Source organism: Neisseria sp. HMSC061B04, assembly GCF_001836705.1.
Lineage (GTDB): Bacteria > Pseudomonadota > Gammaproteobacteria > Burkholderiales > Neisseriaceae > Neisseria.
Map to the genome: position 1 here is coordinate 1 of NZ_KV830180.1, position 57,452 is coordinate 57,452.

Annotated in this window: 53 protein-coding genes and 1 other RNA gene; 26 read left to right on the forward strand and 28 right to left on the reverse strand. The window is 50.3% G+C overall.

Annotated features, from left to right (window positions below; genetic code table 11):
- Positions 1-123: 123 nt before the first annotated feature.
- Positions 124-804, reverse strand: coding sequence for a ribulose-phosphate 3-epimerase (rpe, locus tag HMPREF2661_RS02795; protein ID WP_049322311.1), 681 nt, complete (start codon positions 802-804; stop codon positions 124-126).
- Positions 805-1,081: 277 nt separating this feature from the next.
- Between rpe and HMPREF2661_RS02800 the strand changes: the two genes are divergently transcribed.
- Entirely contained in the window at positions 1,082-1,510 is a 429-nt protein-coding gene (locus tag HMPREF2661_RS02800; RefSeq protein WP_004519835.1) for a Spy/CpxP family protein refolding chaperone, read from the forward strand.
- A gap of 66 nt (positions 1,511-1,576) precedes the next feature.
- On the opposite strand, the gene HMPREF2661_RS02805 is transcribed toward HMPREF2661_RS02800, so the two are convergent.
- The gene (locus HMPREF2661_RS02805) at positions 1,577-2,443 is read right to left on the reverse strand and encodes an ATP-binding protein (protein ID WP_070822284.1); all 867 of its coding nucleotides are present in this window, start codon (positions 2,441-2,443) and stop codon (positions 1,577-1,579) included.
- Positions 2,444-2,458: 15 nt separating this feature from the next.
- The gene (locus HMPREF2661_RS02810; RefSeq protein WP_070822285.1) at positions 2,459-3,073 is read right to left on the reverse strand and encodes a riboflavin synthase; all 615 of its coding nucleotides are present in this window, start codon (positions 3,071-3,073) and stop codon (positions 2,459-2,461) included.
- 125 nt (positions 3,074-3,198) lie between these two features.
- Here HMPREF2661_RS02810 and rlmJ point away from each other — a divergent pair, with 125 nt between their 5' ends.
- The 3 genes from rlmJ (at position 3,199) to HMPREF2661_RS02825 (ending at position 5,570) form a co-directional block, all read left to right on the forward strand.
- Positions 3,199-4,044 (forward strand): 23S rRNA (adenine(2030)-N(6))-methyltransferase RlmJ, encoded by an 846-nt coding sequence (rlmJ, locus tag HMPREF2661_RS02815; RefSeq protein ID WP_070822286.1) that lies wholly within the window; start codon positions 3,199-3,201, stop codon positions 4,042-4,044.
- A gap of 130 nt (positions 4,045-4,174) precedes the next feature.
- Positions 4,175-4,528, forward strand: coding sequence for a hypothetical protein (locus HMPREF2661_RS02820; RefSeq protein ID WP_070822287.1), 354 nt, complete (start codon positions 4,175-4,177; stop codon positions 4,526-4,528).
- A 67-nt stretch (positions 4,529-4,595) separates the two neighbouring features.
- On the forward strand, positions 4,596-5,570 hold the full coding sequence (locus tag HMPREF2661_RS02825) for a class 1 fructose-bisphosphatase (protein WP_070822288.1): 975 nt from the start codon (positions 4,596-4,598) through the stop codon (positions 5,568-5,570).
- A gap of 139 nt (positions 5,571-5,709) precedes the next feature.
- Here the strand turns inward: HMPREF2661_RS02825 and waaF are convergent, their stop codons facing one another.
- Both waaF and guaB read right to left on the reverse strand, forming a co-directional pair.
- A complete protein-coding gene (gene waaF / locus HMPREF2661_RS02830) occupies positions 5,710-6,729 on the reverse strand; it encodes a lipopolysaccharide heptosyltransferase II (protein WP_070822289.1) in 1,020 nt (339 codons plus the stop codon).
- Between the two features lie 282 nt (positions 6,730-7,011).
- Positions 7,012-8,475: an IMP dehydrogenase gene (gene guaB / locus HMPREF2661_RS02835; RefSeq protein WP_049348691.1), complete on the reverse strand. Its 1,464-nt coding sequence runs from the start codon at positions 8,473-8,475 to the stop codon at positions 7,012-7,014.
- A gap of 189 nt (positions 8,476-8,664) precedes the next feature.
- Here guaB and HMPREF2661_RS02840 point away from each other — a divergent pair, with 189 nt between their 5' ends.
- Entirely contained in the window at positions 8,665-9,090 is a 426-nt protein-coding gene (locus tag HMPREF2661_RS02840) for a DUF4124 domain-containing protein (protein WP_070822290.1), read from the forward strand.
- 69 nt (positions 9,091-9,159) lie between these two features.
- On the opposite strand, the gene HMPREF2661_RS02845 is transcribed toward HMPREF2661_RS02840, so the two are convergent.
- Positions 9,160-10,488 (reverse strand): anaerobic C4-dicarboxylate transporter family protein, encoded by a 1,329-nt coding sequence (locus HMPREF2661_RS02845; RefSeq protein WP_070822291.1) that lies wholly within the window; start codon positions 10,486-10,488, stop codon positions 9,160-9,162.
- Between the two features lie 222 nt (positions 10,489-10,710).
- Positions 10,711-12,285 (reverse strand): glycosyltransferase family 2 protein, encoded by a 1,575-nt coding sequence (locus HMPREF2661_RS02850; RefSeq protein ID WP_070822292.1) that lies wholly within the window; start codon positions 12,283-12,285, stop codon positions 10,711-10,713.
- An 83-nt stretch (positions 12,286-12,368) separates the two neighbouring features.
- Between HMPREF2661_RS02850 and HMPREF2661_RS02855 the strand changes: the two genes are divergently transcribed.
- Complete coding sequence (locus tag HMPREF2661_RS02855) at positions 12,369-13,334, forward strand: tRNA dihydrouridine synthase (RefSeq protein WP_070822293.1); 966 nt, start codon at positions 12,369-12,371, stop codon at positions 13,332-13,334.
- A 41-nt stretch (positions 13,335-13,375) separates the two neighbouring features.
- On the opposite strand, the gene HMPREF2661_RS02860 is transcribed toward HMPREF2661_RS02855, so the two are convergent.
- From HMPREF2661_RS02860 to HMPREF2661_RS02870, 3 genes are all read right to left on the reverse strand, one after another.
- Positions 13,376-14,101, reverse strand: a complete 726-nt coding sequence (locus HMPREF2661_RS02860) for a DUF8095 domain-containing protein (protein WP_070822294.1) — start codon at positions 14,099-14,101, stop codon at positions 13,376-13,378.
- A 162-nt stretch (positions 14,102-14,263) separates the two neighbouring features.
- The gene (gene dnrN, locus HMPREF2661_RS02865) at positions 14,264-14,737 is read right to left on the reverse strand and encodes an iron-sulfur cluster repair protein DnrN (protein ID WP_070822295.1); all 474 of its coding nucleotides are present in this window, start codon (positions 14,735-14,737) and stop codon (positions 14,264-14,266) included.
- Positions 14,738-14,919: 182 nt separating this feature from the next.
- Positions 14,920-15,852: an AEC family transporter gene (locus tag HMPREF2661_RS02870; protein WP_070822296.1), complete on the reverse strand. Its 933-nt coding sequence runs from the start codon at positions 15,850-15,852 to the stop codon at positions 14,920-14,922.
- A 178-nt stretch (positions 15,853-16,030) separates the two neighbouring features.
- Between HMPREF2661_RS02870 and HMPREF2661_RS02875 the strand changes: the two genes are divergently transcribed.
- Positions 16,031-16,786 (forward strand): GNAT family N-acetyltransferase, encoded by a 756-nt coding sequence (locus HMPREF2661_RS02875; RefSeq protein WP_049322298.1) that lies wholly within the window; start codon positions 16,031-16,033, stop codon positions 16,784-16,786.
- A gap of 57 nt (positions 16,787-16,843) precedes the next feature.
- Complete coding sequence (locus HMPREF2661_RS02880; protein ID WP_070822297.1) at positions 16,844-17,593, forward strand: lysophospholipid acyltransferase family protein; 750 nt, start codon at positions 16,844-16,846, stop codon at positions 17,591-17,593.
- A 53-nt stretch (positions 17,594-17,646) separates the two neighbouring features.
- On the opposite strand, the gene gloA is transcribed toward HMPREF2661_RS02880, so the two are convergent.
- Positions 17,647-18,060, reverse strand: coding sequence for a lactoylglutathione lyase (gene gloA, locus HMPREF2661_RS02885; RefSeq protein ID WP_049348681.1), 414 nt, complete (start codon positions 18,058-18,060; stop codon positions 17,647-17,649).
- Between the two features lie 204 nt (positions 18,061-18,264).
- Here gloA and HMPREF2661_RS02890 point away from each other — a divergent pair, with 204 nt between their 5' ends.
- Together HMPREF2661_RS02890 and HMPREF2661_RS02895 are read left to right on the forward strand one after the other, a co-directional pair.
- The gene (locus HMPREF2661_RS02890) at positions 18,265-19,365 is read left to right on the forward strand and encodes a conjugal transfer protein (protein WP_070822298.1); all 1,101 of its coding nucleotides are present in this window, start codon (positions 18,265-18,267) and stop codon (positions 19,363-19,365) included.
- A gap of 85 nt (positions 19,366-19,450) precedes the next feature.
- Positions 19,451-19,915 carry a low molecular weight protein-tyrosine-phosphatase gene (locus HMPREF2661_RS02895; RefSeq protein ID WP_070822428.1) on the forward strand — a complete coding sequence of 155 codons (465 nt, stop codon included), beginning with the start codon at positions 19,451-19,453 and terminating at the stop codon, positions 19,913-19,915.
- A 94-nt stretch (positions 19,916-20,009) separates the two neighbouring features.
- Here the strand turns inward: HMPREF2661_RS02895 and metW are convergent, their stop codons facing one another.
- Positions 20,010-20,591, reverse strand: a complete 582-nt coding sequence (gene metW / locus HMPREF2661_RS02900; protein ID WP_049322294.1) for a methionine biosynthesis protein MetW — start codon at positions 20,589-20,591, stop codon at positions 20,010-20,012.
- The gene (locus tag HMPREF2661_RS02905) at positions 20,591-21,727 is read right to left on the reverse strand and encodes a homoserine O-succinyltransferase MetX (protein ID WP_070822299.1); all 1,137 of its coding nucleotides are present in this window, start codon (positions 21,725-21,727) and stop codon (positions 20,591-20,593) included. The genes metW and HMPREF2661_RS02905 overlap by 1 nt, the downstream gene beginning before the upstream one ends.
- Positions 21,728-21,844: 117 nt before the next feature.
- On the opposite strand from HMPREF2661_RS02905, the gene HMPREF2661_RS02910 reads away from it, so the two are divergent.
- Positions 21,845-22,045 (forward strand): protein MIGRI, encoded by a 201-nt coding sequence (locus HMPREF2661_RS02910; RefSeq protein ID WP_049348678.1) that lies wholly within the window; start codon positions 21,845-21,847, stop codon positions 22,043-22,045.
- 68 nt (positions 22,046-22,113) lie between these two features.
- On the opposite strand, the gene nadE is transcribed toward HMPREF2661_RS02910, so the two are convergent.
- Positions 22,114-22,902, reverse strand: a complete 789-nt coding sequence (gene nadE, locus HMPREF2661_RS02915) for an NAD(+) synthase (protein WP_070822300.1) — start codon at positions 22,900-22,902, stop codon at positions 22,114-22,116.
- 102 nt (positions 22,903-23,004) lie between these two features.
- Here nadE and HMPREF2661_RS02920 point away from each other — a divergent pair, with 102 nt between their 5' ends.
- The 3 genes from HMPREF2661_RS02920 to efp are packed head-to-tail and all read left to right on the forward strand — an operon-like array spanning position 23,005 to position 25,075.
- Positions 23,005-23,283: a hypothetical protein gene (locus HMPREF2661_RS02920; protein WP_070822301.1), complete on the forward strand. Its 279-nt coding sequence runs from the start codon at positions 23,005-23,007 to the stop codon at positions 23,281-23,283.
- A 31-nt stretch (positions 23,284-23,314) separates the two neighbouring features.
- On the forward strand, positions 23,315-24,472 hold the full coding sequence (gene earP / locus HMPREF2661_RS02925) for an elongation factor P maturation arginine rhamnosyltransferase EarP (protein ID WP_070822302.1): 1,158 nt from the start codon (positions 23,315-23,317) through the stop codon (positions 24,470-24,472).
- 42 nt (positions 24,473-24,514) lie between these two features.
- Positions 24,515-25,075, forward strand: a complete 561-nt coding sequence (efp, locus tag HMPREF2661_RS02930) for an elongation factor P (RefSeq protein WP_036490530.1) — start codon at positions 24,515-24,517, stop codon at positions 25,073-25,075.
- 62 nt (positions 25,076-25,137) lie between these two features.
- Here the strand turns inward: efp and HMPREF2661_RS02935 are convergent, their stop codons facing one another.
- Positions 25,138-25,737, reverse strand: a complete 600-nt coding sequence (locus HMPREF2661_RS02935) for an MlaC/ttg2D family ABC transporter substrate-binding protein (RefSeq protein ID WP_070822303.1) — start codon at positions 25,735-25,737, stop codon at positions 25,138-25,140.
- A gap of 165 nt (positions 25,738-25,902) precedes the next feature.
- Here HMPREF2661_RS02935 and HMPREF2661_RS02940 point away from each other — a divergent pair, with 165 nt between their 5' ends.
- The 3 genes from HMPREF2661_RS02940 (at position 25,903) to ssrA (ending at position 27,892) form a co-directional block, all read left to right on the forward strand.
- Entirely contained in the window at positions 25,903-26,118 is a 216-nt protein-coding gene (locus HMPREF2661_RS02940; protein WP_049333410.1) for a tautomerase family protein, read from the forward strand.
- Positions 26,119-26,202: 84 nt separating this feature from the next.
- Complete coding sequence (locus tag HMPREF2661_RS02945) at positions 26,203-27,417, forward strand: pyridoxal phosphate-dependent aminotransferase (RefSeq protein WP_003747157.1); 1,215 nt, start codon at positions 26,203-26,205, stop codon at positions 27,415-27,417.
- Between the two features lie 112 nt (positions 27,418-27,529).
- Positions 27,530-27,892: a transfer-messenger RNA gene (gene ssrA / locus HMPREF2661_RS02950) on the forward strand.
- A 163-nt stretch (positions 27,893-28,055) separates the two neighbouring features.
- Here ssrA and HMPREF2661_RS02955 read toward each other — a convergent pair.
- The 4 genes from HMPREF2661_RS02955 to hda form a co-directional block, all read right to left on the reverse strand.
- Positions 28,056-28,841, reverse strand: a complete 786-nt coding sequence (locus HMPREF2661_RS02955) for an endonuclease/exonuclease/phosphatase family protein (RefSeq protein ID WP_049322290.1) — start codon at positions 28,839-28,841, stop codon at positions 28,056-28,058.
- A 156-nt stretch (positions 28,842-28,997) separates the two neighbouring features.
- Positions 28,998-29,312 carry a TonB family protein gene (locus tag HMPREF2661_RS02960; RefSeq protein ID WP_003747161.1) on the reverse strand — a complete coding sequence of 105 codons (315 nt, stop codon included), beginning with the start codon at positions 29,310-29,312 and terminating at the stop codon, positions 28,998-29,000.
- A gap of 59 nt (positions 29,313-29,371) precedes the next feature.
- On the reverse strand, positions 29,372-30,040 hold the full coding sequence (locus HMPREF2661_RS02965) for a histidinol-phosphatase (RefSeq protein ID WP_070822304.1): 669 nt from the start codon (positions 30,038-30,040) through the stop codon (positions 29,372-29,374).
- Positions 30,037-30,705 (reverse strand): DnaA regulatory inactivator Hda, encoded by a 669-nt coding sequence (gene hda / locus HMPREF2661_RS02970; RefSeq protein ID WP_036490522.1) that lies wholly within the window; start codon positions 30,703-30,705, stop codon positions 30,037-30,039. The genes HMPREF2661_RS02965 and hda overlap by 4 nt, the downstream gene beginning before the upstream one ends.
- A 218-nt stretch (positions 30,706-30,923) precedes the next feature.
- On the opposite strand from hda, the gene HMPREF2661_RS02975 reads away from it, so the two are divergent.
- From HMPREF2661_RS02975 to HMPREF2661_RS02990, 4 genes are read left to right on the forward strand one after another with little or no spacing between them, the layout of a single operon-like run.
- Entirely contained in the window at positions 30,924-31,562 is a 639-nt protein-coding gene (locus HMPREF2661_RS02975; RefSeq protein WP_070822305.1) for a DedA family protein, read from the forward strand.
- A gap of 46 nt (positions 31,563-31,608) precedes the next feature.
- On the forward strand, positions 31,609-33,045 hold the full coding sequence (locus HMPREF2661_RS02980; protein ID WP_070822306.1) for an MBOAT family O-acyltransferase: 1,437 nt from the start codon (positions 31,609-31,611) through the stop codon (positions 33,043-33,045).
- 10 nt (positions 33,046-33,055) lie between these two features.
- Positions 33,056-34,084 (forward strand): peptidoglycan O-acetyltransferase PatB, encoded by a 1,029-nt coding sequence (gene patB, locus HMPREF2661_RS02985; RefSeq protein ID WP_070822307.1) that lies wholly within the window; start codon positions 33,056-33,058, stop codon positions 34,082-34,084.
- Between the two features lie 41 nt (positions 34,085-34,125).
- Positions 34,126-35,193 carry an SGNH/GDSL hydrolase family protein gene (locus HMPREF2661_RS02990; protein WP_234398624.1) on the forward strand — a complete coding sequence of 356 codons (1,068 nt, stop codon included), beginning with the start codon at positions 34,126-34,128 and terminating at the stop codon, positions 35,191-35,193.
- A 109-nt stretch (positions 35,194-35,302) separates the two neighbouring features.
- Here HMPREF2661_RS02990 and HMPREF2661_RS02995 read toward each other — a convergent pair whose 3' ends face one another.
- Both HMPREF2661_RS02995 and HMPREF2661_RS03000 read right to left on the reverse strand, forming a co-directional pair.
- Complete coding sequence (locus HMPREF2661_RS02995; protein WP_234398623.1) at positions 35,303-35,923, reverse strand: LemA family protein; 621 nt, start codon at positions 35,921-35,923, stop codon at positions 35,303-35,305.
- Positions 35,924-36,034: 111 nt separating this feature from the next.
- Complete coding sequence (locus HMPREF2661_RS03000; protein WP_049322283.1) at positions 36,035-37,123, reverse strand: metallophosphoesterase; 1,089 nt, start codon at positions 37,121-37,123, stop codon at positions 36,035-36,037.
- A gap of 103 nt (positions 37,124-37,226) precedes the next feature.
- Between HMPREF2661_RS03000 and HMPREF2661_RS03005 the strand changes: the two genes are divergently transcribed.
- The 4 genes from HMPREF2661_RS03005 (at position 37,227) to recB (ending at position 47,831) form a co-directional block, all read left to right on the forward strand.
- Entirely contained in the window at positions 37,227-38,135 is a 909-nt protein-coding gene (locus tag HMPREF2661_RS03005) for a Dyp-type peroxidase (RefSeq protein WP_049322282.1), read from the forward strand.
- 211 nt (positions 38,136-38,346) lie between these two features.
- Positions 38,347-40,014 carry a ShlB/FhaC/HecB family hemolysin secretion/activation protein gene (locus tag HMPREF2661_RS03010; RefSeq protein WP_070822310.1) on the forward strand — a complete coding sequence of 556 codons (1,668 nt, stop codon included), beginning with the start codon at positions 38,347-38,349 and terminating at the stop codon, positions 40,012-40,014.
- Positions 40,015-40,269: 255 nt separating this feature from the next.
- Positions 40,270-44,028 (forward strand): hemagglutinin repeat-containing protein, encoded by a 3,759-nt coding sequence (locus tag HMPREF2661_RS03015; RefSeq protein ID WP_070822311.1) that lies wholly within the window; start codon positions 40,270-40,272, stop codon positions 44,026-44,028.
- 146 nt (positions 44,029-44,174) lie between these two features.
- Complete coding sequence (gene recB / locus HMPREF2661_RS03020) at positions 44,175-47,831, forward strand: exodeoxyribonuclease V subunit beta (protein ID WP_070822312.1); 3,657 nt, start codon at positions 44,175-44,177, stop codon at positions 47,829-47,831.
- Positions 47,832-47,890: 59 nt separating this feature from the next.
- Here the strand turns inward: recB and HMPREF2661_RS03025 are convergent, their stop codons facing one another.
- The 3 genes from HMPREF2661_RS03025 to HMPREF2661_RS03035 form a co-directional block, all read right to left on the reverse strand.
- Positions 47,891-48,622 carry a phosphoadenylyl-sulfate reductase gene (locus tag HMPREF2661_RS03025; RefSeq protein WP_070822313.1) on the reverse strand — a complete coding sequence of 244 codons (732 nt, stop codon included), beginning with the start codon at positions 48,620-48,622 and terminating at the stop codon, positions 47,891-47,893.
- 115 nt (positions 48,623-48,737) lie between these two features.
- Positions 48,738-49,796: a DNA polymerase IV gene (gene dinB, locus HMPREF2661_RS03030; protein ID WP_070822314.1), complete on the reverse strand. Its 1,059-nt coding sequence runs from the start codon at positions 49,794-49,796 to the stop codon at positions 48,738-48,740.
- A 77-nt stretch (positions 49,797-49,873) separates the two neighbouring features.
- Complete coding sequence (locus tag HMPREF2661_RS03035) at positions 49,874-50,917, reverse strand: sulfate ABC transporter substrate-binding protein (RefSeq protein WP_193388965.1); 1,044 nt, start codon at positions 50,915-50,917, stop codon at positions 49,874-49,876.
- A 252-nt stretch (positions 50,918-51,169) separates the two neighbouring features.
- On the opposite strand from HMPREF2661_RS03035, the gene HMPREF2661_RS03040 reads away from it, so the two are divergent.
- On the forward strand, positions 51,170-52,006 hold the full coding sequence (locus HMPREF2661_RS03040; protein ID WP_049322275.1) for a DUF4198 domain-containing protein: 837 nt from the start codon (positions 51,170-51,172) through the stop codon (positions 52,004-52,006).
- A 43-nt stretch (positions 52,007-52,049) separates the two neighbouring features.
- On the opposite strand, the gene HMPREF2661_RS03045 is transcribed toward HMPREF2661_RS03040, so the two are convergent.
- From HMPREF2661_RS03045 to panB, 4 genes are all read right to left on the reverse strand, one after another.
- Entirely contained in the window at positions 52,050-52,901 is an 852-nt protein-coding gene (locus HMPREF2661_RS03045; protein ID WP_070822315.1) for a DUF5672 family protein, read from the reverse strand.
- A gap of 37 nt (positions 52,902-52,938) precedes the next feature.
- Complete coding sequence (gene mutS, locus HMPREF2661_RS03050; RefSeq protein ID WP_070822316.1) at positions 52,939-55,539, reverse strand: DNA mismatch repair protein MutS; 2,601 nt, start codon at positions 55,537-55,539, stop codon at positions 52,939-52,941.
- A gap of 88 nt (positions 55,540-55,627) precedes the next feature.
- Entirely contained in the window at positions 55,628-56,464 is an 837-nt protein-coding gene (gene panC / locus HMPREF2661_RS03055) for a pantoate--beta-alanine ligase (RefSeq protein ID WP_049322272.1), read from the reverse strand.
- Between the two features lie 119 nt (positions 56,465-56,583).
- A complete protein-coding gene (panB, locus tag HMPREF2661_RS03060) occupies positions 56,584-57,375 on the reverse strand; it encodes a 3-methyl-2-oxobutanoate hydroxymethyltransferase (RefSeq protein WP_004521070.1) in 792 nt (263 codons plus the stop codon).
- Positions 57,376-57,452 lie beyond the last annotated feature (77 nt).

Here is a 57,452-nt window from a genome sequence, read left to right on the forward strand (position 1 = left end):
CTAGCATAACTGCTAATCTACGTCAGCCCCAAAACAAAAGGCCGTCTGAAAATTATTTCAGACGGCCTTTAATATTAAACATTGATTATTTAAAGTTTGGAAACTAAGAATATCCCAGCTTGGTTACCCGATTTGCGCCAACTGTTGGCGCATTTCATCGATAACGGCTTTGTAATCCGGTTTGCCAAAAATCGCCGAACCTGCGACAAATGTATCCGCACCTGCCGCCGCAATTTCAGCAATATTGTCTGTCTTCACGCCGCCATCGACTTCCAATGCGATACGGCGGCCGCTTTGCCGTTCATACTCGTCCAACATCTCGCGCACTTTGCGGATTTTCACCAGCGTATTCGGGATAAAGCTTTGTCCACCAAAGCCTGGATTGACCGACATCAACAAAACCATATCCAGTTTGTCCAAAACGTTTTCCAGAATATTGACCGGCGTAGCAGGATTCAATACCAAGCCTGCCTGACAGCCGTATTCTTTAATCAAACCCAAGCTGCGGTCGATGTGGCGACTGGCTTCTGGATGAAAAGTAATGATATTGGCACCGGCTTTGGCAAACGCATGAATCAAATCGTCCACCGGCTCAACCATCAAATGCACATCGACCGGCACGGTTGCATACGGTTTCAAAGCCGCGCAAACCATAGGGCCGAAAGTCAGATTCGGCACGTAATGATTGTCCATCACATCAAAATGAATCAAATCCGCACCGGCGCGGATAACTTCGGCAACCTCTTCGCCCAGGCGGGCAAAATCGGCAGACAAAATACTGGGGGCGATACGGTAGTCGGTCATGTTTGTTCTCCTAAAGTGTGTTCCTTTGTCATTATCGCATTTTTGCCCCTATGTTGTATGCTGCCGACAACGTCTCTACCGTCATTTTTATGAATTTACATTTCACATACATTAATGAAACTTAGAATCAAATTGTAAGGCTTTGAAAATAAATTATTTGAATACATACATGTGCAGAAAAATCTAATATCATTAACAAAAGTTAACTGCTTTGATACTGCCTTTCACACGCTAATCGGTTATATTTCCAAACCTGATGAAATATTAGGAAAACACCGTGTCTGTCGCACTTTCCCGCTATCCGACTTTTACTTTCTTAGCACTCGCCCTACTCTGTTCCAGCCTGCCTGCCCATGCCGGTCCGTTTCTGGCCACTTTGGACGACTTCCACCCCAATTGCGATATCCGACAGCTTAATCTATCCGCCGACCAACACGCCGCCCTGCGCCGCCTGCGTACCGACTTCAAACAAATCAACGATAAAGCCTACCGCAAAACCGTACGCTCCGACCGCAACCGCCGTCAAACCATCATCAAAATCCTCTCCGGCGACTCATTCGATTCAAACGCCGCCCGCGATTATGTTGAAAACCGCTACCTCTCCAGCATGGACTATGCAGTGGATGAAATGGAAATCCAATACCGCCTCTATCATCTGCTCAATCCGCGCCAACGCCAGCAGTGGTTGTCTTCATGCTTGCGCTGATGGATAAATAAAAATACAAAAAGGCCGTCTGAAACCATATTCAGACGGCCTTTGCTTTTTTCAGCCTTAATCCAACATTCTTTCTTCCAGCAAGCGTCCTGCCCAGTCGCAGGCAAACTGCCACGCCGAACGGCCTGAACGGCTGCCGCGCATTTGCGCCCATTGCAACGCGGCTTGGCGTGCCGTATCGTCAAAAGGCACATTGAAATCGTCCAACCAGTTGGCTACGGCGGTCAAATAATCGTTTTGGTCGAAAGGATAAAAACTCAGCCATAAGCCGAAGCGGTCGGAAAGGGAGATTTTCTCCTCGACAGCTTCCTTCTGATGGATTTCGCCGCGGGTACCCGTAGTACCGCCGTTTTCATCCATGTATTCGGGAATTAAATGACGGCGGTTGGAAGTAGCATAAACCAAAACATTGGTGCAACGTTGCGACAGACCGCCGTCTAAAGCAGTTTTCAAGGCTTTATAAGTTTCATCGCCGGTTTCAAACGACAAATCATCGCAGAAGACGATAAATTTCTCAGGACGGCCGGACAACAGCGTCAACAAAGCCGGCAAACTGATCAAATCGCTTTTATCCACCTCAATTAGACGCAAGCCGCGCTCGGCGTATTCGTGCAATAACGCTTTAACCAAGGAGGATTTACCCGTACCGCGCGCGCCGGTCATCAAGACATTATTTGCCGGACGGCCTGCCAAAAATTGCTCGGTATTGCGTTTCAGCCTGTCGGTTTGCGAACCGACTGCCGCCAATCTGCTCAAAGGAAACGTATGCGGGCGCGGCAGGCTTTCCAAAATACCTTTTTTGCCCACGCTGTACCAACGGTAGGCCAAAGCGCGCCAGTCGGTTTTTCCCGGCTCGTCAGGCAGGATTAAATCCAAACGGTTTAAAACGGAATAGGCTTTTTTTAAAAATTCGGACAATTTCATTTTTACTTTCTTCTTTCAGACGGCCTTTTGCGACAACACACGCATCACGGTATCGACAACGGCTTGGGTTTGCGGATCGATTTCAATATTGATGAGGTCGCCTTCTTTGCGGCTGCCAAACAGGGTACGCTCCAATGTCTCCGGAATCAGGTGTACGCAAAATTCGCTGTCGCCGACTTCGCCTATGGTCAGGCTGCAACCGTCCAAACCGACAAAGCCTTTGGTCAGGATGTAGGGTTTGAGGTTTTCCGGCAGCTCAAACCAAACGGTGCGGTTGAACTCGCTGGATTCGATACGGGAAATTCGGGTAACCGCCATCACATGGCCGCTCATCACATGGCCGCCGATTTCGTCGCCAAACCGCGCCGCGCGCTCCAAATTGACACTGTCGCCGACTTTCAAGCTGCCGAGATTGGTTTTGCGTAAGGTTTCGTCCATCAAATCAAAGCTGACTTTGTTGCCGTCAATTCGGGTAATGGTCAGGCAACAGCCGTTGTTGGCGACAGAGGCGCCGGTTTGCAGATTGTCGGCGATTTCGGGGGGTAGCTCGACAGTGTGGGTACGAAAGTCGGGCGAAGGTTGGGCAATGTCTGTAATTTTGCCCATGCCTTGTACGATGCCTGTAAACATGATGTCTTCTTTCCGATGGTACGATAAGGCGGATATTGTAGCATTTTCCAGGCACAAAGGCCGTCTGAAAGCGGTGGTGGCGATGGTTTGGGGTATAATCGGTTTTTTATTTCCGCCGCCCGATCATGCTCAGCTACCGCCACGCCTTCCATGCCGGCAACCATGCCGATATGCTCAAGCACTTTACCCTCTTCCTCGTCCTCGAATATTTCAACCGCAAAGACAAGCCCTATTGGTATATCGATACGCATAGCGGTGCCGGTTTGTATGATTTGAGCGGCGATGAAGCGCAAAAAGTCGGCGAATACAAACAAGGCATTGCGCTCTTGGAACAAGCTGACAAGCTGCCTGCCGAATTGGCCGAATTTGTGGGCCGTCTGAAACAAATACTGCCGCAAGACAACCTTTACTGCGGCTCGCCTTGGCTGGCACAGGCGCTCACGCGCGACAGCGACAAAATGCGCCTCTTTGAGTTGCATCCTGCCGATTTTGTCCATTTGCAAAACAATATGCGCGAAGCCCGTCCTGCGCGTAAAGTACAGGTCAGCCAAGCGGACGGTTATCAAGGTTTGATTTCACTTCTGCCTCCTCCGCCCCGCCGAGCCGCCGTCTTGATTGATCCGCCCTACGAAGAAAAACAAGACTACCGCCGTGTCGTCCAAGTTTTGAAAGATGCTTTGAAACGCTTTGAAACCGGCTGCTACATGGTTTGGTATCCCTGCCTGAGCCGCGAAGAAAGCTGCAAACTGCCAGACGAACTCAAAAAAATCGCTCCCGACAATCATCTGCACGCCGAGCTTCATGTCCATACGCCGAGCAGCAACAGCTTCGGTATGCACGGCAGCGGTATGTTCATCATCAACCCGCCCTATATGCTTGCCGAACAGTTGCAAAACAATCTGCCCGAACTTGCCAAAATTTTGGCGCAAGATGCCGGCGCGCATTATGTATTGGAAAGCAAAACGAAATAAACGCTGCCGTCTGAACGCATACCCAAGCGCTTCGATTTTGCCGCCATACCTGTTCAGACGGCCTTAACCCTTTATACTTAAGCCTTTTTCCACTACAATTCACAACATAACAATTAACGGCCGTCCACTCATGAATATACGCACACCCCTAGCTTGCACGCTCCTGCTCTGCGCGTGCAGCGAATCAGTAAAAAACGAATTTAAAGAAGAATTTACCCAAAGTTTCCGCACCGAATTTGTCCGCTCGGCAACCGAAGCCTGCGTAGAAAAAGCCTCAGGAAAAAGCCCGTTTGATTCCGCGACCACTGAAAAAATCTGCCGCTGTATCGGCGAAAAAACAGTCGACCAAATCAATCCTGAAGAAGCGACCTCGCTTTTGGGCGGCAGCGACTCCATGAGCGACGAGCTGAAAAAACGCATCAAAGACACCAGCATTGCCTGCACTAAAGAAGTTTTAGGCATGGCCGAGAGCAAAACCAAATGAACACGCCGTTTTCAGACGGCCTGAAATTGAAAAATATTCGATTCAAACTTAGGAAAAGAGTGAAACCATGAAGACATTGAACCAATTCTTAGCCCAACACCTGCCCGAACACAAACTGCCGCAAGAGCTGGCCGGCGTACTGGAGTCCGTAGCTGCCGCCTGTTTGGACATCAACGCCAAAGTCCGCCTCGGCGCGCTTTCCGGCGTTTTGGGCATGGCCGGTACCGGCAACATCCAAGGCGAAGACCAAAAGAAACTCGATGTCATCGCCAACAACATCATGATTGATGTTTTAAAAGCCAATGCCAACATCGCAGGCCTTGCCAGCGAAGAAGAAGACACCTATGTCGCCACACACGAAAACGGCGGCTATTTGGTATTGTTTGACCCGTTGGACGGCTCATCCAATATCGACGTCAACATCTCCGTCGGCACCATTTTCTCCGTCTTGGCCAAACCTGAAGGCGCATTGACTACCGAATCCTTCCTGCAAAAAGGCCGCGACCAAGTGGCTGCAGGTTATGTTTTATACGGTCCGCAAACCCAACTGGTACTGACTGTCGGTCACGGCGTATTTGTCTTCACTCTGGACGATGCCAACCAATTCCTACTGACTAAAGAAAATCCGCGCGTTCCAGAATCCACTAAAGAATTCGCCATCAATATGTCCAACCAAAGACATTGGTTCGCCCCTGTTCAACAATACATTGACGAATTGCTGGCAGGCGAAACCGGCGTACGCGGCAAAAACTACAATATGCGCTGGGTAGCCAGCATGGTTGCCGAAATCCACCGCATCCTGATGCGCGGCGGCGTATTCATGTATCCGCAAGACAAACGCGACCCATCCAAACCGGGCAAACTGCGCCTGATGTACGAAGCCAACCCGATGAGCCTGATTATGGAACAAGCCGGCGGTGCATCAAATAACGCCATCGAAGCCATGCTCGACATCCAACCTACCGGCCTGCACCAACGTGTTGCCGTATTCATGGGCAGCCGCGAAGAAGTGGAATACGTTTACAATCTGCATCAAAAATAATCAGATGTATTGATTTCAAACCAAAGGCCGTCTGAAATATGATTTTCAGACGGCCTTTCGTTAAAAAATAAAAGAAACAAAAATCAAAAAGGCAGACTCAAATCTGCCCTTTGCTGCTTTCCATCTAATCTTTATTGGATTACGCCGAACGAGCCAGCTCTTCCGCCGCTTTTTGCACCCTATCCGGCGTCAGTTTGTTCAAACAATCCGTATGCCCCAACGGACATTCTCGCTTGAAACAAGGCGAGCAATCCAAATTCAAGCTGACGATTTTTGCCTTTGGGCTTAGAGGCGGCGTATGGTCAGGGCTGGATGAACCGTAAACCGCAACCAATTTCCGATCAAGCGCGGCCGCAAGGTGCATCAGACCGCTGTCGTTGCACACGACCGTATCGGCGCAAGACAACAAATCAATCGCCTCCGAAAGATTGGTTTTGCCGCAAAGATTGGTACACAGGCCGTCTGAAAGCCGGTTGATTTCATCTGCAATATCGAAATCTTTTTGCGAACCAAACAGCCAAACCTGCCAACCCTTAGCCAAATAGCGGCGGCCCAGTTCGGCAAAATGACGCGCAGGCCAACGCTTGGCCGAGCCATATTCCGCACCGGGACAAAATGCCAAAATCGGTTTATCTGTCGTCAAACCATGTTTTGCCAAAGCGGCTTGACGGCTTTCGGGATCAATCGTGAAACACGGATTATCAGAATGCCCGTTAAAATCCGCTTGGGTCGGATACGCCAGCGCAGTATAGCGGTCAACCATCAGAGGCAACGCAGCCTTATCCAACTTGCGGATATCGTTCAACAAAAAATAGCGCGATTCGCCGACGTAGCCCGTACGCTGTTTAATACCCGTAGCCAAGGCAATAATGGCGGATTTGAGCGAACCGGGCAAAACAATCACTTGATCATAGCCTTCTTTTCCCAATTCACGCCCGATACGCCAGCGTTTTTTCAATTCCAACGCACCATGTCCAAACGGATTTTCCATCACACGATTGATTTCAGGCATACGCTCAAATACAGCCATCGACCATTTGGGCGCAAAAGCATCAATGGTGCAGCCGGGATGCAGCTCATGCAAACGGCGATAAAGCGGTTGGGTCATGACGCAGTCACCAATCCAGCTTGGGGTAATAATCAGGATTTTTTTGGACATAATGGAATGTGTTTTTAATTTTGGCTTATTGTAATACGATTTTTAAAAGGCCGTCTGAAACTTGGTTTAATTGCCCTGAGCAGAACGTACTATTTGATACATGTCATTTCAACAGATGCACTCTGGTTTTAGTTTGTCTTCCCAATTATTCTGCAAACTCTGCAAATACCACGCCCCAAATACCAAACATAACAGCGGCAAGCAATATTTGCTTCATTTTTAAAACCTTATAAAAACAGAAAGGCCGTCTGAAATATTTTCAGACGACCTTTTTATAGTGGTTTAACGATGGTAGTTAGGCGCTTCTTTAGTGATTTGTACGTCGTGAACGTGGGATTCACTCATGCCGGCAGAAGTGATTTCCACAAATTCTGCTTTCTCGTGCATTTCAGCAATATTGGCGCAACCCAAATAACCCATGCTGGAGCGCAGACCGCCGGTCAGCTGGTGGATGATGTTCACAATCGGGCCTTTGTAAGGAACGCGGCCTTCGATGCCTTCAGGAACATATTTGTCTGTGCTGTCGGTTTTGTCTTGGAAGTAGCGGTCGGCAGAGCCTTGGCTCATCGCACCCAATGAACCCATGCCGCGGTAAGACTTGTAAGAGCGACCTTGGTAAAGTTCGATTTCGCCCGGTGCTTCTTCCGTACCGGCAAACATACCGCCGAGCATGACGCTGTATGCACCTGCTGCCAGAGCTTTGGCAATATCGCCGGAGAAGCGGATACCGCCGTCGGCAATCAGGGGAACGCCTGTACCTTTCAAGGCTTCGGAAACATTGTGAATCGCAGTCAGCTGAGGCACGCCCACGCCGGCCACGATACGGGTGGTACAAATCGAACCCGGGCCGATACCGACTTTAACGGCATCCGCACCGGCGGCCACCAAATCCAAAGCGGCTTGGGCAGTCGCGATGTTGCCGCCGATGACTTGAATGTGCGGATAAGTTTCTTTGACCCAGCGCACGCGATCGATAACGCCTTGGCTATGGCCGTGGGCAGTATCGACCACAATCACGTCCACGCCTGCTTCCACCAATGCTTTGACACGCTCTTCGGTATCGCCGCCGGTACCCACCGCGGCACCGACGCGCAGACGGCCTTCGGCATCTTTGTTGGCATTAGGGAATTCGGTTGTTTTGAGAATATCTTTAACGGTAATCAGACCTTTGAGTTCATCTTGGTCGTTCAATACCAAAACGCGCTCTACTTTGTGCGCATGCATGATTTCTCGGGCTTCGTCGATGCTGGTACCTTCAGGAACGGTAACCAAACGGTCGCGGGGGGTCATGATGGCAGAAACAGGCAGATCGACACGGTTTTCAAAACGCAGGTCGCGGTTGGTTACAATACCAACCACTTTGCCGTTTTCAACAACAGGCAGACCGGACATTTTGCGTTTGCGTTGTGCGCGCATTTCCAATACGTCGCGGATCAATGCGGTCGGCGCAACGGTAACGGGATCTTTCACCACGCCGCTCTCATGGCGCTTCACTTTGGAAACGGCACGCGCTTGCAACTCCGGCGTCATGTTTTTATGGATAATGCCGATGCCGCCTTCTTGAGCCATAGAGATGGCCAGACGCGCTTCGGTAACGGTATCCATTGCAGCAGAAAGTAGAGGGAGGTTGAGCGTGATATCGCGGGTGAGTTTGGTTTGAAGTTTGACATCTCGAGGCAGCACGTTTGAGTGCGCTGGAACCAACAAAACGTCGTCGAAAGTATAGGCTTTTTCTACAATACGCATGATGCTCAGTCTTTCAGTTTGTGCAAGATGCACGGCATTATATCACACCGGCTTGATGCTAACATTGGCAATACACGTTTTAACGTTATTTTTTTACATGATTTGATTTAGCGTACAAAAATATGCCAACGCATTGCAGTTTCAAGTAAAATAAGCCGCATGAGAACATCATTTACATAAGGGAAACCCATGAAATCTTCCGTACTCAAAACCTGTCTGATAGCAACCCTTCTCTCTTCCGCCACCCTGACCGGCGCGGCCGAGGTGTACACTTGGAAAGGCGCATCGGGCAACAGCTATTCCGATACGCCAAACCGTCTGCAACCGAAGCGTTCCGGCGTGGTCAACATCCGCACGCACAACGTCAAACCTGCCGTTGCGCCTGCTGTTGCAGCATCTGAGCCGGTTGCCGAGCAGCCCAACGAACAGGTTGCGGAACAAAACAAACAAATTGAAGAGCGCAACAAAAAAATCGAAGAGCAAAACCGCCAAAACAAGCTGGAAAACTGCAAAATCGCCAAAATCAACCGCCAAGTCGCCGAAAGCGCACGCTTGGCCAATCGCGACAGCCTGATTAAGCAATACCAAAACGACGTCAATAAATACTGCAATTAAGCTCTCAAATAACAATATCAAAAAGGCCGTCTGAAATTAAATTTCAGACGGCCTTCATTGTTCAGTCCATCAATAATACAGTTGAACCAACAACAAACCGAACGCCAGACTAAATGCCATGCTCAACAAGCCCGGAATCATGAAGCTGTGGTTGAAGATGAATTTGCCGATTTTGGTTGAGCCGGTTGTATCGAAGTCGATAGCGGCAATAATCGGACCATAGTTTGGAATGAAGAAATAGCCGTTTACCGCGACAAATGTGCCGATAATGATGGGCGCAGGAATACCCAGTTTGATGGCGATTGGGAACAGCGTCGCTACTGTCGCGCCTTGGCTGTTGACCAATACCGACAAGATAAACAAGGCAAAGGCAAAAGTCCACGGTGCAGATTCAACCAAATGGCTGACGGTCGATTCCACTTCTGCCAAGTGGCCGTTCATCAAGGTATCGCCCAACCAAGCCACGCCAAACACTGCAATCACGGCACGCATACCGGCATGGAATACCGAACCTCGGGTAATCGCATCGCCATTGGGTTTACACGCCAAAATAATCAGCGCAGAAGCAGACAACATCACAATTTCAATCGTATGCGCCATGCCCATAGGTTTGATCGCGCCATCGTGTTCAAAAGCAGGACGCAGCTCAGGCAGCGCACCCATCACAACCACCAGCAATGCCGCAGTCAAGAAAATACCGACCGACAATTTGGCTTTCGGCGAAATGGCGACATCGGTTTTTTGCTCCTCCACATCGATGTATTCTTTCACATAGTTCGGGTCTTTCAACAAAGCCTGATAATGCGGATCGTCTTTCAATTCTTTGCCCAGTTTGTTTACAAACACGCAAGCCAAACCGATACCCAAAATCGTGGACGGAACGGTAACTTTCAACACATCCGACATCGTGATATGTTGCGGCTCAAGCATGGTGACGCAGGCAACAACCGCGGCGGCAATCGGGCTGGCGACAATCGCAAATTGGGAAGCGATAACCGCCATCGTCAGCGGACGGGAAGGACGGATGCCATTGCGACGGCTGACTTCGGCAATCACGGGCAAGACCGAGTAAGCCACATGGCCTGTACCTGCCAACACGGTAAAGGTGTATGTTACCGCCGGTGCAATAAAGGTGATGTATTTCGGATTGCGGTGCAACACGCGCGTGGCAATCTTAATCATATAGTCCAAACCGCCGCTGGCCTGCATGGCCGCCGCGGCAGACACTACCGCCATAATCATCAGCATCACATCAATCGGCGGGCTGGTTGGCTGAAGATGGAAACCAAAAGACAATACGGCCAAGCCGATACCGCCGAGCACGCCCAAACCAATACCGCCAACCTGCGCACCAATCAGGATACACAGCAACACAACGGCAAACTGGATAAAAAACATAGTTGACATCACAACTCCCAAAATCCGGTATTAACCGAAATAAAATTACAAACGGTCAAATTATAGAGCAAACCCTCTTTCCTAACCATACTTTACCGAACTATACATACTGATTTACATCAAATAAATAATATTCTCATTTAAGCGCTAGGTTTTTAAAAATACAAAAGAGGCCGTCTGAAAATTTTCAGACGGCCTCTATGGTTTAAAAAGATGATAAGGCTATTTTCCGGCTACTTCTTCATCTTTTATAAAATCCGATACGCCATGAACACAGCGGATTTTGCGTTCCGACAAGGTTGCCTCCAACAAAGCATCGTTTTGCGGCAAGGAATCGCGTTCCGCCTCATTGTGCCAGAGGTGGTACGCAATGCCGGCAAATTTCAAATTATGGCGTTTCATCCCATTATGATAGCAACGGGCGACAAATTCGCTGTCTTCCCTGCCCCAACCGACAAAGTTATTGTCAAACCCGTTGACGGCCAGCGCATCGCTGCGGAAAAAGCCCATATTGCAAGTTTTGATACCTTTGTGTTTGCGGTTGCCTTTGCGGCCTGCCAGTTTGGCCAAACAACGGCAGCGCAGGGCGGAAAGCCGTTTTTCTATTCCCGAGCTGAACATAGACAAGGCAGGCAAATCGCCTTCGTCCAAAATATCCTGCGTTTTATCCTCAGTCAAAATCACGCGGGAACCCTGTATCAGACGGCCTTTGCGGGCAATCTTCAAATGATCGGCGATAAAAGACGGATCCAAGACCATATCGCCGTCAATCAACACAATATAATCGCTTTTCGCCTGCGCCAGCGCACGGTTGCGCGATTCGGCGGCACGAAAACCCCTATCCGGCTGCCATGAATGTTTGACCGGAATACTTGCCCTGCGGCGGATAAAATCGACCACTTCGGCGGTTTCCTGCCTTGAGCCGTCATCGGCGACAATAATCTCATCCGGAAGACGGGTTTGCGATAAGGCCGATTTCAACACCAGCTCCAGAGCATCGGGACGATTGTAGGTAGTGATGATGAGGGAGACGGTTATCGTGCGGTTGCGCTCGTAAAGTTTGACATATTTGTAATACGAACCTTGAGCATTGGACACCGAAATCGTCAGCCCGTCCGCGCCATAGGCAAAACCGCGCTTGAGCAGATAGTTCTTCACAAACGATACGCCGCCATGCAGCAAAGCCTTAAACGGAGAACTGTCTTTCTTAAAGCGGTTTTCTTCCGCATACAGCGAGCTGTACTGCTGCATTTTCTGAATCAGCCCTTCGGCGTTTTCAAAAGAATAATGTTTCAGATGGCCATCGAGTTGTTTAACCTTGGCTTCCTGCGGCAACACCAAAGACTCATGCACCTGACGGTCGGAAAAACGGGTAAATCTGCGATGATAAAGGCGCGGAATAATATCCGGAAACCAGCCGCAGCCTTTAATCAGTCTGCCGTGGTAATGGTTCAGACGAGAAAGCGAAAAAATATGTTCCTTCTCATTTTCCAAAACGGCCTCACGAATGGATTCAATTAATGCCTCATCCGCCACTTCATCGCTGTCTATGCTGAAAATCCAATCGTTTTGTGCCAGTCTAGCCGCCAGATTTTTCATCGGGCCAAACCCGATAAAGTCATGCTTGTAATAGCTGACATTGGAAAAACCCTTGGCAATTTCAAAAGTACGGTCGGTTGAGCCGTTGTCCAACAGCAGGACTTCGTCAAAGTCTTTCAGCGCACTCAAAACTTCTGAAAGATAACGTTCTGAATTTTTTACCAACATGGCGGCGGTTGCCGGAATTGTGTGCATCATAAAAAGGCCGTCTGAAAAAGGAAGCTGTATTTTAACCGATATACCGCTACAATATGTCCTCCTTTTTTCAGACGGCCTGACCCATGCAGCTTATTCTTGCCCCCATGCAGGGGCTGGTAGACGATGTGATGCGCGACCTGTTGACGCGCATCGGCGGATTTGACGAATGCGTCAGCGAATTTGTCCGCATTACGCACACGGTCCACTCACGCGCCACTTGGCTTAAATATGTTCCCGAAATCGCCCATGCCAACCGCACGCCGGCCGGCACGCCCTGTACTGTCCAGCTTTTGGGCAGCGATGCGGAAAACATGGCCGTCAATGCTTTGGAAGCCGTGCGTTTCGGCGCGGACAAAATCGACCTCAACTTCGGCTGCCCTGCGCCGACGGTCAACAAACACAAAGGCGGCGCGGTCTTGCTCAAAGAGCCTGACTTGATTTACCACATCGTCCGCACCCTGCGCCAACGCCTGCCGCAACACATTCCGCTGACTGCCAAGATGCGGCTCGGTTATGAAGACAAAAGTCTGGCATTGGAATGCGCTTCTGCGATTGAAAACGGCGGCGCATGCGCGTTGACCGTCCATGCGCGCACCAAGGTCGAAGGCTACGAACCGCCGGCTCATTGGGAATGGGTGCGCAAAATCCGCGATGCAGTCAGTATTCCCGTTACTGCCAACGGCGATGTGTTCAGCCTTCAAGACTATCTCGATATTAAAACCGTCAGCGGCTGCGACAGCGTGATGTTCGGGCGCGGCGCGGTTATCCGTCCAGACTTGGCGCGGCAAATCAAGCAATATGAAAACGACGAAACAGTGAAAGACACCGACTTTGCCGAAGTCTCCTCATGGATAGTCCAGTTCTTCGACTTATGCCTAGCCAAAGAGGCCAACAACAAATATCCGGTTGCCCGTTTGAAACAATGGCTGGGCATGATGAAAAAAGAGTTTGAACAGGCGCAGGTATTGTTCGACCGTATCCGCGCCGTCAAAGAAGCGGACGAAGTAAAACAGATTCTGCTGTCGTTTGAACAAGAGATGCATTCATGATTCAAAAAGGCCGTCTGAATTTCAGACGGCCTTTAATATGATTACTGACAGATATAATCAGCCAACAGTCTGCCTTTTTCCGCACTGGCTGCATTGGCCATATTCACATGCCTGGTCTCAGGGCCATTTTTGGATTTCAGGGCTTCGCCATATTTTCTGGCAAACTCTTTATTGGCACTGGTCACCCTTGACGCGGTAGAATCCAATATGAACTCGTCCCGCAGATATTTGCCTTGCGCCGTAATAATCAAGATATTTTCAGGCGAAGGATAATCCGGAAAATCAATATAGTTGGTAACCAGCTTATAGGAAACGCCTTTGCCATGTTTCATATCCTGACAGATGCCGTTAGGCGCGGTAAAGACTGCGTGGCCGATACGGCCGTGGCCGAAATCGTAAAAATCGATTCTCTTCGCAGAAGCCAATTGTTTTTTATCGTTGCCGTCATTTACATTTAATGACTTGCCGTTTACCAGAAACAGGGTTGGCAACAAGGGGCTGCCATGAGAGGCTTCCAAATTATATGCTTCGCCCAACAGCTTGCCTTGGCGATACACCGTCAATACAGGCTTTTTCAGACCATTTTCCGGATTGCCGGTTTTCTTAAAAGAAATCTTCTGAACCACATTGCCAAATTCATAATAAGGTCGCGACTGCACACCTGTTTTCGTATCCTGCAGGGCGCTCCAGCTACCGTCCGTCGCTTGGGCGCATGCAGTCACGGCAGCAAACAGAATACCCGATAGTAAAACTTTAGAATGTTTCATTCATACACTCCTTCTCAAGTAAACAAAAAAAACGGATGTGTGCCCTTACTGCTTATTTTTGTTTCTTTCTTTATTAAAATTTTAGAACTATTGTACTAACTTAGCAAGGGATTAAAGAACAGGCCGTCTGAACATTCAGACGGCCTTGATTAAGCTCAAATTTTAAGAAGCCAAAACGCGGTGGAACAAAATCTCATTTTCCAAATGGATGTGGTCTTTCAAATCGTCCACCATCTCTTTGGCCAATGCGTACAAACGGGTCCAGCTGCCGCAAGCGCCTTCGGGAAGCTCAAAATTATTGGTCAATTCTTCCAAACGCGCGATGGCCTGATCGTGGTCTTCGTGTTCATGCATCATCACGCTGATGGGCATGGCCGCGCCGCGACCCACACCCTGATTAATCATCGGGAACAACATGCGCTCCTCTTTCATCATGTGCATCAACAGCTCGTTTTGCATATAGGCCAACAAATCAGGCACTTCGGCAGGGAAAGTATCGGCATGAACCTGCGCCACTTTTTGCGCCAGCGGAACCAACTCTTCAAACTGGGCGCGGTGGACATTGTGGTAACGCTGCAAGATATGGTCGATGGTGGAATTGAAAGGTGCGGTTTCCCAAACGGTCAAGTCGGTCATGGCTGTGTTCCTTTAAAGATTGATATTGGATGAATGTTAGGCATAAGGATACACGCTGCTTGCGGCTTTGTATAGTTTTTTAATTGCTTAATTAATTGATAATAAAAGTTATTTTCAAAATCAAAATACCAAACAGGCCGTCTGAAACATAAAGTCAAAGTTTCAGACGGCCTGCCCTTTTCTTAAATAATCCAACGATATAAGGCAATCATTACCGGCATGGTTACCACACAAAGCAAGGTCGTCAGCCCATAAATCGCACTGGCTTTTTGGGCATTTTTGCCGTAAACAACCGCCATTTGGGTAACTGTCGAAGCGGCAGGCGAAGTCGTTGCCAAAAAGCTGATTAACACAACCGTATCCGCATGCGCATCATGATGGGCAAAACCGCAGGCTTTAACGGCGAAAAGCAATAATACCGGAATCAAAATCAGCCTTAAAAAAGCAACGAGATAAAGCCTCGGCGTCCACACAATCGAACGCAACGGCAAAGAGGCCAGCAGCATACCCGCCACCAACATGGCAACCGGGCCAATCATACTGCCCACCGTCGCTAAAGTATTATCGACAATGTGCGGCAGCTTGATTTGAAAGGCAAACATCAGCAGCCCGACCAACATGGATAAGATGTTGATATTGGTGAAAATGGTTTTCCAAGCCACATTGCCGCGACCGCAAATCAACAGGCGCAGATGCGTCCAAAACAAAAACGTCTGTACCAAGATAAAACCAGTGGTGTAAATCACCCATTCCGGCCCAAAGACCGACATCACCAAAGGAATAATCAGGTTGCCCGAATTACTGTACACCGTCGCCGCGTGTTCGAGCGCATCGAGTTTGAACAAGTGTTTAAACACCCTGCCCAAAACAATCAACACCACATGAAAAAACACCGCCAGCATAACGGAAAGCTTCAGCCCTTCGATAATCTGCGGCGTATTGTCCATCTGAAAAGCATGAATCATGACAGACGGGCTGATTAGGTAAAGCGCGATGACGGAGAGCGTGTAGCTATTTTCCGATTTCAACAGCCCGGCCTTCACCAAAGCCACGCCCATCAAAACAATCAACGTCAGCTCGGTAATTTTTCCGGCAAGCAGAAAAGAGGTTTCCATAACAAAAAAAGCGGCAAAAACGTTGATTTTACGCTTCTACCGCTTGGCATGCCAAATTCAGACGGCCTGAAGCCTTTTTCCAACAACCCGACATAATTTGCCCTACCGCAAAGCAAACCAATATAAATCTGTCCGTATATCCGCTATAATCAGCCATTTTCTTCAAACAGGAAACATCATGTCCCCCAGCCGTTTCAATCAAACGGGCCCCAAAATCGGCCTGAGCGTACGCCTTGCAGAAACCCAAGCTGAAATCGAAGCCGCCCAAAGATTGCGCTATCAGGTTTTTGCCCAAGAATTGGGTGCGGAAATCGAAAGCAATGACGGCCGCGATGTCGATCCTTATGATGAGCATTGCCACCACCTGCTCGCGTTTGACGATGCAACCGGCGAAGTTATCGGCTGCTACCGCCTGATTACCGAAGAAACCGCAAAAAAAGTCGGCGGCTGGTACAGCGAGCATGAATTCGACCTTGAGCCTTTGAAAGACATCCTGCCGCAAACCGTCGAACTCGGCCGCGCCTGCACCCACCCGGACTACCGCAACGGCGGCTTGGTCATGCTGTTGTGGACCGGCTTGGTCAAATTCATGAAAGACGAAAACCTGCGCTTTATGATTGGTTGCGGCAGTATCGAAATGCGCGACGGCGGCAGCGATGCGGCCGGCCTGTATCATGCCTTGAAAGGCAAATACCTCGCTCCGGAACAATGGCGCGTCAAACCGCTCAATCCGCTCAAATGGGACAGCATCACGCCGTCTGAAAATCCGCCCGTGCCTGCACTGATCAAAGGCTATCTCAAAGCAGGCGCGTGGTTCTGCGGCGAACCTTGCGTCGATGAAGCGTTTAACTGCGCGGATGTGCTGATCATGATGGACATCAGCCACCTTTCCGACCGCTACTTGCAGCGTTTCGCCCCTAAAACCGATTCATAATAAAAGGCCGTCTGAAACTTCAGACGGCCTGCCTCATCTTTTATAAAAACACACACAATGACCGCCAAAATCCGTTTTATCTTCCGCCTCCTTTGCATTGCCGGCTGCCTTTTGTACGGCATGGCCGAAATGTTTTTTCTGTTTCCCTTTTACAGCAGCAAACGCAAACTGCGTGCGATCCAATTATGGTCGCTGCGCGTGCTCGCTTCCTGCGGCATGAAACTGCAAACTTTCGGCACGCCGCCGCAAGAAGGCAGCGGCCAAATGCTTATCAGCAACCATATTTCATGGTTGGATATTATGGCAGTCAACGGCGCATTCCCCGGCCGTTTCGTGGCTAAAGACGATGTGGCCAAATGGCCGGTGGTCGGTTATCTCGCCACACAGGCGCAAACGGTTTACGTCTCGCGCAACCGCGGCATCAAAGGCAACTCCGCCAAAATCGCCGGCGTGACCGAAGCGCTGAAAAACGGCGATACCGTCACCATTTTCCCCGAAGGCACCAGTACCGAAGGCCGTGAAATCCTGCCGTTCAAACCCAGCTTTTTTCAGACGGCCTACGATGCAGGCGTACCGATTATTCCGGCACTCTGCCGCTATCCGAATCCGGACGGCAGCAGCCCCAATCCGCACACCGCCTACTACGGCGACATCAGCCTCTGGCAATCTATCTGCATGGTCATCAGCCAGCCTTCCAGCACGGTCGAGCTGCATTTCCTCGATCCGATTGAAGCGGGAGAAGACCGCTACGCTACCGCGCTTCAAGTACACGCCCTGTTGAGCGAAAAGCAAAAACAGTTGGGCTGATCAAACAAAAGGCCGTCTGAATGTTCAGACGGCCTTTTCCATTATCTTATGCCTTAAGATGAATATTGCACCGAATCGCTACCGCTTTTCTTTTGAATAAATTCGATTTTGTAGCCGTCCGGATCTTCGACAAACGCAATCACAGTCGTGCCGTGTTTCATCGGGCCGGCTTCGCGTACCACTTTACCGCCCTTTTCTTTGACACGTTCGCACGCAGCGTAAGCATCATCGACTTCAATCGCGATATGGCCGTAAGCATCGCCCAAGTCGTAAGACTCGGTATCCCAGTTGTGGGTCAGTTCCAAAACAGTATGGTCCGCCTCATCGCCATAACCGACAAAAGCCAAAGTAAAACGGCCTTCAGGATAATCGCGGCGGCGCAGCAATTGCATGTTCAATACGTTTTGATAAAAATCCAAAGAGCGTTCGAGATTGCCGACACGCAGCATAGTATGAAGCAAGCGCATGATTTTGTTCCTTTCTGAATTATGTTTGGTCATGAATTATAACACATCGGGCACCATCCTCTTCAGCCTCAAAATACCGACACTGAAACTGCATAAAAATGAAGCGTACACCCTGCCGTCATTTGAATTTCATGTATTAACAAGCACACCAACCGACTAAATTGCTATAATCGCCACACTTACAACACAACACTTCAAACCGCCATGAAAACCTTTGTTCTTCCCGATACCCGCCCTTATCCGCAAAGCCCTATCAAAAACCATCTTCTGCTCAATGCCTATCAGCTGGCGCACAACTCCTCCTCCGCATCACGCAAGCTTTCGGCCGGCCAACTGCAAACCGAAATCCGCACCATGCTCAGTCAAAACCATTACATCAACCTTTCATTGGCGATGACCATGGCGCCCGATGTCGGCACTTACACCAGCCTGATTCAAAGCGTGGGCGAAGTCCTGAAGGCAGAAAACGATAACGAAGCCCAATGGTTTGCCCTGCCTGTCGTTTTGGTAGCCGGTTGCAAAAAAGAACAAACCCTGCCGCTCACGCTGCCTACCGAATCCCTCTTCGCCTGCCTGCAAAACTACCCCAACCTGCGCGCCCTCACGCAAAACACGCAATGGCTGCCCTACCTCGTCCAATCGACCGACTTGAGCAGCGTTACCCCGGGCGAATGGTTCCAAGCCAAGCAAAATGATGAAGCGGCAGGCGCATTCCTGCAAAAATTCGAATACAAACCATTGGCGCTGCCCGAAGGCCAATCCGTCCATGTTGTTTACGCGCTGGGCTACGGCGATAAAAGCATTCAGACGGCCTTGGGCCTCAACCTGCAACAGGCAGGCCTGCCGCTGATGCAGGTTTGGCAAGAGCATCTCGCCCTCGACGGCGTTACCCTCTTCACCAACCCGCTCTCGCCCAATACGCCGCTTGACGCCCTGACCGAAGGCAGCCACACCCGCCAACGCATGGCCATGGACGTTTTTGCTACCAACGCCATCCGCGCCATCCGCATGCAAAGCCCGCGCGTCGGCGTTGTTGCCGCAGCCAAGGCGGACGGCAAGCTCCAGTTCAGCTTCAACGCGACCGACAGCGCGTTTGAAATCGTTCCGCAGACCTTCACTTGGGAGCTGGCTTCAACCGACAATATCGCCATCGTTCAGCAAAACTTCCTCGACCTGATGGCCGAATGCCGCATCGAGCACCTCTACCTGCTGCACAACCCATTGGGCGAAAACGAAAACATCCCGACTTATGCCCAAGCGTTGAAACTGGAAGGCCATAATCCTTTCTTCAGCAATGTAAACTAAATTGAAAATGCAACACGCAAGGCCGTCTGAAAACGGTTCAGCGTGTTGCATGGATTTTCAAACCTTACCGCTCATTTTCACAAACATGAAAACCCACAAAATCCTTTTCGTCTGCCTCGGCAACATCTGCCGCTCCCCCATGGCCGAATACGTCCTGCGCCACCGCGCCCGCGAAGCAGGCATGGGCAATGCCGTCATCACAGCCAGCGCAGGCACGTCAGGCTGGCACGACGGAGAAAACATGCACGAAGGCACGCGCCGCGTGCTCAAACAACACGGCATCGACCCGTCAGGCTTTACCAGCAGCAAAATCAAACCCAGCGATGCCGATCATTTCGACTACATCATCGTGATGGACGACAACAACCTCAGAGAAACCGAAAAACAGCTCGGTTTTCACCCCGGCAAAATCTTCAAACTGACCGACCTTATCCCCGACTCAGGATACAACCACGTTCCCGATCCGTGGTACACAGGCGACTTTGATGAAACCTACCGCCTGGTCGATGCCGGCAGTTTGGCCTTGTTGGAAAAATTGAAACAGGCTTAAACCGGCTTGAACAATAAAAGGCCGTCTGAACAGGTATCCGCAAAAGCTATGCTTTCGTGATGACATGTTCAGACGGCCTTTATTAATCACCGCATCAACCCACGCGGTAAAACGCCAGGCTGCCTAATAAGTTCGGCAGATGTTTGACCTGTCGGTTACCCGTCATGACCGCACGCTCAAGCACGCGGATTTTGTTTTTGGCACACAGCAAATCAAAGTCTTTGAGGGTACACCAATGGATATTGGGCGTATCGTACCAATGATACGGCATGCGCTCGGAAACCGGCATATGGCCGCCGACGGCGATTTGAAAACGGTTGCGCCAGTAACCAAAGTTAGGGAAGCTAACGATGGCCTGTTTGGCCACGCGCATCAGGCAGCGCAGGATTTTTTCCGTGTTCTGCATGGCTTGAATGGTTTGGCTCAAGACAATCACATCAAAGCTTTGATCGCCAAATGCCGCCAAGCCCTCTTCCAAGTCGGCCTGAATAACATTTACACCGCGGGTCATGGCGGCAATCACGCTGTCGGTATCGATTTCAATGCCGTAACCGGCGCAGTTTTTATGCGCTACCAACGCGGCCAGCAGCTCGCCGTCGCCGCAACCTAAATCGAGTACGCGGCTGCCTTCGGGTATCCAATCGTAAATGAGTTGCAAATCGTCGCGCAGATTCATTATTGGCAGTCCTTGTAAACGTTGTTCATGTAAGCGGTAACCGCGCGGATATAGGCTTCGTCTTCCATCAAGAAAGCATCGTGGCCGTGATTGGATTTGACTTCAATGTACTGCACGGATTTTTGCGCGGCGATTAATGCCTTGACCAATTCATGCGAACGTTGCGGCGAGAAGCGCCAGTCGGTACTGAAGCTGGCAACAAAGAATTTGGCCTGCACATTTTCCACAGCGCGCGTGAGGTTGTGGCCGTAATCGGCGGCCGGGTCGAAGTAGTCAAGCGCCTTGGTCATCAGCAGATAAGTATTGGCATCAAAACGGCCGACAAACTTGTCGCCTTGATAGCGCAGATAAGATTCCACTTCAAATTCAACGCCGTAGCCATACTGATAGCCATCTGATTTTAAAATGCGGCCGAATTTTTTACCCAAACCGTCTTCGGCAAGATAGGTAATGTGCCCCATCATGCGCGCGATACGCAAACCGCGTGAAGGAACGGTATGATGGCTGCGGTAATTACCTTCGTGGAAATCGGGATCGGTCAAAATCGCCTGGCGGGCAACATCGTTAAACGCGATGTTTTGGGTGGAAAGTTTAGGCGCGGAAGCGATAACGAGCGCGTGGGCAACGCGTTCGGGCAAAGAAATCGTCCATTGCAATGCCTGCATGCCGCCCAAGCTGCCGCCGACAACGGCCGCCCATTTTTGGATGCCGAGATAATCAGCAAGCATGGCTTGGGACTTCACCCAGTCTTTGACGGTTACAACCGGAAAATCCGCACCATATTCGCGGCCGGTTTCAGGATTCTCGGACAAAGGGCCGGTGCTGCCGTCGCAACCGCCCAAGTTGTTCAAACCGACCACAAAAAAGCGTTCGGTATCGATGGGTTTGCCGGGGCCGACCATATTGTCCCACCAACCGGCGTATTTATCCTCCGCACTGTGCTTGCCGGCAACATGATGATTGCCTGATAAGGCGTGGCAGATAAGGACGGCATTGCTTTTGTCGGCATTGAGCGTGCCGTAGGTTTCAATCATCAGGTCGAAACGGGGTAAGGTTTTGCCGTTTTCCAGAGCAAGCGGTGTGTCAAACGGAATTTTCCGGGGCGTTACAATGCCCACTGAGGCATTTGTTGTCATTTGTAATTTCCAAGTGATGCGGCAAAAGGGGTATTATAACGTTTCGTTTTTGTTTTGTGCATGAGGCTTCAGACGGCCTGCCCTAATTTAGAGGCAATATTTTTGGGAGGATGTGGAATGATAGGCAGGCTTTTGCGATTTTTTTTCTTTTGCGCCATCGCGGCATTGATTGTGAACCGTCTGTTCAGCCGCCAACAAAAGCGCACCATTCGGGAAATCGCCAAAATCAGCGCGTGGGTATTGCTGGGCGCGGCAGTCGCGACGCTGTTTTGGTATCTAATGATGCTGTTTTTCAAGCATATTCCCAATTCTTATTGAAATAAAATATAAAAGGCCGTCTGAAAACCTTAATCCAGCGTTTTCAGACGGCCTTTTGATGTTCAAACTTAAAACAATTCTTCCGGAATCTTGCAAACCGGAATCGGATTGACTTTGTGCTGCATGGCTTTGTGCAATCGGGTATAGATTGCCAAAACTTCGCGCTGCCTACCCTCAAAATCTTCAGGCTTGTGGCTGCCGTACACGCTCATCGCCCATTCGAGTTCGGGATAAGATGCGCCCATTTGCTCTTCATCGGTACGCTCGGTATCCCAAAGGCCGTCTGTCGGCACGGCTTTTTGAATGTCTTCCGATACGTCCAGCTCGGCTGCCAGCGCGTACACTTGAGTCTTGGTCAAATCGGCAATCGGGCTGATGTCCACGCCGCCGTCGCCGTATTTGGTGAAGAAACCGACGCCGAAATCTTCAATTTTGTTGCCCGTCCCCGCCACCAGCAAACCATACAGCTGGCCGTAATAATAAAGCGTCGTCATGCGAAGGCGGCTGCGTGCATTGGCCAGTGCCAGCTGTTTGTTGGGAAATTCGGTTTCGCTGACGTCAACGGTATCGGCAAACGTATCGAACGCCGGAGTCAAATCAACGCTTTGCGCTTTTACATTGGGATAACGCTGTTTCAGACGGCCCATGTGTTCTTGTGCGCGGTTGACTTGGTCGGATTTCTGACGAATCGGCATTTCCAACAACAAAACCGACAAACCGGTTTGCGCGGCAAGGGTGGAAACCACGGCAGAATCGATGCCGCCGGATACGCCGACGACAAAACCTTTGGCACGCGCCTGCTCGGCGTAATCTTTGAGCCATTGAACGATATGGCGGATGATGGCTTGGGTTTGCATAGGGATAAATGTTCGCTTCAAATAAACCGAATGATAGCCTGATTTGCACTTGTCTGAAAGACGACAGGGTATAATGTTTCTTTTATTTCTTGCACACACACCATGCCCAAACCCATCCTTCTGCGCTGGCTCGCCGTCTGCCTGATTCCGCTTGCCACCCTTTTGTGGTTTGCCCTCAACCCGCCCGAAGACAAAACGCAACACCTCATCAACGGCATCATCCTTGCCTGCGAAGCCACGTTCCTATTCAAATTCGTCCTCTTTGACGTCATCAAACACCACCTCAAACAAGAGCCCGAATTGAAACGGCAAAGCATATGGATGTTTATCCCGATTGTTTTGCTGATTGTTTATTTGTTCCACTATTTCGGCGCATTCTGATGTTTTCAGACGGCCTTGGGCATATTTTTCCATGAACACAACTCCACCTTATACCTGCTGGATTTTCTGCAACGTCATCGACAACTTCGGCGACATCGGCGTTTCATGGCGGCTGGCGCGTGTTTTGCAACGCGAACTCGGCTGGCAAGTGCATTTATGGACAGACGATTTTCCGTCCCTTCAGGCACTCTGCCCTGATTTGGCCTCGATTCCCAATATCCATCAAGGCATCGGCATTCACGCTTGGCAAGCCGACCATGCCGAAGATACCGATACCGCCCCTACTCCCGACATCGTCATCGAAACTTTCGCATGCGAACTGCCTGACAACGTTCAATCCATTATCCGCCGACACCGACCTCTTTGGCTCAACTGGGAATACCTCAGCGCGGAAGACAGCAACGAGAGGTTGCACTTAATGCCCTCACTCCAAGCCGGCGGCATACAGAAATATTTTTGGTTTATGGGTTTCAGCGAAAAAAGCGGCGGCCTGCTGCGCGAACACGATTACGCCGAATCTGCCCGCTTTGATACGGAAACCTTACGCCGACAACTCAAACTTCCCGCAAAAAACGCGTCCGAATGGCTGCTTTTCGGCTATCAAAGCGATATTTGGGCAAAATGGCTAACCATGTGGCAACAGGCCGGCCAACCCATTACCTTGCTGCTTGCAGGTACACAAATCATCGCCAGCCTGAAAAACAGCGGCCTAGTGCCGCAAAACGCCCTGCTTGAAGACGGCGATGTGTATCAGAGCGGACACATTACCCTGATCAAAATCCCTTTCGTTGCCCAACAAGACTTCGATAAACTGCTCAACCTTGCCGACGGCGCCGTCATACGCGGCGAAGACAGCTTTGTTCGCGCCCAGCTCGCCGGAAAACCTTTCTTTTGGCACATCTATCCGCAAGAAGAAAATATCCATCTCGACAAGCTGCACGCGTTTTGGGACAAAGCGCATCAAGTTTATCCGGATGTTGTCGCCACGGCACACCGCCTCCTTTCCGACGAGCTCAACAACGGCGAAGCACTCAGCGACAACCAACGCCTGCAGGCATGGCAAACCCTGACGGCACATCAAAACGAATGGCGCCAAAGCGCGGCAAAATGGCGGGACGGACTTTTTGCCCAAAAAAGTGCCGTCGAAAAACTTGCCGCCTTTATTTCAAAGCACAAAAAAATACGCTAAAATAGCGCGTTTTATTACAACCGATTTGATTGGAAAACCACAATGAAAACAGCACAAGAACTGCGCGCCGGCAACGTATTCATGGTCGGCAACGATCCTATGGTCGTTCAAAAAACCGAATACATCAAAGGCGGCCGCTCTTCCGCCAAAGTCAGCATGAAACTGAAAAACCTGCTGACCGGTGCCGCTACTGAAACCATTTACAAAGCCGACGACAAATTCGACGTCGTAATCCTGTCCCGCAAAAACTGTACTTACAGCTACTTTGCCGACCCAATGTACGTCTTCATGGACGAAGAATTCAACCAATACGAAATCGAAGCCGACAACATCGGCGACGCGTTGAAATTCATCGTTGACGGCATGGAAGACCAATGCGAAGTTACTTTCTACGAAGGCAACCCAATTTCCGTAGAATTGCCTACCATCATCGTTCGCGAAGTTGAATACACCGAGCCTGCCGTTAAAGGCGATACTTCCGGCAAAGTGATGAAAACCGCACGTCTGGTCGGCGGCACTGAAATCCAAGTGATGTCTTACATCGAAAACGGCGACAAAATCGAAATCGATACCCGTACCGGCGAATTCCGCAAACGCGCCTAATCAACCCGTAATACAAAAAGGCCGTCTGAAACAAGTTTCAGACGGCCTTTTATCAATCTGCCTTATTGTTTCTTCAAGCCCTTGGCTTCGACAGTGGCAATCGTACCGTCAATGCCTTTGCTCTTAATCAGCTCGCCAAATTGATTGCGGTATACCGTTACCAAGCTGGTACCGTCCACGCGGATGTTGTAAATCTTATACACACCGCCACTTTGGTAAAGCTGGTAAGCCACTTCATACTTCGTACCTTTTTTGGTTTGAATTTCCGAGAAAACGTCAAACTTATTACCGTTTGCCGTCATCTTCGGCAACAGGCGCACATTTGCATCCGCCGCACCAATCAGTGCAGAATGCGAGTACATCGCAATGACCATGTCTTTGAATGCACGGATAAAATCGGTTTTCTGTTTGGCAGAAAATTCACGCCATGGCGCGCCGACGGCCAAAGCCGAAATACGCTCATAATCCAGATAACGGTCGGCATACTGCTCAACCTGTTTCACGCGTTGCGCCTCTGTCAAAGACGTATTGCGTGCAATTTTCAACACGGCATCAATGTTCTGCTGCATCTGCTTTTGCGCCGGATGCGTTTCCGCCGCCACATAAGGCGCGGCAATCACCATCGGTGCGGCCACAATCAGAGTCTGAAGAAAACGGTTCATGACGATATCCATCCAAAATAAAACCGCATTGTAAAAACAATCTATTCCAAAAAACTTAATTCTTTGTAAAAGCAGTCATGAGCAATGAAAAATCCTGCAATCAAATTTCAGACGGCCTGATAAAAATAAGATAACATGTGAACGCTATTTTAAAAGGAAAAAGCCATGCCTTACGTCAACATCAAAGTAACCGGCGGCAACGAAGCCCCGAGCGCGGAGCAAAAAGCCGAATTAATCCGCGGCGTTACCGAATTACTCTCACGCGTTCTCAACAAAAACCCTGAGACAACCGTCGTCGTCATCGACGAAATCGATATGGACAACTGGGGCATAGGCGGCAAAAGCGTGACGGTTCGCCGTGCCGAAGCGCGCAATAAGTAAGCCTTGGCCGTCTGAAACCCTTTTAATTTACCCGCAAAAAGAGTACATTTATCCCATTGTTAACAATTTTACGGAACACACATCATGGAGAAATTTCCCAAATCATCCAAACTGGATCACGTTTGCTACGACATCCGCGGCCCAGTTCACAAAAAAGCCCTGCAACTGGAAGAAGAAGGCAACAAAATCCTCAAGCTCAATATCGGCAATCCGGCTCCGTTCGGCTTTGAAGCGCCTGACGAAATCTTGGTTGACGTCATCCGCAACCTGCCCACTTCTCAAGGCTATTGCGACTCCAAAGGCCTTTACTCCGCACGCAAAGCCATCGTCCACTACTACCAAACCAAAGGACTGCTCGACGTTACCGTCAACGACGTTTACATCGGCAACGGCGTCTCCGAACTGATTACCATGTCCATGCAGGCGCTGCTCAACGACGGCGACGAAATCCTGATTCCCGCACCGGACTATCCTTTGTGGACCGCCGCCGCAACACTGGCAGGCGGTACCGTCCGCCATTATCTATGCGACGAAGAAAACAACTGGTTCCCCAACCTGGCCGACATGGAAGCCAAAATTACGCCTAAAACCAAAGCCATCGTCGTCATCAACCCCAACAACCCGACAGGCGCGGTGTACAGCAAAGAAATCCTGCTCGAAATCGCCGAATTGGCACGCAAACACGGCCTGATTATTTTTGCCGACGAAATTTACGACAAAATCCTCTACGACGACGCCGTACACCACCATATCGCCGCGCTCGCCCCCGACCTCCTGACCGTGACATTCAACGGCCTCTCAAAAGCCTACCGCGTTGCCGGATTCCGTCAAGGCTGGATGATACTTAACGGCCCGAAACATCATGCAAAAGGCTATATCGAAGGCTTGGACATGCTCTCGTCTATGCGCCTTTGTGCCACCACACCCATGCAACACGCCATTCAGACGGCCTTAGGCGGATACCAAAGCATCAACGAATTCCTCCTCCCCGGCGGCCGCCTGCTCGAGCAACGCAACAAAGCATGGGAACTGGTCAACCAGATTCCGGGCATATCCTGCGTCAAACCCATGGGCGCATTGTATATGTTCCCCAAAATCGATACCGAAATGTACAGTATCCACGACGACATGAAATTCATCTACGACTTACTCGTACGTGAAAAAGTCCTGTTCGTCCAAGGTACAGGCTTCAACTGGATACGCCCCGACCACTTCCGTATCGTTACCCTGCCGCCCGTTCATCAAATTGAAGAGGCCATGGGCAAACTCGAACGCTTCCTGCAAAACTACCGTCAATAAACCTAAACAAAGAGGCCGTCTGAAAAAGCAAACCGCTGTTCAGACGGCCTTTTTCATCAAACAGCAACTTGGCAAAGCCTGCCGACATGCGTATAATCAACCCTTCCTATCTGGGGGCGATCTTGGTTTCGACGGGGGTTGCAAAGCAGATGCGGGCATACCGGGGTCTCAGATTTCCCGTTAAACACTGAATCAAAATAGTCGCAAACGACGAAACTTACGCACTGGCCGCTTAAGGCCTGCCGTTGCAGCAGTTGGTCAATGGGCTGTGTAGCGCAAGCTACCGCAACGTCATTCTACATTGACTGGTTTTCTGTCGGGTTACTTGGCAGGAAACGAGATTTAAGGTAACTGGTTCCCTGAAGGCCTGTTGGTCGGCATGATGGGGACGAGATTCTAAATAGACACAACTAAGTATGTAGAACGCTCTGTAGAGGACTTTCGGACGGGGGTTCGATTCCCCCCGCCTCCACCAGATTTAAAGCGCAAACTTTTGATATAAAAAGGTTTGCGCTTTTTTATAAACTTAAAACAGGCCGTCTGAAACGTTTCAGACGGCCTGTTTTTGTCTCAAATATCTAAGTAAAAAAACTTTTTAATACATTACCACCAATAGTGCTTTAAAAAAGATTTCAGTCTTACATTTTTCTATCTAATTTCATATCCATTTTACGATGCGGTCTAACTGTTACACTCAACGGCAGATGATCTGACAAATGCTGCCAGTCTTTACTGTTGTGGATTTCAGAATCGATAACATCAAGATTGCGCGTATAAATCCGGTCGAGGCTGAGGATAGGCAGGCGCGAGGGGAAGGTTTTGGGACGTTTGCCTGTATTATCAACAAATACTTCGTTCAAATCTAATGCCCTGCCCAGCTCACGCGCTGATTTTTGCCGCCAGTCATTAAAATCACCGGCAATAATCAAGGGGCTGTCAGGGTTGATGTGGCGGTCGACATAGTCGCTGATGGCGCGGTATTGTTTGAGGCGGTCAGGTTCGCGCAGATTGAGGTGGACGCACAGACACACCAGCGGGTCTTCCCAACCTTCGGGCACGACCTCGCAATGCAACAGGCCGCGCTGTTCGAGTTTGTTGACGCTGATGTCGAGGTTGTTTTCCGTTTTCAGCGGCAGGCGGCTGAGAATGGCGTTGCCGTGGTGTCGTTTAGGATAGACGGCATTTTTGCCGTAGCTGCGATGATAATCGAGGCTGTCGCCGATGATGTCGTAATGCGGCGCATCGGGAAAGTCGGTACGGCGGCTTCTGTTGAGATGTTGTCCTTGGACTTCTTGTAAAAACAAAACATCCGAACCCAATGCACCCAGCGCGTCAGCCATGCGGTTAACCTGCACTTTGCGGTTGAGCGCAGACATGCCTTTGTGCATATTGTAGGAAGTAATGGTAACTGGACGGGGAGACATGATGTGTGATGAAGCGGTTTATTTGTTTTAGTATAGCACCGGAGCGTGTGGTTTTACGGCAATTTTGGTTATACTTGTTTAAAGAATAAAACGGCGTTTTGAGAGGGAATTTCCCAATCAAAACGCCTTCTGTTTTCAAACGGCCTCGCGTCCGAATCAGTTGTTGATTACTTCAACATTGGTTTCAAAAGTAACGGTGTGTTGGTATTTAGATGCGGTTTTGCGTTTCGGATAAGGATATTTGGAAACGCTTTTCACTGCGCGTTCGTCCATTTCAGGATTGCCGCTGGATTGAATGATATTCACGCGGTCAACGTTGCCGGCAGGAGTTGTGAAAACATCCATCAAAACGGTTTTAACGCTGCCGTTTTGCGCTTTCATGGCTTCCAGAGTTTCGGTATCGGCTGCTTGTGCGGTACCGAATACAGCGGCAAACAACAGGGCTGAGGCGAGGAGTTTAGTCGTTTTCATGTTTTAGTCCTTATTAGGGTTGTGGTTAGGTTAAATATTTCAGACGGCCTGATTGATCGTTATTTGAAATTCAAAATTGGCCAACCTTTTGCTTTGGCTTCTTTTTCCAGCTCGGCATCTGGATTGACAGCGACAGGTTCGTCCACGATACGCAACAGCGGCAAGTCGTTTTTGGAGTCGCTGTAAAAATAAACCTTGCCGTAGCTTTCAAAGGTCTCGCCGTGCTCGGCAAGCCATTGTTTTAACCGGGTAATTTTGCCTTCTTTCAGGCTGGGCGTACCAACATAGTTGCCGGTATAGCGGCCGTCTTCGCCGGTTTCAAGCTGCGTGCCGATAACGTTGTGAATACCGAAAAGGTGGCAGATTGGAGTAATGATGAATTCGTTGGTCGAAGAAATAACCAACATTTCATCGCCCGCCATTTGATGGCTTTGCACCAGCATACGCTGCATCGGAGAAATATGCGGAACAATATATTCGGCCATAAACTCGCGATGAAACTCAGCCAATTCTTCCTTGCTGAATCGGGCCAAAGGCGCGAGATGGAATTTGAGGAAAGCATCAATATCAAGACAACCGTTTTGATAGTCTTGATAGAACTTTTCATTTTGCGCCTCGGTTTCAGCCGCATCGACTATGCCTTTTTTAATCAGGTATTGCGGCCAGGAGTGATCCGAATCGGTATTGATCAAGGTATTGTCGAGGTCGAAAATGGCAAGGTTTTTCATTGGGTTTCCTGTTGTTTTAAAAGCTGGCGCAAAAGCGGCAAAGTAATGCGCTTGCCCATCATAACAGCGTAGTTGTCGAGGGTATCGAGCATTTGCATCAGGCTGTCCATATCACGCCGCCAATGGTTCATCAGGTATTCGAAAATTTCCGGATCGATAGTTACCTGACGGGCAGCCGCCATGCTGACGAGCGCATCGATTTTTTCCCGGTCGGTCAACGGTTTGACTTCGTAAACCAAGCAATACGCCATGCGTGTGCGCAGGTCTTCGCGGATAACGAGCTGCTGCGGCGTATATTCGGAACTCAAAAGCAAAAAGCCTTTGCCGCTGTTGCGGAAGCGGTTGAAGATGGCAAACAGTAAAGCCTGTTCTTCATTATTAAGCTTTTCGATTTGGTCAATGGCAAGATATTCTGCATCCAGCGCAGCTTCTGTCAGCGGCGTGGCGGCGGCGTCAATATAGAGGGCATTTCGTCCGGCATCGAGTGCCTGGGCGACCCATGCCTGCAAGAGATGGCTTTTGCCTGCGCCCTCTTCGCCCCAAACATAGATAAATTGCCCATGTTTGTGCTGCAACACATACACCAGCTCGGCATTTTCTGTTCCCAGAAATTTGTCGAAGCCGGGATAATCATGGCTGGCAAAATCAAAGATGAGCTGGTTCACAAAGGCGCACCGGTTAGGTTGAAATCGGCTTTATTTTACGTTGTTTTGCCGTCCACCATCAAGGATAAAGGCCGTCTGAAGCCTATACCTGCAACATATCTGCACTTCTAAACAGCTTACGGCATTGGTTTTATTCCGCTTTGGTTTTACAATGTCGAACTTCTCGCCGAAACATTTGTCTGTTCTTTTTCAGACGGCCTTTTTATTTGGGAACCCTAGTGATTTCTACCATTATCGATTTCATCCTCCATATCGACCAACACCTTGTCCACCTCTCCACCCAATACGGCCCGTGGATTTACGCGATTTTGTTTGTTGTAATTTTCTGCGAAACCGGTTTGGTTGTAACGCCATTTTTGCCCGGCGACTCGCTGCTGTTTGCCGCCGGCGGTATTGCGGCCATCGGTGGCATGAACATCCACGTCATGGTATTGCTGCTCTTAGCGGCCGCCATTTTAGGCGATGCGGCCAATTTTATGATTGGCAAGTATTTTGGACAAAAACTGTTTGCCAATCCTTATTCCAAAATTTTCCGCCGTTCGTATTTGGAAAAAACCCATGCGTTCTATGAAAAACACGGCGGCAAAACCATTATCATTGCGCGCTTTGTGCCGATTGTGCGGACGTTTGCGCCATTTGTCGCCGGTATGGGCGATATGCACTACGGGACGTTTATCCGTTACAACATTATCGGCGCAGTGTTGTGGGTATTGTTGTTTTCCTATGCAGGCTACTTCTTCGCCAATATCCCCGTCGTCAAAAACAATCTGGGCTTAGTCATGGCGGCAATCATCGTGATTTCGATTTTACCCGCGGTAGTCGAAATTATCCGTGCCAAACTTAACGCCAAAAAATAACAATCAATCGAAAAGTTTGAAAGTTTAAACACATCAAGGAATTGTCATGCCGTTGCTGTCTATTGAATTTGCGGTATTCTTTATCGTATTTTTACCCTTGTACTGGGCATTTGCACGTTTGCCGCAAGTTCAAAACGTTTTACTTTTGGTTGCCGGGCTGGGCTGGCTTTACCGTATCGACCCCATTTTTGCCGCGCTGATTTTGGTTTACTCGTCTGTGGTTTACCTGATCAGCGTGCTGATGTTTTCTGAAAACGAGAATATCCGCAAATTTTGGCTGGGTTGCGGTATTTCGGCGGCATTGACTGTTTTGTGTTTCTTCAAATATTTCGACTTTTTCCGCCCGATTATTCAGCAATATACAGGGCAAAGCGCCGTCATCGACATTATTTTGCCTTTGGGCTTGTCTTATTACACTTTCCAATCGCTGGCTTACTTGGTGTATTGCTACCGCGAGCCTAAGGGAGAGCGTTTTGAATGGCACGAGCTCCTACTGCATCTGAGCTTCTTCCCCACCATCACATCCGGCCCGATTATCCGTGCGGCCGCTTTTAAAAGCATAGACGGCGAACAGGCGGGCGCATTGGCGCAAATCCGCACCAAACAGGCACGCCAGCTGATTTATCCGGCGTTGGCGGTCGGCCTGATTGTGTTGGGCATTGCTAAAAAATGGTGGCTTGCCGGCGTATTGGCGGAAGGCTGGGTATCGCCTGTTTTTGAAAATCCGGCCCAGTTCGACGGCTGGGGCGTGTTGTCTGCGATTTATGGCTACACCTTCCAACTCTTTTTCGACTTTTCCGGCTACTCGGATTTGGTCATCGGTTTGGCCATGCTGCTCGGCTTCCAGCTGCCGAAAAACTTTGCCGCGCCGCTTCGCGCCATCAACATCCGCGACTTCTGGGACAGATGGCACATCAGCCTGTCCACTTGGATTCGCGACTATATCTATATCCCTTTGGGCGGCAGCAAAAAAGGCTTCGGACGCACCCAGCTCAATCTGATGATTGCCATGTTGCTTTCCGGCATTTGGCATGGCTACGGCTGGAGCTTTTTGATTTGGGGCGCGCTGCACGGTGCGGCTTTGGTATTGCTTAACTGCGGCGATAAAATCGTCGGCCGCAACGCCTTAGGCCGTCTGAAAATCGGCAAACCGCTCGCCTGGCTGTTTACCTTCCATTTCGTTTGTTTCGCTTTTGTCGTGTTCAACAGCGCAACGCTTGCCGATACGGAAATGCTGTTCAGCGCATTATTTGCCAATGATAAAGGTTGGAACGCGCCTCTGCCGACCGACCTCATGTTGCTGGGTGCCTTTGCACTGATGCTTTTGCTGTACCCGTATTTGCTTCGCTTATTTGAAGCATCGGTAAAGGGCCTGGACAAACTGCCTGCATGGCTGTGGTTTATCCCCATCACGCTTATCCTCGCCCTGATTATCGTCTTCGCCCCGTCCGGCATTCCCGGCTTTATTTACGCCAACTTCTAAGGAGCAGAACATGAAACGCTTTATCTCCCTGTTTGTTTCGATTCTGCTCAGTGCGGTTGCGCTGACGTGGTTTGCCCAAAACTCCATCAATGCCTATTGGCAGCAGACCTATCATGAAAACAGTCCGCTTGAGCCTTTATCCGAATACGCTTGGTGGCGTATCGGTGCGGATTGGCAACAAAAAGCCTACGAATTTTCAGACGGCCTGAAAGCTTCGCTGGAAGCAGAAGACGCTTTAGCTTCGGAAGACTCTGGCATTGAAACAACAAGGCCGTCTGAAAATACGGAAGATATTGAAACATCGGACAATCAAAAAGAGACTGCCGCTTCTGATGCGGCTAACAATACGGATACCGCCGCCAGCGAGCCAAGCAATCAGGCTGATCGGTCGGCAACGCAGGTTGTATTGAAAAAAGGCAACAAAGTTTTCTTTGCCGGCGACTCGCTGATGCAGGGCGTTGCACCTTTCGTACAAAAACACCTCAAGCAAGAATATGGCGTACAATCGGTCAACCTCAGCAAACAAAGCACCGGCTTGTCCTACCCCAACTTCTTCGACTGGCCGAAAACCATCGAACAAACTTTGCAAAAAGAACCCGACATCCGCGTTTTGGTTGTATTCTTAGGCCCTAACGACCCATGGGATTTCCCGATGGGTAAAAAATACCTGAAGTTCGCCTCCCCCGAATGGGAAGCGGAATACCTCAGCCGCGTCCGCCGTATTCTTGATGCAGCCTCCACACATGATGTCCAAGTCATTTGGCTGGGCATTCCTTACATGAAAAAAGCCAAGCTCAACGAACAGATGCGCTACCTCGACAAAATCCTGTCGGGTACGGTGTCGCCTCAAGCCATCTGGCTGCCGACCGACAAACTGTTGAGCAACGGCGCAGAAGAATATGCCGACTCTGTCAAAGTCAACGGAAAAATCATCCGTTACCGCAGCAAGGACGGCATCCACTTTTCCGCAGAAGGCCAAAAACTATTGGCCGAAAAAATTATGGAAAAAATTAATTTTACACACGATACACAACCATGAAATTGAATAAAACCTTACTCCTCACGCTTCTTGCACTCCCTATGACCGCCTGCGCTGCCGATGCCGGCCTATTAAGCAACTACGGCTCCAACCGCCCTGCCTGGCTGAACAAACTGCAACAGCTCAACAATACTTCAGACGGCAAATTCCGCATTATCCAAGTCGGCGACTCACACACCGCCGGCGACTATTTCACCGACCGCCTGCGCCGCCGTTTGCAACAAAAATGGGGCAACGGCGGCATCGGTTGGGTTTACCCCAACACCGTCAAAGGCCAGCGCATGGCAACCGTCCGTTACAGCGGCAGCGGTTGGAACACCATCAGCAGCCGCAAATCACACAGCGACTTTTCTTTCGGCGGCATTGAAGCACGCGCCGACGGCGGCAGCGTTACCTTAAGCGCAGCCGACGGCAGCATGGACATGCAACAAATCTCCATCTTCGGCAAACCGGTTTGGTCCGAGCAAACCCTGATTGTCAACGGCCGCGAAATTCCGGCCAAACAAAACGGCTGGCAACTGTTGCATACCAATGCTTCCCTGCCGATGACGCTCAGCAGCAGCATGCCTTGGCAAATCGGTTTCATTAATATCGAACGCCCCGGACGCGGCGTCACTGTTTCCGCCATGGGCATCAACGGCGCGCAATTGTCCCAATGGTCAAAATGGCGGCCGGGCATGTGGGAAGATTTGGCACAAACCAAAGCCGATTTAATCATCCTTGCCTACGGTACCAACGAAGCCTTTTCCGGCAACCTCGATATTTCCTCTACCGAGCGGACATGGCGCAACTATATCCGTCAAATCAAAAACACCCTGCCCAATGCAGGCATTCTGATCCTCGGCGCTCCGGAATCTTTGAAAACCGCCTACGGCAGCTGCGGCAACCGCCCTGTCTTGCTCAGCGAAGTACAACAAATGCAGCAACGCATCGCCCGTGACGAAAAAATCATGTTCTGGTCTTGGCAAGATGCGATGGGCGGCGCATGCAGCATGAAAAACTGGATGGCGCAAGGCTTGGCAGCCAAAGACGGCGTTCACTTTTCTGCACAAGGCTATGAAACTGCAGCCGATAAGCTTGCCGACAGCCTGATCCGCTTTGCCCAATAAATTGGCAAAAGCCTAAGTATTTTTCTCATTCACAGCACAAAAAAGGCCGTCTGAAATTCATATTTCAGACGGCCTTTTGTTTATCGCTTATTCAGCAAACTGCTTATTTTTAAGCCAATATATTGCTACTCATTCGTTGCGTTTGGTTTTCCGTAAAACGAACCAAACTTGCCTGCTTGTCAAAGCCTAATGGCTTGGCGACAAAGCGGTTGGGCAATTTGTTTAAATGATGATTGTAGCTTCCGGCCCTGCGGTTGTAAGCGCGGCGTGCCGATGCGACTTCTGCTTCTGCAGCATCCAGCATTTCCATCAAACCGGCCAATTTCTCATCAGGATGTTGTTTCAAAAGGCTGTTGACGGCGGTTTGCAATTTTTTCAGCGCATGATTCAATGCTGTTTCGGTTTCGCACAGATGTTTGATTTTGGATTCGGAAAATGTTTTGGCAGTTTGCGCCAATGCGGTTTCAACTTCGGCACACATCTGCTGAACGTTTTGATCCGATGCAATGCCCTGCTCTTGCAGGTGTTTGCTGTATGCATCCAATACATGACGGACGGCATGATGTCGGCAGTCGAGCGCAATGCGCAAAGAGACAAAGGATTCGCGACAGTCTTTTTTGCGGTCTTTCAACTGTTGTTTGAAATACAATAAGACGGCGGCGATTGATACGAAGATAAGTGCAAGACTGATAATGCCCATAGTGAGTTCCCTAGTTATGATGCCACTCATATCGGTGGCTGATTTTATTAACATCGATTATAATCCAATTTCAATATTTTTCCCAATTTTCATAAAAAAGGCCGTCTGAAATTCAGACGGCCTGAAGTTTCTATTTCTATTTCAATGCTTTGACTTGATGTCAATTACCCACACTTCTGATTGCGAACCCAAACGAAGGGGAATGCCCCAGAAGCCGTAGCCCGAAGTGGTGAAGAAATGGCCGTTGCCGATTGCCTCGTAGCCGTAAGCAAGACGATAAAGCGTACGGACGATAAGGTTAGCAGGTGCGACTTGGCCGTTGTGGACATGGCCGGAGACCTGCACATCAATCGGCAGCCGGGCATGGGTTTCGATTGAAGTAGGACGGTGGTCCATCAGCAAAACCGGTAATTGGGTATTTTGACCTTCTAAAAGCTGCTCCGCACTGGGGCGTTTGTGATCCAAATCATCGCTCCGCCCCACCAGCAACACACCATTCACTTCCAAAACCTGATTGGCCAAAACCGTCAAACCTGCCGCTTCCAATTCATGTTTGATGCGTTTCTGATCGCGGAACCAATCATGATTGCCCAAAGTGGCGTAAACGCCCATCGGCGCAGTCAGCTTCTGTAAATGCGGTTTCATGTTTTCTTTCAGGTACGCATCAACGGTATCGTCCATTAAATCGCCCGGCAGCAACACCATATCGACTTGTTCCTGCTTCATAATGTCCGTCAGCTCGTCCAATTGACGCGCGCCGAACAAAATCCCCAAGTGCAAATCGCTGGCCACGCCGATACGTAGCGGCTTATCCATTTTCTTATTGATGAATACAGTCTGATGGCGGACCATGGGCGTATAGGCGTTATACATCCCTAAACCGAGCAAACCGATCACAAACAAAGGCGCAAACAGCCGCAGGCTTCGAGAAAGAGGTTGGCGTGCTACAAAACGGCGCAGCAAAAGATACAGGATAAATGTCGCCAGCGCGGCATACATCACAAACAGCAAGATAACCATCCAAAACGCCAACACGCGGAACATCATATGCCCCAATTCCAGCAGCAAGCCGACCAACAAGCCGTTTGTAATGAAATAGGAAATACCCATCAGCCAACGCCTGCCGACTTTGCCAATCCAAGGCGCAAACAGCCATTGCAGCGAACGCCCGAGCCCGAATGTAAACACTTGCAACAGAATGACGCTCACAAAAAACATCTTGCCAAACATGCCTTTCCGCCCTAAAAAATCAAAAGGCAGATTTTAGGCCGTCTGAAACTTTCAGTGTATAATCCCCCACGTAAAAACCCATAATATTTTGAAAGGAATCATCATGAGCCACCCTCAATCAGCTATTATTCCTGATCACGCACAAGCCGGTATTTTTATCGAAGCAGACATTTCAGACGGCCGCAACGAAGACATCAAATCTGCCTGCCGTCTTTCTTTGGAGGCTCTAGCCAAATTAAAAACCCGTTTTCCAAATGATATTTTGGGTTTGACCATTGCCTTCGGCAGCCGCGCATGGCAATCGTTCGGTCACACTGAAGAAGGCAGCGAAATCAAACCTTTCCCTGAATTGGGCAACGGCCTCGCCCCTTCCACCCAACACGACCTCTATATCCACATTCAAGCCACCGAGCAAAAAGCCGCCTATGCCTTGGCACAATCCGTATTAAACGCATTCGGAGACAGCATCCGCGTAGCCACTGAAGAACACGGCCTGCGCCTGTATGAAGACCGCGGCTTGGACGGTTTTGTCGATGGTACGGAAAATCCGCAGGGCGATGACAATGTGCGCAATGTCGCCATTATTCCCGAAGGCAAGCCCGATGCCGGCGGCAGCTATGTTTTACTGCAGAAATATCTACATGATTTGAAAAAATGGGATGCCGTTCCTACTGCCGAACAAGAAGCCAGCGTAGGCCGCAGCAAAGAAACCAATGACGAATTCAGCAAAGACGTGCGCCTGCCAGACTCCCATCTCGGCCGCGTCAACGTCAAAGAAAACGGCGTTGGCTTGAAAATTGTCCGCCGCAGCCTGCCCTTCGGCAAAATCAGCGGCGAACATGGTTTGATGTTCACTTCCTATTGCAACACGCTGCACAATATTGAAGTTCAACTGCTCAATATGTTCGGCGATGCAGACGGCAAAACCGACTTACTGCTGAAATATTTGTCTAAAGCCGTATCAGGTGCTTACTACTACGCACCTTCTGTCGAGCGTTTGCAAAATCTTTAACGGCTCTCAGGCCGTCTGAAAAAACCTGCCTTTTCAAAGGCAGGTTTTTGTTATTTAAATCCCATTAATATTTTTATGGTATTATCATAGAAATTTATCCCATTGTTGCTTAATAAACCCTGATTGCAGACAAGGATAAAAACCGATACACCCCAAGCAGCTATTTTCGATAAAATAAACCCAATTATTATCCCTATAAAATTACGACACCATGTATAAATCCCGCCTCCTTCCCCTGCCCGTATTGATTCTCTCCGCGCTGAACACCTATGCGGCCAATACACCGAATCCGCCTGATCAAATCGATAAAAACGTACCCAACCAATTCGACAAAGACTTCCGCGACAACCTCGACCAGATTCATTCGGTCGAAATCCAAAAACGCGAGCAGTCGGCATGGGATTTACAGAAAAAACAAGATAACGACGCAGTTGCACAAGAAGGGCCGTCTGAAAACAATACCGAATGCTTGGATTACACCGGTATCGAACTTTCCGGCATTACCCTTATCGATTCCAAAAAGATTGAAGCCAAACTCCCCAAATGCATCAATCAAAACAACATCAACCAACTGAACCGGGACATCGTTGCCGAGTATATCGCTCAAGGCTATCCGCACACGCAAATCAAATTTGAAACCACGCCCGAGCGTGTTTTGAAATTGGCCGTCATCGAAGGCAAAATCCGTGAGATTACCGGCGGCTCCCGTACAGTCAACGTCGACACCCTCTTCCCCAATCATCAAGGCAAACCGCTGAACATCCAATACCTCGACCAAGGTATCGAACAGGCAAACCATGTTGCCGGCAACAACGTCAGCATCGACGTTTATCCGCATGATGACGGCACCGCCTCCATCCAACTCAACAACGATGCCCAAAAACATTGGGGCGGCAGCATTACCATCGATAATAAAGGCAGCAAACCCAATACCACGACACTGCGCGGCAGCCTGAATATCGGCAGCCCGTTGGGATTGAGCGACTCCCTTTATCTAAACGGCTACACCAATCTAAACAACCACGACAGCCATTACAGTCGCGGCGGCAGCCTGTTCTACCAAGTTCCTTATGGCGCATGGACATTCAGCACTTACGCCGCCGCGTCGCAATCGCAAAGCATCCTAACACCCAGCGTTACGCGCTACGCCTACCGCTCCCAATCCAAAGCGGCAGGAATCAAAGCAGACCGCGTATTCTCACGCAGTCAAAAACACATTGCCTCCGCCTATGCCGGCATCGATTATGTGAAACAGACTGCAAAATTTGCCGACAGCAAACTGGAATTGCAAAGCCCGGAAATCTATTCGGCACAAGTCGGCCTGTCGCACACGGCCATCCTGCCAAACGGCATTTGGCTCAACAATATCGGTGTGGAACAAGGGTTTGCGAAAAATACCGAACATACGCCGTTTGACAAGCGCTATACCTCTGTATCCCTGCAAAGCAATTTGATTCAAAACCGCCCATTGGGCAAATGGATCGTGCGCAACCATCACCAAATCGATGCCCAATATAGCCCGCATGATTTGTTTGCCGCCAAAGAAATGGACATCGTCGGTTATCAAAATGTACGCGGTTTCCGTTCGACTTCTTTAAGCGCAAGCAGCGCAGTCCTGTTGAGCAATACCATTTATTTCCGCCGCAATACGCCCCACGGCATCTATATCGAACCTTATCTGGGCGCAGACATCGGCGTTGCCAAAAATCATCACGAAAGTTCGCAACGCGCCATGGGCTTAGTGGCAGGTTTGAATTTGGGCAAGGCGGACAAATGGCAGCTTTCTGCCGACTACGGCAAAGGTTTTGCGCGCATGCCCAACCAATCAAACAGCGAAACACAGGATCATGTAACCGTTTCTTTACGCATTCCATTTTAAAATTATGTAAATATATATCCTTTTATCCAATATATAAACCGCTCATCTTAACATTATTAATTTTCTATTAATATCAATAAGATGAGCGGCTTTTATTTGCATTTGAAATAGTGCACACAAGATCATACTGGTGGTATGATTGTAAAAATTTCCATACCAATGTTAATACATTCAAAAGTTTTCTCAACAGAAATCCGATACCCGATATGGGATTTCTGATTCACTCTCCATCACGATAAATAAGGATTAAAATCCATGAAAATCGACACTTTATATCAGCCTAAGCTCTCAGCTTCCGGCAAAGTGACTGTCGCCGTGTGCTTTGCATTCCTGGGAAATGCAGCGGTAGCCGCCAATATCGAAGCCATCGGCCAAACTTCGGTACAGCAGCAGAACAATGTCGACATCGTCAACATTGCCGCACCGACGGCCCAAGGTCTTTCTCACAACCAATACAACAAGTACAACGTTTCCCAACACGGCGCCGTTTTGAATAACGCCCTGTCCGCCGGTAAATCCCAACTGGCCGGAAACCTGTCTGCCAACAAAAACTTCCAAGGTCAGGCCGCATCTGTGATCTTGAACGAAGTAGTCAGCAAAAACCCTTCCCTGATTTTAGGTCAACAAGAGATCTTCGGTATTGCCGCAGACTATGTTTTGGCAAACCCTAACGGCATTACCCACAACGGCGGCAGCATCCTGAATGCCAACCGCGCATCCTTGGTTGTCGGTACGCCAACCGTTTCAGACGGCGCGTTGAAATCTTTCCATATCAGCGACAATGGCAAACAACTGCAAGTAAACGGCAATTTGAGCGGCAACCGCGTGGTTGACCTGCTCGCGCCACAAGTTGTGGTCGGCAAATCAGCCAACGTCAATGCCGCTGACGCCATCAACGTTTCTTCAGGCAAAAGCAACTTCGACTACAAAACCGCACAAATCGAAGCCTTGGACGCAGCTTCAAATGCGCCGGTTCTTGACGGCCATATCTTCGGCAGCATGCGCGCCGGTACCATCCGCATCCACGCGACTGACAAACGCGCCAAACAAAACATTCAAAACGCCGCCATTACCGGTACCCGCTACCTGAATATCGACAGCAAAGGCAACCTGAGCATCCAGTCCGCCAACCTGACCGGCGCGCAAATGGAATTGTTTGCCCGCGATACCGACATCAAAGGCACGGTTACCAGCCATTCCGCCAACAAATCTTCCAGCGGCAAAGAAGCGCAAAATGTTCAGCACTTCCGTTCAGACCGCAACAAAACGGAAACCTTTACCGCCAGCAATATCAATGCATCCGAGTCATTGACTCTGAACAACAGCGGCAGCCTCAACTTAAGCGCGGCCAACATCAATGCCGGCGCGCTGACCGCCTCTGCCACAGGCAACATCAATTCTAACGCGGTAAAAACCACCAACCGTACAGAATCCGACCACACTCAAAGCAAAGGCCTTTGGTACAACAACAACCTGAGCGCCTCTACTGACGAAAGCCTGCATCAAACCACAATCAATGCCGGATCTGTCAATATTGCGACCACCGGCAAAGTCCAATTGGACGCAACCGAACTGAACTCGGCTGCCGATGCACGCATTGCCGCCCAACAAGGCATCGTATTGAGCAGCAACAGCGAAACCGACAGCAGCTCGACTTATGTCAGCTTCAAAAACGAAACTGCCGCGCTGAAAACCGGTATCGCTACAAAATCTTCCAAAAACTCTACCGCCCATGAAACCAAAATCTCCGCAGCCGGTGATATCGGTTTGATTTCCGAAGGCGATTTGAGCACTTACGGCGCAAGCATCGCGGCAAACGGCAATGTCGTTACCGATGTCAACAACATCAACTTGGGTACGCAAACCACCATCAACACCAGCAGCCTCGATGACCAGAAAAAATACTGGGGCGGCCTGTTCGGCGGTGAAAGCCAAGTTCAAAACAACCGTACCGAAAACCTGCACGGCAGCAGCATTACTGCCAACTCAAACGTAGTTTTGGGTGCAAAAAACGGCGTCAACGTTTACGGCAGTACCGTTGAAGGCCAAGCCGGTACATTCGTCAGCTCCAAAGCAGGCAATGTCGATATTAAAAACGCCACCAGCACCGACACTTCCGCACAAAGCGCGCGTAAAGGTACGATTTTCAATATCACGACCTCTAAAACCAGCAGCAACAGCAGCATTGAAAAAGTAACCGGTTCCACCCTGGTTTCCAATGCCGACCTGACCGTTGTTTCCAACAAAGACATCAATGTGATCGGCTCTGCATTGTTTGCGGCACAAAAACTGCAACTGGCTTCCGCAGGCGATTTGACCATCGATGCTGCCAAAGCGGTAGAAAACAAACAGGTCAACGAGTATTCCATCAAAGGCTACTCCGGTACTGAAACCAATAAAGAAAACGGCAGCGTGACTGCCAAAGCCGGTATCAAATTCACCGATACCCACACCGACACTCATTCTGTCGGCCTGAGCGGCAGCATTTTGACCGGTAAAAACACCCAGTTGTCTTCCAACTCAAACGTTACCGTCAGCGGCAGCCAAGTCAACGGCGAAGAATCCGTCAACATTTCCGCAGCCAATGACGTCAATGTTGTTGCCTCCAAAGGCAGCAGCACAGTAACCGAGTCCGGCCGCGTAACCGATTTGGGCGTATCTGCCACTGCATACGGAAAAAATAACGCCGCAGGCGTCGGCGTATCTGTCGGTATTACCAGCACCAAAACGGATGCAACGACCGTAACGGACACATCTCATGTATCCAACATCAACACCGGCGGCAACACCACCATCACTGCCAACGGCAATATTAATCAAGAAGGTACCGTGATTAATGCGACCGGCAATGTGATTGAGTCTGCCAAAAACGTTACCCATGCAGCGGCACACAGCGGCGCGAAATCCGATGTGAAACAAAACGGCGGCGGTTTGGTCGTTTCTGCCGGCATCAGCACCAACAAAGGCATCGGCGGTGAAATCACTGCGCAAGGTCAAGGCAACTCTTCGACCCACAATGAATCCACTGCAACTGTCACCACCATCAACGCAGGCAATGCCATCGTTTTGGCAAATGACAAAGTGTCTGATGAAGGTACAAAATACGATGTAACCGATGCGATCAACATTGACGCAGGTTCATACCACAACACTGCCGCTCACAACACCAGCAACAGCAGCAGCAAACAAGGCGGCGCATCTTTGACTGTCGGCGCGTACACCAAAGACGGTTCAAATGTTGATGTGAATGCCAACCTGAACGTCAACTACGCTGATGAAAACAAAAAAGAATCTACCGCCGTCAAAGGCGATATGAATGCGACCAATGTTGTCATCAACGCCAAAGACTCTGCTGAAATCGCATCCAATATTACCGCCAACAACAACGTCAACATTACCGCAGGCAACGGCGTAACCTTCACCGAGTCAGCCAATACTGCCTCCAACCAAGGTACAGCCGTTAATGTCGGTATCGGCGCTGGTGCGACAATCAATGTTGAAACCGGTGTTGCCGTTCCTCACGTTAACGGCTCTGTCGGCGTCAACAAAACCGATAACGCTTCTTCTACCGCCACAGGCGCGAATGTAGCGGCCGGCAACGATATTAAAATCAATGCCAACAACGGCGACGTCAACCTGCACGGTACCAACTTGGTATCCAACAACTCCATTGAAGTAGAAGGTAACAAAGTCAATACTTCCGGCGCGATCAGCAGCGTTAACGAAAAAAATCTGACCGTCAATGTCAACGGCAGCTACGCTTCAGGCAAACCAAACGGCGGCATCAACGCCAAAGGTAAAAACGACGCCAACGTAACCAATACGGCAAACGTCATCCAAAGCGACAATGTCGTTATTACTACCGGCTCTCCAACCGGTTTGAGCGTCAACAATACGGCCATCAACGGTAATAATGTTGTGCACTACTATGACAACACTAAAGCTTCTGCGGCGAACCGTTATACCTATCGTCCTCGCCAACCAAGCTACGCTAAACGCCGTTTGCGTTACTAAGATGCGCTATTGAAGTCATTTGAATAGCCATTAAGACATGCCGTCTGAAAACAAGAAGTTTTCAGACGGCATTTTTATCATCAATGCAAAACCACACACTATCTCTGTTATGATAATGCCTCGCTAATATTATTCCCGTTCCAACCATGTCTTCCGCCCTTCCTTTTGACGCGCTCACCCTTTCCATAGACGACACCAACCTCATCGAAGCCTCCGCCGGTACGGGTAAAACCTACGGCATTGCCGCGCTCTTTACCCGACTGATTGTTTTAGAAAAAAAAGACATCGAGAAAATTCTGGTCGTTACCTTTACCAAAGCGGCGACAGCAGAACTGAAAACCCGTTTGCGCGCGCGTTTGGACGAAGTGTTGCAGGTTTTAAACGAAATCCAAACCTTGGGCGGCAAGCCGGAACATATTTCAGACGGCCTGAACAAGTATTACGAAAAAGAGAAAAAATCCCCCGATGACTTTCTCAATCGTTTGATTCCTTTGGCTTTAGGCGAGCAAGACGGACAGGAAAGCTGCCATCGCCTGATTCTCCGCCTCAAAGCCGCGCTGAGCCAGTTTGACAACGCCTCGATTTACACCATCCACGGCTTCTGTCAGCGCGTCTTGCGCGATTACGCGTTTTTGTGCGGCGCGCCTTTGGATGTCGAGCTGTCGGACGACTCGCGCGAGAGGCTGCTGATTCCAGCGCAGGACTTTTGGCGGCAGAAAGTGGCAACCGATGCCACATTGGCACAATTGGTTTTTGACCGAAAATGCACACCCGAAGAAATGCTTGCCGAAATCAAAAGCTATACCGGCCGCCCCTATCTGAAATTCAGACGGCCTGAAGGCGATTTGCAAGAAGCTCAAGCCAAGCTTCAAGAAACATGGCAAAAAATTTGCGTCCACTTGGAAGACTTGGAAAAAGCGTTTTGGGCAATTTTTCCCAAACTGAACGGCCAAACCTACAGAAGAAAAACCTTTGAAAATGTTTTTACTGATCTAAAAACAAACGCCGAATCCAACCGTCTGCCCCGCCTGAGCAAACAAACGCTGGAAAAATTAAGCCTCTTCAGTATCGACACGCTCAACATCAAACTGAAAAAAGAATATAAAGCCGATGCCGATGCGCCGGAAATTATTCAGCTGCAAGCCTTGGCTAATCTTGGCCGTAATTTGCAGGCAATGAAAAGCGCGGAAGAAGCAGTCTTCATCTGCCTGCAACTCGACCTCCTTTCCTACATCAACCAATCCATTGCCGAACAAAAAAAATCACGCCGCGAGCGTGTGTTTGATGATTTGCTGCTGGATGTCCATCAGGCATTGACCACCAATGAACACGGCAACGCATTGGCAAAAGCGGCGGCGGCAAACTGGGAAATCGCGCTGATTGACGAATTCCAAGATACCGACCCGTTGCAGTACGAAATTTTCCGCCAAATTTTTATCGAACAAGGCTGCCCGCTGTTTCTCGTCGGCGACCCCAAACAAGCGATTTACAGCTTTCGCGGAGCGGACATTTACGCCTATCTGCAAGCCGCTCAAGATGCGGACAGGCATTACACCCTCGCCGTCAACTACCGCAGCCATGCCAAGCTGATCAACGGCATCAGCGCCTTGTTCAAACAAAAAAAACACCCCTTCGTGTTGGAAAACATCGATTACAGCGAGGTCTCCGCCAGCCGTGCCGAAAGCCGGCTGTCGCCACACCGCCCTGCTATCCAAGTGCGCTGGCTCAATACGGACGATCAAACCGGCAAAGAGATTTTGCGCGGCCGAGCCGCCGAATATTGCGCCGATGAAATCGCCTTTGCGCTCAATGAAGCAGCCGAAGGCCGTCTGAATTTCAAAGGTCGCGCATTGGAATCCGGCGATATTGCCGTCTTAGTGCGTACCAACAACGAAGCGGCGATGATTGCCGGTAAACTGAAACAGCGCCGTATCCAAAGCGTGTTGCTGTCGCGCCAGTCCGTTTTCGATTCTGCCGAGGCAGACTCGCTGTCCGCGCTGATCGGCTTTTGGCTCAACCCAAGGCAAACCGACTGGCTGCGCTTTGTCTTGACCGGCGTTTTGTTCGGCTATACCGCCAAAGAGATTTACGAACTCAACCACAACGAACACCAGCTGCTGAAATGGCTGGAGTCGTCTGCCGAGGCCATGGAAAAATGGCGGAAAGGCGGCATTTTTGCCGCCGTGCAGCAGTTTGCCGCCCGACATGACATCGAAACGCGCCTACTCAAAGGCGGCAACGAACGTAGTCTGACCAATTACTACCAGATTTTGGAACTTTTGGCCGAAGAAGACAGCCAAAGCCGCAACCCTGCCGCCCTACATAAATGGTTAAACGAACAAATCAGCCGCGCGCGCAGCGGCCATTTCCCGTCAGATGCGCAAACCATCCGTCTTGAAAGCGACGAAAAACTGGTCAAAATCGTTACCATGCACGCGTCGAAAGGTTTGCAATATCCTTTGGTTTACTGCCCCTTCGCATGGGATACCAAAGACAATTCCAAAGAAAACTGGAAAATCCTACATACCGAAAACCACGAAACCGAGCTGCTGGCGAAATCGCAAACCTCGGAAGCAGAACTAAGCCATCTGGCCGACGAAAAGACGGCAGAAGATTTGCGTCTGCTCTATGTCGCACTTACCCGCGCCGAAGAACAGCTCAACATCTACGCTGCCGCCAACAAAAACTGTACGCCAAACAATCCTTTTGCCTATCTGCTCGAAGGTTTGCCGGATACCGGCCGCGAAAGCGTCAGCCAAAGCTATAAAAGCGCGACAGACGTTGTGGAAATGCTCAAAACCAACTGGCAACGCTTTATCACAAACACGCCTGAAAATACGGAGTTTGCCTTCACGGAAGAAGCCCCACCGGAAACCGTCTACCAATACAGCCGCCAACAAGATCAAGCTTTGAGCGCACAGAGCATTAAACGCCGCGATTTTGACTTTATCCGCCACACCAGCTTTACCGGTTTGAGCCGGCACACCAAGTCAAGCGACGAGCAACACGAGCCTTTGCAACCTGCCATCGACCCGGCAGAAAGCGCAGACCGTGCCATGCCGTCTGAAAACCTGCCGTCCCCGCTTTCAGACGGCCTCGATATCCATCATTTCCCCCGCGGCACCAATGCCGGCGTATGTTTGCATGAAATGCTGGAAAAACTCGACTTCGCCGCCTCTGCCGAGAGCCAATCCGAAATGATTGCCGAAGTTTTGCAACGCCACAGCTTTGAAGACAAATGGCTGCCAACGGTAAGCGCCATGCTCGATATCTGCCGCCTTACGCCTTTAATCGGAGAGAGTCTGTCGCAGATTCCGCCGACCCGACGCCTGCCCGAAATGGGATTCACCCTGTACATGGACGATTTCAAACTGGACGACTTGCGCCGTTGGTTTGCCTCAAGCGAAGCAAACCTGCCGCCCGAATGCGTCCAAGCCGCGCAACTGCTTGATTTCCATGATTTACAAGGCTATTTGAACGGCTTTATCGATATGGTTTGCCAAGATTCAGACGGCCATGTCGTTTTAATCGACTACAAATCCAACCATTTAGGCAACGATGCAAGCGCCTACACGCAACAGGCGATGAACGAAGCCGTGGCGCATCATCACTACTACCTGCAAGCCCTGATCTACGCTGTTGCCATCGCGCGCTACTATGCCCTGCGCGGCAAGCCCTTGCCCAAAATCGCCATCCGCTACCTCTTCCTGCGCGGCATGGACGGCTCGGATCAAGGCATCTGGAAATGGGACATCGATACCGCCCTGCTTTCCACTTTTGTTGAGCGAAAAACAAATTCTTGATAAATCATTTTGTTAAGCCGTCAAAAAGGCCGTCTGAAACGTTTTCAGACGGCCTTTGATTATTTGTGCAAACCGCATTCTTTACTGTCTTTGCTTTCCCACCACCATCGTCCGGCGCGGATATTTTCACCCAGTTTGACCGGACGCGTGCAGGGTTCGCACCCGATGCTGGGATAGCCTTGATGATACAGCGCATTAAGTGGAACTTGGTGCTCGTGCGCATATGCCCAAACGTCCTGCTCTTCCCAATCGAAAATAGGATTGAATTTGGCGATGTTGCGGCCCGTATCCCGCTCTTCAAAATTCAATTCGCTGCGCGTTTCGGACTGGCTGCGGCGTTGTCCGGTCAGCCAGGCAGGCGCGTTGTGTAAAGCGCGGTTGAGCGGTTCGATTTTGCGGATATGGCAGCAACGACGGCGCAACTCGACGCTGTCGTACATGGCGGTCGTGCCGAATTCCGCTTCAAATTCATCGGCGGTTTGCTGGTTGGGATAAAACACTTCCAATTCGGTTTGATAGCGCGCATTGGTTTCGGCAATCAGCGCGGCGGTTTCGGGATTGAGTTTGCCCGTATTGAGCGTGATGATGCGGATGGGCAGTTTCAGACGGCACACGGCATCGGTAATGACCATATCTTCAACCGCAAGGCTGGATGCGAACACGGCTTGCGGATAGCGTGCGGCAATGTCTTGCAAACGGTGCTCCAAAGCGGCCGCCAACTCAGGCAGGCGGCGGCGTTCGGCATCATTGGTTTCGGGGATTTTCCAAAATTGAGGACGGAATAAAGACATGGCTGGTTGTTCCTAATAATTTTCAGACGGCCTGTTTACACGGCTGCCGATATGGTTATGGAACGATATTGTCCTGCGCCCTATCTTCAAACGGAAAGAATGCTTTTCTATTTCTTTATAACCAAAGCGTCTGCTGCTGGTTTTTCGGCAGCAAATGACTCACGCCGATGCCGATCAGGCGGAAGGCATCTTCGCGTTGCGGCGGTATGCGTTGCAGCAAAGTATGCGCCGCCTGAAGCAGCGAGGCACTGTCGGGCAGGACGGAAGAATACGTCAGCGAACGCGTAATAATGCGGAAATCGTGGGTTTTGAGTTTGAGGGTAACGCCTTTGGCTTCGACGTTTTTGCGCTCAATCTGCCGCCAAAGGTCTTCGGCAAGGTGCGGCAAATGGCTTGAAGCCTGCTCTAAAGACAAATCTTCGGGCAAAGTGATTTCGGTTGAGATTTGCAGGCGTTCGCGTTCGGCTTTGACCGGCCGCTCGTCGATACCGCGTGCCAAATCATAAAGGCGGTAGCCGTAGCGGCCGAAATGGTTTAAAAGTTCGCCGCGCTCAAAACGGCGCAAATCGCCGGCAGTCTGCATACCGAGGGCGTTCATTTTTTTCAGTGTGACTTTGCCGACACCGGGAATCTTACCCAGCGGCAAGCTCTCCAAAAACGCCATGATTTTGGGTGGCGGCAGCACAAACTGCCCGTTCGGCTTGCGCCAGTCAGACGCGATTTTTGCCAAAAACTTATTGGGCGCGATGCCTGCGGAAGCAGTTAAACCGGTTTCTTCAAAAATTTCGGCACGAATGCGTTTGGCTACCTCGCTGGCGTACGGGATATTTTTAAAATTTTGAGTAACATCCAAATAGGCTTCGTCCAAAGACAAAGGCTCGATCAAATCGGTATAACGCCGAAACACGGCATGAATCTGCGCCGACACTTGGCGGTACAAATCGAAATGCGGCGGCACAAACACCGCCTGCGGACACAGCCTTTTTGCCGTCGCCACCGACATGGCCGAGTGCAAACCGAATTTGCGCGCTTCATAAGACGCGGCACAAATAACCGAGCGAGTGCCGTCCCATGCCACAACGACGGGCAGCCCTTTCAAATGCGGCTGCTCGCGCAGTTCTACCGAAGCGTAGAATGCGTCCATATCGATATGGATGATTTTGCGTTGGGACATGGGAAAAGGTAGATAAGGAAAAGGCTTATTGTAACAAAAGGCCGTCTGAAATTTCAGACGGCCTCCATGTTCACACCTTATTTTTTACCAGAAAGCTGATCAAACAATCCGCCGTCGGCAAAGAATTTTTTCATGATGTCCGACCAAGCGCCGAACTTCTCATTCGGATTGAAGGTTTCAATATCGGGGAAGTCGGCTTTGTGTTTGGCCAACACTTCGGCATTGCGCGGACGCAGATAAAGATTGGCGGCCAATTCTTGAGCCGGTTCGCTCCAGAGGTTTTTCAAGTAAGCTTCGGCAGCGGCGCGCGTGCCTTTTTTATCGACCACGCTGTCCACAACGGCAACCGGCGCTTCTGAAATAATGGTGTAGCTCGGATAGACGATTTCAAATTGGTCTTGAGTCAGTTTTTTGCTGACGTAGTTGGCCTCGTTTTCAAAGGTAACCAAGACATCGCCGATATTGCGTTGGCTGAATGTCGTCGTTGCCGCGCGGCCGCCGTTTTCAAACACAGGCGTATTTTTCAGCAATGCGGCCACAAAATCTTGGGTTTTGCCTTCATCGCCGTTGTTGACTTTCAAGCCATAACCGTACGCGCCCAAAAAGGCATAGCGGCCGTTGCCGGTGGTTTTCGGGTTGGCCAAAACGATTTGCACGCCGTCTTTGGCCAAATCGCCCCAGTCTTGGATGTGTTTCGGATTGCCTTTACGCACCAAGAAAACGACGTTGCTGGTATAAGGCACGGCATTGTCCGGCAGGCGCGTGTTCCAATCGTCTTTAATCAGGCCTTTTTTCACCAAAAGCTCGATATCGGAAGTCTGGTTCATGGTCACCACATCGGCGGCCAAACCGTTGGCCACGGCCAAAGCCTGCTTGCTGGAGCCGCCGTGCGACTGTTGGATTTCAACCGTTGCGCCGCCGTTTTTAGCAGCATATTCTTTGACAAACAAAGGATTGTATTCTTTATAAAAATCTCGTGCGACATCATAAGAGACGTTCAACAGCTTCACATTACCGCCCTTGCCTGCGGAAGCGGCATTGTCGGCAGACTGTTCGTTTTTGGGAGAGCAGGCACTCAACGCCAGCGCGGCGGTCAATGCGGCAAAAGAAAGGGTACGGATATTCATGGTCGGCTCCTATTAAAAGTATGGCGATACTTTATCGGGTTCGGAGGCAAACGGGAAATAATGTTTGCTTTTGGGTTTATCAGTTTTGGTTATATAAACCAAGGCCGTCTGAAATCAAAAAATAATTATTTATAACTATAAAATCTAAACCATATTATTTACAAAGTAAATAAAAAAGAGTACCGTTCGTATTCGCCGAATCATTAGGCGTTTTGTTCAATAATAGAAAGATGGAGTGTAGAAACGATGAAACAGTGGATGCTTTTAGGATTGCTGGGATTGGGCGCAGCGGCACAGGCGCACGATGTTTGGGTGGCCGCTCCGGCACATCAGCCTGCCGGCAAAATCCTGCATGCGGATTTGGGTTACAGCCACGACTTCCCCAATGTCGAAAAAATCGCCGACGACCGCGTGCATATTTTCAAACCGCTGCAATTGACCGACAGCTCAAAGAAAACCGTTGATTTGGTGAATAAGGGCGAAAACTATCAATACGTTTCCAAAGCCGCCCTGCCCGCAGGCTCCTACTGGGTCAGCGCGACCTACCAACCGACTTTCTGGTCGAAAAACCAAGACGGCTGGAAACAGCAAACCTTGAAACAGCTGGCCGGTGCCACCTATTGCGAACAATCGCAAATGTTCGGCAAGAGTTTCGTCCACGTGGGCAACGGCGCAGTCGATGAAGCGGTATTGACCCGCCCTATCGGCCAAGAGCTGGAACTGGTTCCGCTGAAAAATCCGAACGCAGTCAAAGCCGGCGGCATTTTGCCGGTCAGAGTCCTGTACAAAGGCGAACCTTTGGTTAAAGCCACCGTTACCGCCAGCTCCGACACTTTGGCCGAAATGGACTTGGAATCAACCCATGACCACCGCGAGCCTCAAGGCTTCTCCGGCAAAACCGATAAAAACGGCGTGGTCAATGTGATTACGCTGATTGACGGTTTGTGGAAAATCAAAGTGGTGAACGAGACCGATTACGGCGATAAAAGCGTATGTCAGAAAGACAATACTTACGCAACGCTGATTGTGCCTGTCGGTACCAAACGCGCAGCCGCACGCCATGCCCACCATCATCAACATTAACAACCATTAAAAAAGGCCGTCTGAACTTTCAGACGGCCTTTTTTTATTCTAATTCATAACCCAAATTTCTAAAAAAACGGGATAATGTTTCCAACTCATCACCATTTAATTGGGCAAAACGGACACGGTTGCAGCCGGTCAAGACCACACTGCCCATCCAGTGCGCCCCAAAGACGTGTTCTAAAGGGACATTCCTCATTCGATTGATAAACGGTACTTCTGAAGAAAATTGTGTCGCAATATTCGGAGGCGCGAATTTCAGACCCAAGTCCTGCAATCTATAACGGTGTTGCGCCGTCAAAAACATATCCTCGTGGTGCAGCCGTATCAGCCATTCCATATCGGCAATTTTTTCGTCTTTCGGCGGCAAAGGCGGTCGGATTTCTACATTTAAGCCCAGTTGTCGCGGCATGGCTAAAAGCCGTCTGCTGCGCAGGCTGAAACCGCCGTTCTGCGGCTCGTCCAAATTCGGAGAAGTCTGAATCAGATGTTGTTTGGCCAAATATTGGTCGGTTCCCTTCAGGAAAAACTGCCCGTCTGCTTCGGTTTCCAACAAAATCGGCAAAGGTGCGCCGATATAGTCATATTCCCGATAGGCATCCTGCCAGTTTTGACCGTTCAACACCCAGCCGTCATTTTGAACAATCAAACAATAATCGGTTTCGATGTAATACATCAGTTGGTACAAAACAAACAGATTGTATTCCAGATAACCGAATGGCCGGCAAGGCTGATGTCGGATATTTTCCGGCAAACCTTGCGGACAGCTCGGGCTGATCAACAATCCACGGCTGCCGGGCAATTCGGCGCAGCTGCGGATAATGGCATACATCGTGCCCTCGGTATAAGAATCTGCGCCGGTAATACCAACCACGGTAATGTCAGCAAAACTCATTATATGTTTCTCCTGTTTCAGACGGCCTTTGAGTTATTTACGACACCTTGTTGCAAATTTCTTTCAAGCGATACAAGGCATCCAAGGCTTCGCGCGGCGTGAGGTTGTCTGGCTGGATTTGCGCCAAAGCTTCAGCCAATTCATTGGTCTGCAAATTATCAACAGGCTCAACTTCTTGTTCTTTCCCTTCCTCATCTGCCCCATTTTCAGACGGCATGGCGCTGAAAATGTCCAACTGCGGACGATTGGCGGCGGCTTGGTTTTCCAAATCGTTTAAATGCTTTTGAGCCGCTTTCAAAGCGCGGTTGGGCAGACCTGCGAGTTTGGCGACGGCGATACCGTAGCTTTTGCTGGCAGGACCTGGCTCGATGTGGTAGAGGAAAACGATGTCTTGTCCTTGTTCGAGTGCGGAAAGGTGCATATTGACTGCCGTTGCGTGGGCTTCGGGCAGGCGGGTCAGCTCGAAATAGTGGGTGGCGAAGAGGCTGAAGGATTTGTTTTTTTGCAGCAGGTGTTCGGCGATGGCGTGCGCGAGGGCGAGGCCGTCAAAAGTCGAAGTGCCGCGACCGACTTCGTCCATGAGGACGAGGGATTGGTCGGTGGCGTGGTGGAGGATGTAGGCGGTTTCGCTCATTTCGACCATGAAGGTGGAGCGGTTGGAAGCTAAATCATCTGATGCACCGATGCGGGTGAAGATTTGGTCGATGGGTCCGATTTGGGCGGCATCGGCGGGCACGAAGCTGCCGGTGTGCGCCATAAGGACGATGTGGGCGACTTGGCGCATGTAGGTGGATTTGCCGCCCATGTTGGGGCCAGTCAGGAGCATGAGGCGGTGTTTGTGGTCGAGGCGGGTGTGGTTGGCGGTGAAGTGGCGCACTTGTTGCTCGACGACGGGATGACGGCCATTTTCAATATGGATGACGGGGTAGTCGGCGAACTCGGGGCAGACGAAGCCGCGTTCGGCGGCGGTGGCGGCGAAGGTAGAGAGTACGTCCAGCGCAGCGGCGGCTTTGGCGGCTTTTTGAAGCTGTGGCAAGGCCGTCTGAACTTCTTTCAACAGGGCTTCAAACAGGCGTTTTTCCAATGCCAATGCCTGCTCTTGCGCGGTCAGGACTTTGTCTTCGAAGGTTTTGAGTTCGGGGGTGATGAAGCGTTCGGCGTTTTTGAGGGTCTGGCGGCGTTGGTAGTCGGCGGGAGCTTGTTCGGCCTGGACTTTGGATAGCTCGATGTAGAAACCGTGGACGCGGTTGAACTCGACTTTGAGGGTGGAGAGGCCGGTGCGTTCGCGTTCGCGCGCTTCAAGCTCGAGCAGGAATTCGTCGCCGTGGTTTTGGATGTGGCGCAACTCGTCGAGTTCTGTGCAATAGCCTTGGTTGATGACGCCGCCGTCTTTGAGCCAGACGGCGGGTTCGGGCATCACGGCGGCTTTGAGGGTTTCTGCGACGGACAGGGTTTCGGGGAAAACGGCTTTGAGGGTTTCTAAGAGACTGCTGCCCTCGGCGGACAGTTCGATTTCATTCAGGGCAAACAGGCTGTCGCGCAGGGCAGCGAGGTCGCGCGGGCGGGCGTTGCCGACGGCGATGCGGGCGGCGATGCGTTCGATGTCCGCGATGTTTTTCAGACGGCCTTGCAGGGTTTCGTATTGCGAACCCAACGCGGCAACGGCTTCTTGGCGGGCGCGGATGTGGGCGCGGCTGCGTAAGGGGTGGTGCAGCCAGAGTGCCAAGAGGCGGCTGCCCATGTGGGTGGCGCAGCCGTCGAGTATGGAAAACAGGGTCGGCGATTTTTTGCCGGAGAGGGTTTGCGTGATTTCGAGATTGCGGCGCGTGGCGGCGTCCATGCCGATATATTGGCTGTCGGTTTCGAGCGAAATGCCGTCGAGGTGTTGCGGCATCAGGTTTTGCGTCAGGCGGATGTAGTTCAACAGCGCGCCCGCCGCGCCGACGGCAGCTTCGTGTTCCTTGCCGTCCAAACCGAAGCCGTGCAGGTCTTGGCAGCCGAAGTATTCGGTCAACAATTTCGCGCCCGCATCGGCGGCAAACTGCCACGAGTTCAGGCGCGTGATGTTGGCAGAAGTTGCATGAAAACCGTCAGGCAGGCTTTTGCCTTCGGGCAACAGGATTTCCGCCGCCTGCAAACGCGCCAGCTCGTCGGCGAGTTTGTCCGCCGTCGTCAGCTTGGTTTTAAATTCGCCGCTTTGCAAAGATGCCCACGCGATGGCGATGTGTTTTTTATCCGCGTTCACCGCCGCGATGCGATTGGTTTCCTTGTCTTCCAAAAACGCCGCGTCGGTCAGCGTACCGGGCGTCACGATGCGCACGACTTTGCGCTCCACCGGCCCTTTGCTCGCGCCGACTTCGCCCACCTGCTCGCACACCGCCACGCTTTTGCCCATCTTCACCAGCCGCGCCAAATACTGCTCCGCCGCGTGAAACGGCACGCCCGCCATCTTAATCGGCACGCCGTCCATCTGCCCGCGTGTGGTCAGGGTGATGTCCAGCAGCTTCGCCGCTTCCACCGCATCATCCAAAAACAACTCGTAAAAGTCGCCCATACGGTAAAACACCAGCTTGTCGGCGTGTTGCGATTTGATGGCGAGATACTGCTGCATCATCGGGGAAACGGTGGGTTTGGACATGGAAAAGCCTTAGAAACGCAAAAGCGTTATTGTAACAAAAGGCCGTCTGAAAAACAGGTTTCAGACGGCCTTTAATAGCAGCTTGGTTTTAAGCCAAAGCCACTTCCAAATTATCAATCAGGCGCGTGGTACCCAAACGGGCGGCGGCAAGCACCACCAATTCTTTATCGCCAACATGAGCCACTGCCAAGCTGTGTGCATGGCGGATTTCAACGTAATCAACCACCCAGCCGGCATCGGTCAAACGGCGGATACATTCGGCCTCAAGCTGGGCGTAATCCAGATTGCCGTTTTTCAGGGTGGCGGCAATGTTTTGCAACTCTTGATAGAGGCGTGGCGCTTCTGCGCGCTCTGCTTCGCTCAAATATTGGTTGCGGCTGGAAAGTGCCAGGCCGTCTGAAGCGCGGCCGGTATCGACCGGGACGATTTCGATATTGAAATTCAAGTCTTCGACAAAGCCTTTGATAATCGCCAGCTGCTGATAGTCTTTTTTGCCGAAACAGGCGGTATCGGGTTGAACGATGTTGAACAATTTGGTTACAACGGTCGCAACACCGCGGAAATGGCCCGGGCGGAATTTGCCGCACAATTCGTTTTGCAGGTGTGGAGGCTCAACATTAAAACGCTGTTCCACATTCGGATACAGCTCTTTTTCATCAGGCGCAAACACGACGGCAACGCCCTCGCCTGCCAATTTGTCGGCATCTTGCTGCAAAGTGCGCGGATATTTGTCGAAATCTTCGCCTTGTCCGAATTGCAGGCGGTTGACAAAAATACTGACCACAACGTTATCGGCACGTTTTTTCGCTTCGCGCACCAGCGCAAGATGGCCTTCGTGCAGATTGCCCATGGTCGGCACAAATGCCACTTTTCCGGCAGTTTTGCGCCACTCGCGCAATTCTTTAATCGTATGAATGATTTGCATGGTTTGAAAAATCCTTTATCTTTTCCGCCGTTTCATCAACGGAAATCACGCGCCGATTATACGCTTTTATTCATTAAAAAGGCCGTCTGAAATCTGTTTCAGACGGCCTGGAGTTTATTTTATCCGGCAAACGTATGTTCGACAGAAGGGAACGTTTTTGCTTTGACTTCGTCCACATAGGCTTTGACCGCAGCTTGAACGCTGTCTTTGCCCTGCATAAAGTTCTTCACGAATTTGGCGGTTTTACCGGGGAAAATGCCGAGCATATCGTGCATCACCAAAACCTGACCGTCGCAATCCACGCCTGCACCAATACCGATGGTCGGGCAAGAAACGGTCTCAGTCACTTTTTTTGCCAATTCCGCAGGAACGCATTCCATCAATACGATTGCCGCACCTGCCGCATCATGTGCTTTAGCGTCGTTGAGCAACGCTTCCGCCTTGTCGCCGCGGCCTTGAACTTTATAGCCGCCGAATGCAAACACGGATTGCGGGGTCAGGCCGATGTGCGCGCAAACAGGAATGCCGCGCATTTGCAGAAATTCAGTGGTCTCCGCCATCCAGACGCCGCCTTCGAGTTTGACCATATGCGCGCCGGCCGCCATCAATTCGGCCGCCGCCGCAAATGCCTGCTCTTTGCTCTGCTGATACGCGCCAAACGGCAAGTCGCTGACAATCATGGCATTTTGAGTGCCGCGAGCCACGCATTCAGTGTGGTAGCACATATCCTGCAAGCTCACCGGCAAAGTGGACTGACGACCTTGCACCGCCATGCCCAAAGAATCGCCGACCAGCAATACATCTACGCCGGCATTGTCCATCAGCGCGGCAAAGCTGGATTCATAAGCGGTCAGCATGGCGATTTTCTCGCCCTCTGCTTTCATTTTTTGCAAAGTGTTTACGGTAATCATGGTGTTGTGTGTTCCGCCCGACGGGCAGCCCTTTGTTATAAATGGAAACGCGGTATTATAAGGTCTGCTTTTAAAAT

Bases quoted from the DNA above. Each gene is read 5' to 3' on its own strand.
- HMPREF2661_RS03025 (WP_070822313.1), bottom strand. From the start codon at position 48,622: ATGTCTTTATTCCGTCCTCAATTTTGGAAAATCCCCGAAACCAATGAT.
- HMPREF2661_RS02845 (WP_070822291.1), bottom strand. From the start codon at position 10,488: ATGTTTTTTATCCAGTTTGCCGTTGTGTTGCTGTGTATCCTGATTGGT.
- HMPREF2661_RS02960 (WP_003747161.1), bottom strand. From the start codon at position 29,312: ATGAAAACGACTAAACTCCTCGCCTCAGCCCTGTTGTTTGCCGCTGTA.
- HMPREF2661_RS02980 (WP_070822306.1), top strand. From the start codon at position 31,609: ATGCCGTTGCTGTCTATTGAATTTGCGGTATTCTTTATCGTATTTTTA.
- waaF (WP_070822289.1), bottom strand. From the start codon at position 6,729: ATGTCCAAAAAAATCCTGATTATTACCCCAAGCTGGATTGGTGACTGC.
- HMPREF2661_RS02910 (WP_049348678.1), top strand. From the start codon at position 21,845: ATGATAGGCAGGCTTTTGCGATTTTTTTTCTTTTGCGCCATCGCGGCA.
- HMPREF2661_RS02890 (WP_070822298.1), top strand. From the start codon at position 18,265: ATGAAAACCTTTGTTCTTCCCGATACCCGCCCTTATCCGCAAAGCCCT.
- HMPREF2661_RS02875 (WP_049322298.1), top strand. From the start codon at position 16,031: ATGTCCCCCAGCCGTTTCAATCAAACGGGCCCCAAAATCGGCCTGAGC.
- recB (WP_070822312.1), top strand. From the start codon at position 44,175: ATGTCTTCCGCCCTTCCTTTTGACGCGCTCACCCTTTCCATAGACGAC.
- dnrN (WP_070822295.1), bottom strand. From the start codon at position 14,737: ATGACCGACTTGACCGTTTGGGAAACCGCACCTTTCAATTCCACCATC.
- HMPREF2661_RS02940 (WP_049333410.1), top strand. From the start codon at position 25,903: ATGCCTTACGTCAACATCAAAGTAACCGGCGGCAACGAAGCCCCGAGC.
- guaB (WP_049348691.1), bottom strand. From the start codon at position 8,475: ATGCGTATTGTAGAAAAAGCCTATACTTTCGACGACGTTTTGTTGGTT.
- HMPREF2661_RS02895 (WP_070822428.1), top strand. From the start codon at position 19,451: ATGAAAACCCACAAAATCCTTTTCGTCTGCCTCGGCAACATCTGCCGC.
- rpe (WP_049322311.1), bottom strand. From the start codon at position 804: ATGACCGACTACCGTATCGCCCCCAGTATTTTGTCTGCCGATTTTGCC.
- panC (WP_049322272.1), bottom strand. From the start codon at position 56,464: ATGCAAATCATTCATACGATTAAAGAATTGCGCGAGTGGCGCAAAACT.
- HMPREF2661_RS02840 (WP_070822290.1), top strand. From the start codon at position 8,665: ATGAAATCTTCCGTACTCAAAACCTGTCTGATAGCAACCCTTCTCTCT.
- efp (WP_036490530.1), top strand. From the start codon at position 24,515: ATGAAAACAGCACAAGAACTGCGCGCCGGCAACGTATTCATGGTCGGC.
- HMPREF2661_RS03015 (WP_070822311.1), top strand. From the start codon at position 40,270: ATGAAAATCGACACTTTATATCAGCCTAAGCTCTCAGCTTCCGGCAAA.
- HMPREF2661_RS02860 (WP_070822294.1), bottom strand. From the start codon at position 14,101: ATGAAACATTCTAAAGTTTTACTATCGGGTATTCTGTTTGCTGCCGTG.
- dinB (WP_070822314.1), bottom strand. From the start codon at position 49,796: ATGTCCCAACGCAAAATCATCCATATCGATATGGACGCATTCTACGCT.
- HMPREF2661_RS02805 (WP_070822284.1), bottom strand. From the start codon at position 2,443: ATGAAATTGTCCGAATTTTTAAAAAAAGCCTATTCCGTTTTAAACCGT.
- HMPREF2661_RS03045 (WP_070822315.1), bottom strand. From the start codon at position 52,901: ATGAGTTTTGCTGACATTACCGTGGTTGGTATTACCGGCGCAGATTCT.
- earP (WP_070822302.1), top strand. From the start codon at position 23,315: ATGAACACAACTCCACCTTATACCTGCTGGATTTTCTGCAACGTCATC.
- HMPREF2661_RS02880 (WP_070822297.1), top strand. From the start codon at position 16,844: ATGACCGCCAAAATCCGTTTTATCTTCCGCCTCCTTTGCATTGCCGGC.
- HMPREF2661_RS02820 (WP_070822287.1), top strand. From the start codon at position 4,175: ATGAATATACGCACACCCCTAGCTTGCACGCTCCTGCTCTGCGCGTGC.
- panB (WP_004521070.1), bottom strand. From the start codon at position 57,375: ATGATTACCGTAAACACTTTGCAAAAAATGAAAGCAGAGGGCGAGAAA.
- HMPREF2661_RS02810 (WP_070822285.1), bottom strand. From the start codon at position 3,073: ATGTTTACAGGCATCGTACAAGGCATGGGCAAAATTACAGACATTGCC.
- metW (WP_049322294.1), bottom strand. From the start codon at position 20,591: ATGAATCTGCGCGACGATTTGCAACTCATTTACGATTGGATACCCGAA.
- HMPREF2661_RS02870 (WP_070822296.1), bottom strand. From the start codon at position 15,852: ATGGAAACCTCTTTTCTGCTTGCCGGAAAAATTACCGAGCTGACGTTG.
- HMPREF2661_RS02850 (WP_070822292.1), bottom strand. From the start codon at position 12,285: ATGATGCACACAATTCCGGCAACCGCCGCCATGTTGGTAAAAAATTCA.
- HMPREF2661_RS02945 (WP_003747157.1), top strand. From the start codon at position 26,203: ATGGAGAAATTTCCCAAATCATCCAAACTGGATCACGTTTGCTACGAC.
- HMPREF2661_RS02965 (WP_070822304.1), bottom strand. From the start codon at position 30,040: ATGAAAAACCTTGCCATTTTCGACCTCGACAATACCTTGATCAATACC.
- gloA (WP_049348681.1), bottom strand. From the start codon at position 18,060: ATGCGCTTGCTTCATACTATGCTGCGTGTCGGCAATCTCGAACGCTCT.
- HMPREF2661_RS02955 (WP_049322290.1), bottom strand. From the start codon at position 28,841: ATGTCTCCCCGTCCAGTTACCATTACTTCCTACAATATGCACAAAGGC.
- nadE (WP_070822300.1), bottom strand. From the start codon at position 22,902: ATGCAAACCCAAGCCATCATCCGCCATATCGTTCAATGGCTCAAAGAT.
- mutS (WP_070822316.1), bottom strand. From the start codon at position 55,539: ATGTCCAAACCCACCGTTTCCCCGATGATGCAGCAGTATCTCGCCATC.
- HMPREF2661_RS03000 (WP_049322283.1), bottom strand. From the start codon at position 37,123: ATGTTTGGCAAGATGTTTTTTGTGAGCGTCATTCTGTTGCAAGTGTTT.
- HMPREF2661_RS02935 (WP_070822303.1), bottom strand. From the start codon at position 25,737: ATGAACCGTTTTCTTCAGACTCTGATTGTGGCCGCACCGATGGTGATT.
- rlmJ (WP_070822286.1), top strand. From the start codon at position 3,199: ATGCTCAGCTACCGCCACGCCTTCCATGCCGGCAACCATGCCGATATG.
- HMPREF2661_RS02990 (WP_234398624.1), top strand. From the start codon at position 34,126: ATGACCGCCTGCGCTGCCGATGCCGGCCTATTAAGCAACTACGGCTCC.
- HMPREF2661_RS02825 (WP_070822288.1), top strand. From the start codon at position 4,596: ATGAAGACATTGAACCAATTCTTAGCCCAACACCTGCCCGAACACAAA.
- HMPREF2661_RS02905 (WP_070822299.1), bottom strand. From the start codon at position 21,727: ATGACAACAAATGCCTCAGTGGGCATTGTAACGCCCCGGAAAATTCCG.
- HMPREF2661_RS03010 (WP_070822310.1), top strand. From the start codon at position 38,347: ATGTATAAATCCCGCCTCCTTCCCCTGCCCGTATTGATTCTCTCCGCG.
- HMPREF2661_RS03040 (WP_049322275.1), top strand. From the start codon at position 51,170: ATGAAACAGTGGATGCTTTTAGGATTGCTGGGATTGGGCGCAGCGGCA.
- HMPREF2661_RS02855 (WP_070822293.1), top strand. From the start codon at position 12,369: ATGCAGCTTATTCTTGCCCCCATGCAGGGGCTGGTAGACGATGTGATG.
- HMPREF2661_RS02920 (WP_070822301.1), top strand. From the start codon at position 23,005: ATGCCCAAACCCATCCTTCTGCGCTGGCTCGCCGTCTGCCTGATTCCG.
- HMPREF2661_RS02995 (WP_234398623.1), bottom strand. From the start codon at position 35,923: ATGAGTGGCATCATAACTAGGGAACTCACTATGGGCATTATCAGTCTT.
- HMPREF2661_RS03005 (WP_049322282.1), top strand. From the start codon at position 37,227: ATGAGCCACCCTCAATCAGCTATTATTCCTGATCACGCACAAGCCGGT.
- patB (WP_070822307.1), top strand. From the start codon at position 33,056: ATGAAACGCTTTATCTCCCTGTTTGTTTCGATTCTGCTCAGTGCGGTT.